Here is a 57,671-nt window from a genome sequence, read left to right as displayed (position 1 = left end):
TTTTACCGAAGAGCGCCCCGCCTTCTTGGTCTGCAACAGATGCGAGAACACCGCATGCAAATCATCCGACGCACTTTCCTCATCGAGGTTGAGCTTGCTGTCGATGTGATCCATGTGATGCATCATCAAATCCACCGCCAGTACCGCATCCCGGGCTTCGATCGCGTCGATCAGCTGGGTGTGCTCATCGTAGGAACAGTGCGAGCGGTTGCCGCTTTCGTACTGGGCGATGATCAATGAGGTCTGGGACACCAGGCTGCGCTGGAAGCTGATCAGCGGCGCATTCTTCGCCGCTTCGGCCAGCTTCAGGTGAAATTCGCCGGAGAGGCGAATACCGGCGCCACGGTCACCACGGGAGAAACTGTCGCGTTCGTCGTTGACCATCTGGCGCAACTCGGCCAGTTGTTCGGCGGTGGCGTGCTGCACCGCCAACTCGGTGATCGCCCGCTCCACCAGACGCCGCGCCATGAACACCTGGCGGGCTTCATCGACGCTCGGGCTGGCGACGACCGCGCCACGATTGGGCCGCAGCAACACCACACCCTCATGGGCCAGGCGCGACAACGCGCGGCGAATGATGGTACGGCTCACGCCGAAGATTTCGCCCAGTGCCTCTTCACTCAATTTGGTGCCAGGTGCCAGGCGTTGTTCGAGGATCGCCTCGAAGATATGCGCGTAGACGATATCGTCCTGGGTTCCGCTGCGACCGGTCTTGCCGGCGCGCGGTTGTTTCTTGAGAGGTTGCAACTGTTCGTTCATGGGCACTCGGGTAGGGAGAACGGCGGCGAATTAACGGTAATACGACAACTTTAAGGTAATACGGCAACAGGGAGTCGCTGGCAAGTATCGCCTGAAAACACGGCACATTGTACACAACCCAATGCGCCAACACACTGTACGGCTGTTTGCGGCGCCGGCTGTATTGCAATGGGTCGCTGCGTTTGAGTTTAGGCTTGATTCCACGATTTCCCATGAACGACATCCCACTGTAGGAGCGAGCTTGCTCGCGAAGAACCCAAGGGCGCCGCGTTTAATCTGATTGCCCGCGTTATCGTTGGCGATTTTCGCGAGCAAGCTCGCTCCTACCGCGTGCGGAGTCAGGTAAAAGGAACACCCTTTCATGACCGACGCCACCCAAGCGCCGCTGCGCCCGCTGGCCGACACTTCACCTTCGGCCATCGTCGCCGGTTTCATCGCGATGATGACCGGCTACACCAGCTCGCTGGTGCTGATGTTCCAGGCCGGCCAGGCCGCCGGTTTGACCACGGCGCAGATTTCCTCGTGGATCTGGGCGATTTCCATCGGCATGGCGGTGTGCAGCATCGGCCTGTCCCTGCGCTATCGCACGCCGATCACCATCGCCTGGTCGACACCCGGCGCGGCGCTGTTGATCACGAGCCTGGGCGGCGTCAGTTACGGCGAGGCCATCGGTGCCTACATCACCTGCGCAGTGCTGGTGACCCTCTGCGGGCTGACCGGCAGCTTTGAAAAACTCGTCAAGCGTATCCCCGCGTCGCTGGCGGCGGCGTTGCTGGCGGGGATTCTGTTCAAGATCGGCAGTGAAATCTTCGTCGCCGCGCAGCATCGCACCGGCCTGGTGCTGGGGATGTTTTTCACTTACCTGATCATCAAGCGCCTGTCGCCGCGTTATGCGGTGCTGGCCGCACTGGTGAGCGGCACCCTGCTGTCGGGCTTGATGGGGTTGCTGGATTTCAGCGGTTTTCATCTGGAAGTCGCAACACCGGTATGGACCACACCGCACTTTTCGCTGGCGGCGACCATCAGCATCGGTATCCCGCTGTTCGTGGTGGCGATGACCTCACAGAACATGCCGGGGGTCGCCGTGCTGCGCGCCGACGGCTACACCGTGCCGGCCTCGCCACTGATAACCAGCACCGGCCTTGCCTCGCTGGTGCTGGCGCCCTTTGGCTCCCACGGCATCAACCTGGCGGCCATCAGCGCGGCGATCTGCACCGGGCCGCACGCTCACGAAGACCGCAACAAGCGCTACACCGCAGCCGTCTGGTGCGGGGTGTTCTACGGGATTGCCGGGGTGTTCGGCGCCACATTGGCGGCGCTCTTCGCCGCGTTGCCCAAGGAACTGGTGCTGTCGATTGCGGCACTGGCGTTGTTCGGCTCGATCATCAATGGCCTGAGCATCGCCATGAGTGAGCCCCGGGAGCGGGAAGCGGCGTTGATCACCTTCATGGTCACCGCGTCAGGCCTGACGTTGTTTTCCATTGGTTCGGCGTTCTGGGGGATTGTGGCGGGAGTGTTGACGCTGCTGATTCTGAACGGGCGCAAGGCATAAAAAAACGGCGACCCTCAGGTCGCCGTTTTGTTTAGTATCACTTGGCCGCGTTGATCGGCTTTTCCGGATACCACACGTCCAGCAACGGGCTGACTTCAGCCTTGGTCAGCTCGGAACGGGTTTTCAGCCAGGCTTCAACGGCAGCACGCTGCTCTTCGTTGACCGAGCCACGCTTCTGCAGGCAAACCAGACCGTAGTCATCGCCGCCGACATAACCCAGACCGTTGGCTTCCATGGCTTCTTTGATGAATGCTTCGAGGAAAGCGTCGATAGCTTCTTCACTCAGGCCTTCTTTGAAGTCCAGGTTCAGTTCGAAACCCAGCTCTTGAAATTCATCAACGCACAGTTTTTTGCGCAGACGCTGGGAACGGTTAGTCGCCATTGGAACAATCCTCTTAAGTAATAACGGCCGGCACTTTAGCAGTTTAAGGCGGCAATTGCCCGACTCTCTGGGACGGGCGGCGTTTGGCCGATAAAAAAACCCGGATTACCCGCTATCGTTCAGCTACAAGTAAGCTCGGCTTGGGGCATAATGCCGACACTTTCATGACCAATGAGGGATTTTTCTTGTATACCCCTCGCCTTTTTCACCCTCCTCAGCAGTAGGGTCTTATTTTTTATGATCAAATCGTTGCGTTCTGTTTTCCTCGCCGGTGTTCTTCTGCCATTGGCCCTGCATGCCACCGCCGCCCCCGTCAATAACACCCTGCCCCCCAGTGTTGCCCAGGCCCTTCAGAAGGCCAAACTGCAAAATACCGCCCTGTCCCTGGTGATGTTGCCCTTGAACGGCCCCGGTACGCCGACCGTGTTCAATGCCGACGTTTCGGTGAACCCGGCCTCCACCATGAAACTGGTGACGACCTACGCGGCCCTGGAAATGCTCGGCCCCAACCATCAGTGGAAAACCGAGTTCTACACCGACGGCGTACTCAGTGGCGGCGTGTTGCGCGGCAACCTGTATCTCAAGGGCGGCGGCGATCCCAAGCTGAACATGGAGAAACTCTGGCTGTTGATGCGCGACCTGCGCGCCAACGGCGTACAACAGGTCACCGGCGACCTGGTCCTGGATCGCAACTTCTTCCAGCAGCCCCAATTGCCGGAGTTCAATGACGACGGCAACGACGAGAACAAGCCGTTCCTGGTCAAGCCCGATGCCCTGCTGGTCAACCTCAAGGCCCTGCGCTTCGTGACGCGAAATGATGCCGGGCGGGTGATCGTGTCGGTCGAGCCGCCGATTGCGAGCATTCGCATCGACAACCAGGTGAAAGTCTCCAACGCCAAACAATGCACCGGCGACGTACGCTACAGCCCGGTGACCGCCGCCGATGGCAGTGTGACCGTGACCGTCAGTGGCCAGTTGGCGGACGGTTGCAGTTCGCAGACCTACCTGTCGCTGCTCGACCATGCCACCTACACCGCCGGCGCCGTGCGTGCGATCTGGAAGGAGTTGGGCGGCACCATCCAGGGCCGCGATATCCAGGCGCCGGTGCCCAAGGATGCCAAAGTGTTGGCCCGTGCCTTCTCGCCGGACCTGGCGGAAATCATCCGCGACATCAACAAATACAGTAACAACACCATGGCCCAGCAACTGTTCCTGAGCCTGGGCGCGCAGTTTCGCAACGATGCCGATGGCGACGATGCCAAGGCCGCGCAACGCGTGGTGCGTCAGTGGCTGGCGAAGAAAGGCATTACCGCGCCACACCTGGTGATGGAGAATGGTTCCGGCCTGTCCCGCGCCGAACGGGTCAGCGCCCGTGAGATGGCAGCCATGCTGCAAGCGGCCTGGAAAAGCCCCTACGCCGCCGAATACATCAGCTCGCTGCCGATCGCCGGCACCGACGGAACCATGCGTAAACGCCTGAAGACCACCGCCATGCGCGGCGAAGCTCATGTGAAGACCGGCACCTTGAACACCGTGCGCGCCATCGCCGGGTTCAGCCGCGACAACAATGGCAACACCTGGGCGGTGGTGGCGATTCTCAACGATTCCAAGCCGTGGGGCGCGTCGTCAGTGCTGGACCAGGTGCTGCTTGACCTGTATCGCCAGCCGAAAGCAGTGGCAGCCGCGCCGGTGCTCTAGAGCACCGGTTCAGTCTGTGGGAGCGGGTTCCACCCGGTCCCTGCCCGCCTGTTTGGCGACATAGACAGCCGAATCCGCGCGCAGCAGCAACCCATCGATACCTTCATCGATCCGCCAGCTGGCGACCCCAAAGCTGGCGGTGACGACGCCCACCGGTGCCATCGGCACACTGCGCAACGACTGCCACAACTCCATCGCCAGGCAATAGGCCTGGGCGCTATCGGTATGCGGGCAGAGCACCACGAACTCTTCCCCGCCCAGCCGGCAGAACACGTCGGTGCGGCGCAGGCGCTGGCTGATTCGCTTGCACAGCTCGCGCAATACGTCGTCGCCGATACCATGCCCGTGCTGGTCGTTGATCCGTTTGAAGTGGTCGATATCCAGCATGATCACCGACAGCGCTCCCGATGTGCGGTTCAGGCGCAGCAGTTCGACTTTCATGCGGTCCTGGAAATAGCGGCGATTGTGGATGCCGGTCAGGGAGTCGGTGATGGACAGCGTGCGCAATTCGTCTTCCACGCGCTTTAAATCGGAAATATCCGACACATAGCCATGCCACAACGTACCGCCGCCGGGTAATTCTTCCGGGGTCGCTTCGCCACGAATCCAGCGCAGGCCCCGCTGGGGCAACTGAACGCGATATTCTTCGCGCCAATGGCTCAATTGCAGCGCCGACAAGCGTATTGACGCGCGTACCCGCTCAAGGTCCTGGGGGTGAATGCGCTCCAGGATTTTGCCCGCATCCTGCTGCAACACGCCAAGCTCGATTTCATAGATATCGCGCATGCCTTCGCTGGTGTAAATGAAGCGCCAGCGATCGTGGGGCTCCAGCGTGAACTGGAAGATACCGCCAGGTACATGGACACTGAGTTTTTTCAGCAAGCGATCCCGCGCCGCCAAGGCCTCGTAGGCGCGCTTCTGCTCAGTGACATCCAGGTAAATGGCCAGGTGCCCGACCCACAGGCCATGGTCATCCAGCAACACTGTGGCCAGCATATTCACGGTCAAAGGGCTGCCGTCCTCACGCACCAGCGTCCACTCGCGGGCGTCGTGCTGCCTGTCCGGGCTTTCCACCAGCATCGCCTGGCTCGGCGTAATACGCTTGCCCAGCGCCGCGCTCAAACGCGTGGCGCGGGCCTCAAGCTCCGAGGCCAGGTGCAGGCTTTCCAGCGTCAGGTGACCCACCACGTGTTCGCTCTTGAATCCCAGCATCCGTTCGGCGCCGGCATTGAACATGTTGATGACTCCGCGCAAGTCAGTGGCAATGATTGCGACGTGCGTTGCCGCGTCCAGCACACTGCGCAATTGGCCGTGTGCGCCGCGCAGTTCCTGTTCACGCAGGCGCAACTGCGCGGTACGCTGCTCCACCAGTGCCAGCGCCCGCTGGCGTTGGCTGACCAGCACATAGAGCAGAGCCGCGAGCAGCGCACTCAGCAGCACGCCCATGACCAATATGGTGTGGGTCGAAGAATGGTTGGCCTTGTCGAATACCTCGCTGGCGCGCAGGCTCAGCGCGTAGACGTGGTCACCGAGGGTAAGTCGTCGGGCAGCGACAAGGTCGCTGTCGCCCGGCACATTGCTCGACGCATACAGCACCCGTTGCTCAGTGTCGGAGGTATCGACGATCTGCATCACCAGGTTATCCCGGCTGGACTTGGGCAAACCCTCGGCCACCAACTGGCGCATGCTGATCACCGCCATTACATAGCCGTACGGCTGGGGATCGACCGTTTTGCGCACCGGCGCTACCAGCAGCACCCCGGCGGCATACGCCGGCTCCAGGCCCACCAGTTGCATGGGCTGGGACACCGCCGCCTGGCCGCTGGCTTGCGCGCGCTCGACAACCGCGCGCCGCAGGGGTTGGGCAAGCAGGTCAAAACCCATTGGCGAGCCCAACAGACTCTGGGTCTGGCTATATAAAACCGGCACGTATTCATCGCGATCGGACGCCGGCGCCAGCTCGCCTGCCGAATTCAATTCGCGGATGGTGAAAGGTGCGCCACGCTGGCGCGAGATGGTCTGCTCGAACTGGCTGCGCTGATCCCCGGACACTCGCGGCGCCCAGGCATAGGCACGCGCGTGCAACAACAGGGACTGGGCGAAACCGTCAAATTCGGCGCGGGACACCTCGTCGGAATTGACGAAAAAACGCCGCAGGCTATCCAGGCGCAGCTCCTGGTCTTCGAAGCGTTCCTGAATCCGGCTGTAGCGCTCGCTGACCAGCAACTGGAAGCGCTGGCGCACCTGTTGCTGATACAGGTCGGCAGCGGCCCACGCGATGACCAGGGTCAGCGCGCCACCCGTTGCCATTACCACCAATGCCACCAGCCAAGCCGATGCCTGTTCACTGATAAAACCAAGGATTTTCGGGCGTACGGCTTGCATCGGCATAGGCAACACTCACAGCGCCAGCGTGCGGGGTGTCACTTTGGCGGGACGTTAAGTTATAGCCATCCGTCGGGGGTTTGACCAGTGTAAAAAATGCGCACGCTTAATGTGGGAGGGGTTTGCCCTAATACCGTCTGTAGGAGCGAGCTTGCTCGCGAAAAACTCACAGGCACCGCGTTCATTCAGGAAGCACGCTTTATCGTTGACGTTTTTCGCGAGCAAGCTCGCTCCTACCTGACTGGCATTAGGGCTTGCCCCCCCCCACATCGGCTACTCAGCGTGCGCTGATTTTCCACGCCCGATGGATCTTCGCGTTACGCGCGAAATCCGGGTCGATGGTCTTGTCGCTGATTTCCTCGACCGCATAGCGTTCGCTGAGGTTGTCTTCCAGCTGGAACTTGCGGAAATTGTTCGAGAAGTACAACACGCCCCCCGGCGCCAGGCGCGCCATGGCCAGGTCGAGCAACTGCACGTGGTCACGCTGGACGTCGAAGATGCCTTCCATGCGCTTGGAGTTGGAAAAGGTTGGCGGGTCAATGAAAATCATATCGAACTCGTCACGACTGGCTTCCAGCCACGCCATCACGTCACCCTGTTCCAAGCGGTTCTTGTCGGAAAACCCGTTGAGGGAAAAATTGCGCCGCGCCCAGTCCAGGTAGGTCTTGGACAAATCGACACTGGTGGTGCTGCGCGCGCCGCCCTTGGCTGCGTGCACACTGGCGGTAGCGGTGTAGCAATACAGGTTGAGGAAACGCTTGCCCGCCGCTTCCTTCTGAATGCGCATGCGCATCGGCCGGTGATCAAGGAACAGGCCGGTGTCCAGGTAATCGGTGAGGTTGACCAACAGCTTCACGCCACCTTCGCTGACCTCGGTGAACTTGCCCTGGGCGCTTTGGCGCTCGTATTGCTTGGTGCCGCTCTGGCGCTCGCGACGCTTGACCACCACGCGGCTCTTGTCGACGTTGAGCGCCTGGGGAATCGCCGCGAGCGCGTCAAACATGCGCGCCGAGGCCTTCTCCGGGTCGATGGACTTGGGCGCGGCATATTCCTGCACATGCACCCAATCGTGATACAGGTCGATGGCCATGGAATATTCCGGCATGTCGGCGTCGTACACACGGTAGCAATCCACGCCCTCACGCTTGGCCCACTTGCCCAGCTGCTTGAGGTTTTTCTGCAGGCGGTTGGCGAACATCTGCCCGCCTTCGCTCAGGCGCGCCTGTTCGACCACCGGCGCCGGGGCCGGCTTGATCGGGTTGCCGTTCTTGTTGTACTGACGCTCTGCCGGTTCGGTCGGAGCCTGGTCGTAGGCCGCTTGCTCACGCTCGGCCTGGCGCTGCTCCGGGGTGCGACGCTCGCCGGTGACGAACTGATCGGGGTTGACCTTGATCAGCAACAATTTGCACGGCAAGGCGCCGTTCCAGAACGAATACTGTTTGTGGCTGCGAATGCCCATTCGCTTGCCCAGGTCCGGCGCGCCGGTGAACACGGCCGCCTCCCAACCCATGCAGGCCTGGCGCAGACGCTCGCCGAGGTTCTGGTAGAGATACAACAGGCTGGCCTCATCACCCAAACGCTCGCCGTACGGCGGATTGCAGATCACCAGGCCTTTCTGGTTCTGGTCCGGGCGCGGCTCGAACGTGCCGACTTCGCCCTGGTACACCTTGATCCAGTGGCTCAGGCCTGCGCGCTCGATGTTGTTGCGGGCCGGCTGGATCAGGCGCGGATCGGCTTCGTAGCCACGCACCCACAGCGGGGTTTTGTTCATGCCGACAGCGGCACGTTCAGTGGCCTCGGCGTGCAGTTTCTTCCACAGCGCCGGGACGTGCCCGAGCCAGGTGGTGAAGCCCCACAGTTCGCGATTGAGGTTGGGGGCCATGTCGGCGGCGATCATGGCGCCTTCAACCAGGAAGGTGCCGACGCCGCACATCGGGTCGGTCAATGCGCCGCCCTCGGCAGCAATGCGCGGCCAGCCGGCGCGAATCAGGATCGCCGCCGCGAGGTTTTCCTTCAGCGGCGCGGCGCCCTGCTGCAAGCGGTAGCCGCGCTGGTGCAGGCTGTGGCCGGACAGGTCGAGGGACAGGATGGCTTCACCACGGTCCAGGCGCAGGTGGATGCGCAGGTCCGGGTTGATCTTGTCGATGGAGGGACGTTCGCCGGTCGGGGTGCGCAGCTTGTCGACAATCGCATCCTTGACCTTGAGCGCGCCGAAGTGGGTGTTGTCGATGCCCGAGCCGTGACCGCTGAACTCCACCGCCAGGCTGCCGTCGCTGACCATGTGGTCGGCCCACTCGATATCCAGCACGCCGTGGTAGAGGTCCTCGGCGTCCTTCATCGGGAAGCGCTTGAGGACCAGCAGCACCCGGTTGGCCAGGCGCGACCAGAGGCACAGGCGGTAGGCGGTTTCCATGTCGGCCATGCCGCGCACGGCCGAGGTGTGCTCGCGGGCCTCCTCAAGGCCAAGCCCGACGGCTTCCTCGATCAGCAGGCCTTCGAGGCCCTTGGGGCAGGTGAGGAAGAGTTCAAAACGGTCCGACATGGGGCATTCCAGGCTTTTCAGCAATAAATGAACGGGCGACGCATCGCCGGCTCGGTTTTCAATCAAGCACTTTTCTTGAAGAGCGCTCGCGTGGCACGAATGTGCCGTTCCACCCCGTCTGCCGGGCCCTCGGGCCTTTATCGACGGTGCAGAAAAAGAATTTGAAGCAACAAAAAGAAATATTCCGACCCTTCGTCGAATAATAACCGACTGCAACAGGGGGTCATTCTCACCAAAGGATTAATCACATTTCCTTCGCAGGGCACATCATAGCTGGCTTTGCTTGAAAAAAGGGGCGAAAAGCCATCCCAGCTTATGGCTATAGCATCGTTATCGTTACGTGCTTATGACAAAACGATCATTGAATCCATGTGACCTATTGGTTAGAACTCAACACAGGTTGGCGCCGTAACGACGCCGACACATCGGCTCGCCACGCCGGCAGCGAGCCCACCAACGGCAGAAAAACTCTGCCCGGCCTCAGACGAGGCCGAAGGATATCTAGACAGTCAACAAGTGAGGGAAACACCCTATGAGAAGACTTAAGCGTGATCCGTTGGAAAGAGCATTTTTACGCGGATATCAATATGGCGTTCATGGAAAATCCCGTGAGCTTTGCCCATTTACTCTACCGTCGGTACGCCAAGCCTGGATCAATGGCTGGCGAGAAGGACGTGGCGACAACTGGGACGGTATGACTGGCACTGCGGGCATCCACAGACTCAACGAACTTCACGCCGTCGGCTAATCAGGGCATTTATAATCCGACACATCAACTTGAATAGATAACGACTTAACCACGCACGTCCTATCCGGGCGGCGGGCTTCGGCCCAGGGGCTCCTTCAGGGAGCCCTTTTTATTGCCTGTAACTGATCGTTCCCTCGCTCTGCGTGGGAACGATCTTCGGGGCGCGCGGGAACGAGCCTTCTGGAACCCTTAGCGCAACGCGGCGATCGCGTCCACCGATTCGCGAATCAGCGCGGGGCCCTTGTAGATAAAGCCCGAGTACAGTTGCACCAGGCTCGCGCCCGCTGCGATCTTTTCAGCCGCGTGCCTGCCTTCGGTGATTCCGCCCACCGCGATGATCGGCAAGCGCCCCGCCAGTTCGGCGGCCAGCACCTTGACGATATGGGTGCTTTTGTCCCGCACCGGCGCGCCGGACAAACCGCCCGCCTCGTCACCGTGGGCCAGGCCTTCGACGCCCGCACGACTGAGGGTGGTGTTGGTCGCGATCACCGCATCCATCCCCGCGTCCACCAGGGCCTGGGCCACCAGCACGGTCTCTTCATCGCTCATATCGGGCGCGATCTTGATCGCCAACGGCACACGCTTGCCGTGACGCACCGCCAAGTCTTCCTGGCGCTGGCGCAACGCTTCGAGCAGTTGCTTGAGCGAGTCGCCGAACTGCAGGCTGCGCAAACCCGGGGTATTGGGCGAACTGACGTTGACGGTGACGTAGCTGGCGTGGGCGTAGACTTTGTCCAGGCAGATCAGGTAATCGTCCACCGCGCGCTCCACCGGCGTATCGACATTCTTGCCGATGTTGATGCCGAGGATGCCCTTGTACTTCGCCGCCTGAACCCGCGACAACAAATGGTCCACGCCCAGATTGTTGAAACCCATGCGGTTGATGATCGCCTCGGCGTCCGGCAGGCGGAAGATCCGCGGCTTGGGGTTGCCCGGTTGCGCACGAGGCGTCACGGTGCCGATCTCGACAAAACCGAAACCCAACTGCGCAAACCCGTCGATGACCGCACCGTTCTTGTCCAGACCGGCAGCCAGCCCGACCGGATTGGGAAAGTCGAGTCCCATCACCGACACCGGTACTTTCGCCGCAGCCTTGCATACCAGGCCATTGAGCCCCAGGCGGCCACCGGCGCCGATCAGGTCCAGGGACAGATCGTGGGAGGTTTCCGGGGAGAGTTTGAACAACAGCTGGCGGGCCAGGGTATACATGGGCGGGCTAGACTCGGATGGCGGCGAAAGGTGGCGCGATTATAGCCGGGGAGACGGGCAGCATGCGAGGCGTGCCGCCGACTCGTCAATTACGGTGGGCCATCAAGGCCTCATAACGCGCCCAGACTTTTTCGGCGTATCGCAGGCGCAACGCGTCACGCTGCGCTCCGGCGCCCGGCCCCACATTGTAGGAACCCACCGCCGTCCAGTTGTAGCCGAAACGCTGGACGAACCCGGCAAGAATCGAGGCGCCAACCTCCACCGACAGACACGGCTCGTTCAGCAACCGTTCCTCGGTGATGCCCAGCTCGAGCAAGCGAGGCAAGTGACTGCTGTTGATTTGCATCAAGCCGATATCATGGGTGCCATTGGCGTTGACCGCGTTGATCGCCTGCGCCCGGAACCCCGACTCCACCGCCGCGATCGCCTGCAGCAACTCCGGCTCGAAGTCGTAGCGACGCGCCACCTCATCCCAGCAGTAGGCCAGGGCCTGGTTGCTGCCCAGCAGCAGGCCGAGGATCAGGCCCCTGCCCCACCGCTTAGACATGGCTGATCTGTCCGCATGCCGCGCACGTGTGCACCACCCGCATCGGCTCAGTGTCTCTGACCTGCACGGGGCAGGTAAAACGATACCCCTTGCCATACACGGTCTTGATAAACCCCTTGTCGGCGTTCAAGTGTTTGCGCAAGGCATAAATGCAACGGGTCAATGACTCATCGGCCACCTCGCCCCTGGGCCAGGCGAGCGCCAACAGGCGGTCCTTGGTCATCAACGTACCGCCGGAGGCCAGCAACAATCGAAGCACGCTGCCCTCTTTGGGCGGCAGTTGAATGTCGGTTTCCCGGCCTGTCAGCCGACCATCGTCATGCAAGGTCCAATCAGCGAAAACAAGGGACTTTGTCGATTCTTCAATCACCACCGCCATAAGGCACCTGCACGTTCGACTGCTGACATTCAATCCATTCTTCCTGTGACGGCCCACTTGCCCGATGCCATGACTATAAAAACCTCCCTCGCGTATCACGTTAGGAAAAGCCCGATTCAATCAGCGTCTTTCAGCGGTTTGCTGTAAGACAATTCGCCTCAACCGGAATACGGCAGCCACTCCTGATACACCTCATGCAGCTCCACCCCTAATCGATCCTCCAACTGCACCAACTCACCCACCGCCATCAGTTGCCCATTGACCCGAACCTCCACGCAATGGATGACTTCGGGTGCCAAAGGCAAGACTTTGCCCGGCGCAAACGCAGCCAGTCGCTTGCGGCTGATCAGTTGCTCCTGCAGCAGTATTTCCAGGTACATGGACTAACGCCTTTATTCAGGGAGAACGCTCGCCGCCCGACCTGACAAACGCACGTTGCACACGTTCATATTGCGCGGCCGTCAACGGCGGCGGCCCGGCCGGGGGCTTCGATTCGTCACGACCCGCTTCCACACGCCATGACGAGATTTCATTGACTTGCTTGGGCACATCCAATTCATCCACCAGTTTTTCGATCAGGCTGACCTGAGCTGGCTTGCCCTTGATCAGGAGGCTGTTGGTGTCCGGATAAGCGATCAGCGTCAGGTTCTTGTCCGCCAGCAGGCCCTTCTGCTCACTGGCCAGCAGGCCTTGGATGACGGAGGCCATGCCCGGCACCGTGACCTTGTTTGCGCCGGTCCCATGCTGCCGATCCTCGACGTGGGTATTGAACACCTGCACCACACCGAAGGCGTGCGCCCCCACACGCAGTTCACTGCGTTGCCGGTCGGTCAATTGCGCCAGCCGCAGCACCTGGCTGACGTAGCTCGGCGGCCCGGACACGTAGAACGTACGCACCCCGCTGTCGCGCAAGGGATAGCGCGATTCATCCATGCCTGTTCGGCGCATGATGCCGCGCAGCCGGTTGACCGAAATGTACCGCAGCGCCACCGCAGAGGTCCTGGCTTCGCTCGCGTTGTAGAGGTACACGGCCTGCCCGTCGCTGTGCCAGATCAGGCCTTCCTGCCCGGCCAGCGTTTCGAGGACCTGTTGCGGCGCGTCAAAATCGAATGTCCCGCTGACACGCTTGGGCGCCGCTTCCCGACTGACCACCACAGGCATCCCCAACGGCACCGACAGCGCCGTGAAAAAACTGTCCAGGCGCTCATCCCTGGCCTGATACGGATCGCCCCGGGCCACATGGCTGACCAGCAACAGCGCGACCCACAGCAGCATGCTGCCGAGGCGGTGGCGGGTCGTAATGGCGGAATCAGCATGCACCGTGGGTTTTTCCTGGGGAGGAGGACGCAAAAGAGCGGCCATACTGAAAGGCGGGCGAGGTTCAATCATGATGGAAAGCTGACGGCTGCCCCGTGGCATGTGCCTTGCTACGCACTCTCTATCAGGGCGCGCACCACCGACGGTGCGGGCCTACGGACAAAGGCGTCGTTTCCCTGTAATGGCCGGTATCGCCATCCGAGGGCGCGACGCTTTTTTTTGCGAGAAAAGGTAGGTGTTGATGAACGATTCGGTCGACGGCAGCCCGGTGAACCCCGCGCTCGCCTGGGTAAACGGCAGTGACGCCCCGGAAAAGAGCAGCCTGGACCTGGGTTTCATGGCCCTGACTGATTGCGCCTCGCTGGTGGTCGCCGCCACCCAGGGGTTTGCGCAACCCTACGGCCTCACACTGAACCTCAAGCGCCAATCGTCCTGGGCCAACTTGCGCGACAAACTGGTCAGCGGTGAGCTGGACGCCGCCCATAGCCTCTACGGCCTGATCTATGCCGTGCACCTGGGCATCGGCGGCGTTGCGCCGAGCCCGATGGCGGTGCTGATGGGGCTCAATCAAAACGGACAGAGCATCAACCTGTCCCGTGGGCTGCAACAGCAGGGCGTGGTCACTCCTGAGGCGCTGGATCGCCACGTGCACCAAAGCCGCACAAAACTCACCTTCGCCCAGACCTTTCCGACAGGCACCCACGCCATGTGGCTGTATTACTGGCTGGCGAGCCAGGGCATCCACCCGCTGCGGGACGTGGACAGTGTGGTAGTGCCCCCGCCGCAGATGGTCGCGCACCTGCAGGCGGGACGCATCGACGGCCTGTGTGTCGGCGAACCCTGGTGCGCCAGCGCCGTCCAGCAGAACCAGGGCTTCACCCTGGCGACCAGCCAGTCGATCTGGCCCAATCATCCGGAAAAAGTCCTGGGTTGTACCCAAGCCTTCGTCGACCAGTACCCCAATACGGCGCGCGTATTGGTGATGGCGATTCTTGAGGCCAGTCGCTTTATCGAAGCGAGCACGCAAAACCGTCGTTCCACCGCCCAACTGCTCAGCGCCCGCGAGTACCTCGACGCACCGCTGGACTGCATCGAGCCGCGGCTGCTGGGGCACTACGAAGATGGCCTGGGCAACCAGTGGCAGGACCCGCATGCGCTGCGGTTCTTCGCCGATGGCGCGGTCAACCTGCCTTACCTGTGCGACGGTATGTGGTTCATGACCCAGTTTCGCCGTTGGGGCCTGCTGCGCGAAGACCCCGATTACCTGGCCGTCGCCCGCCAGGTGCAACAATTGGATGTGTATCGTCAGGCCGCCAGCGCCGTGGGCGTGCCGACCCATGCCCAGGATATGCGCAGCAGCCAGTTGATCGACGGCAGGATCTGGGACGGCTCCGACCCCGCCGGCTATGCCCGCAGCTTCCGCCTGCACGCCATGGCGGATGACACCAGCCGCCAAGCGCTGCGCTAGGAGCACGAGCATGCTGCGAATCCTGTTGATCAACGACACCCCGCGCAAAGTCGGCCGGCTCAAGGCCGCGCTGACCGAGGCCGGCTTTGAGGTGATCGATGAATCCGGCCTGACCATCGACTTGCCCGCACGCGTCGAAACAGTGCGCCCCGACGTGATCCTGATCGATACCGAGTCACCCGGCCGCGATGTGATGGAACAAGTGGTGCTGGTCAGCCGGGACCAGCCCCGCCCTATCGTGATGTTCACCGATGAACATGACCCGACTGTCATGCGCCAGGCGATCAAGTCCGGGGTCAGTGCCTATATTGTCGAAGGCATCCAGGCCCAGCGCCTGCAACCGATCCTCGAGGTGGCCATGGCGCGCTTTGAAAGCGACCAGGCCCTGCGTGCCCAGCTGCACGCCCGCGATCAACAGTTGGCGGAACGCAAGCGCATCGAGCTGGCCAAGGGTCTGCTGATGAAAATGAAGGACTGCAATGAGGAAGAGGCCTACACCCTCATGCGCCGTCAGGCCATGAGCCGCCAGCAGAAACTGATTCAGGTGGCCGAACAGATTATTGCCATGAGCGAATTGCTCGGCTGATCTGGCGCGGCTCTTGCTAAAGAACCGTTACAGGTAGCCAACGGCGGTTGCCCCATCAACGACAAAGACGTCGCACACCCGGTTTGCCCTCGCGAACCCGGTGGCGGCGTTTTTTTTCGTTTCGGCCCCAGCGCATGGAGCCACCAGGTCTTCCGACAAGCCCCCCCAACCGTTGAGGTGCGTGATGAAATCAAGCTTCTGGAAATCCGGGCACACCCCGACCCTATTTGCCGCGTTCCTGTATTTCGACCTGAGTTTCATGGTCTGGTACCTGCTGGGGCCCCTGGCGGTACAGATTGCCGCCGACCTGCACCTGAGCACTCAACAGCGCGGGCTGGTCGTCGCCACGCCGATCCTGGCGGGCGCGGTGCTGCGCTTTCTCATGGGCATGCTGGCCGACAAGCTGTCGCCCAAGACCGCCGGGCTGATTGGCCAGGTGATTGTCATCGTGGCGTTGTTCTGCGCCTGGAAACTGGGCATTCACAGCTACGAGCAGGCCCTGTTGCTGGGCATGTTCCTGGGCATGGCCGGTGCCTCTTTTGCCGTCGCCCTGCCGCTGGCCTCGCAATGGTATCCGGCCGAGCACCAGGGCAAAGCCATGGGCATCGCCGGCGCCGGCAATTCCGGCACCGTGTTTGCCGCCTTGCTGGCACCGGTACTGGCGGCGGCCTTTGGCTGGAGCAATGTGTTCGGCTTCGCCTTGATTCCGCTGATTCTCACCCTGATCGTGTTCGCCTGGCTCGCGCGCAATGCCCCGCAACGCCCGAAAGCCAAGGCGATGGCCGATTATTTCAAGGCCCTGGGTGATCGCGACAGTTGGTGGTTCATGTTCTTCTACAGCGTGACCTTTGGCGGCTTTATCGGCCTGGCCAGCGCCCTGCCCGGCTACTTCAACGACCAGTACGGCCTGAGCCCGGTGACCGCCGGCTACTACACCGCGGCCTGTGTCTTCGGCGGCAGCCTGATGCGCCCGCTGGGCGGCGCCCTGGCGGACCGTTTCGGCGGGATCAAGACCCTGCTCGGCATGTACAGCGCGGCGGTGATCTGCATTGCGGCGGTGGGTTTCAACCTGCCCAGTTCCTACGCTGCGCTGGCGCTTTTCGTCTGCACCATGCTCGGCCTCGGCGCCGGCAATGGCGCGGTATTCCAGCTGGTGCCCCAGCGTTTTCGCAGTGAGATCGGCGTGATGACCGGCTTGATCGGCATGGCCGGCGGCATCGGCGGTTTTGCGCTGGCCGCCGGCATGGGCGCGATCAAACAGAGCACCGGCAGTTACCAGCTGGCCCTGTGGTTGTTCGCCAGCCTCGGCGTATTGGCCTGGTTTGGCCTGCACGGCGTCAAACGCCGCTGGAGAACCACCTGGGGTTCGGCTGCCGTGACCGCCGCACGCGTCTGATGAGCCTGCAACTGAGCATCGCCCAGGCCAGTGCGATTGGCCCCAGGGCAGAAAACCAGGACGCGTTGCGGGTGGTCACGCCCAGGGCGGAGCTGGCTGCGAGCAAAGGCTACCTGTGCGCATTGGCCGACGGCGTCAGCCAATGCGCCGATGGCGGCCTGGCCGCGCGCTCGACCTTGCAGGCGCTGGCCCTGGACTACTACGCCACGCCGCAGACCTGGGGCGTGGCCCAGGCGCTGGAACGCTTACTGGTCGCGCAGAACCGCTGGCTGCAAGCCAATGGCGGCGGTCAGCCGCTGCTGACCACCCTCAGCGCCCTGGTCTTTCGCGGCCGACGTTTCACCCTCGCCCACGTCGGCGATTGCCGCGCCTATCGCTGGCTGGACGGCGAGCTGCAGCGCATCAGCGAAGACCATGTGTGGGACCAACCGGGCATGCAGCATGTGCTCAAGCGCGCCCTTGGCCTGGACCAGCACCTGGTACTGGACTTTCTCGATGGCGAACTGCGCGCAGGCGAATGCTTCCTGCTGCTCAGCGACGGAGTCTGGGCGACGTTGGGCGACCACAGCATCCGTGCGATTCTGCGCGAGCAGACCGACCTGGACCTGGCGGTCAACACCCTGGTCAATGCCGCGCATTTGGCCGGAAGCCAGGACAATGCCAGCGCCTTGCTGGTGCGCATCGATGCCCTCGGCGCCGCCACGCTGGGCGACGCGCTGGTGCAGTTGCAGCAGTGGCCGCTGCCGCCACCGCTCAAGGCCGGGCAACATTTTGAGGGTTGGCAGGTGCACAGCCTGCTGGCGCAGAGCCGACAGTCGTTGCTGTATCGGGTACGGGATGATCAGCAGCGGCCCTGGCTGCTGAAAACCCTGGCATCAAGCCGCGACAACGACACTGACGCCGCCCAGGCCCTGCTCTCGGAAGAATGGTTTCTGCGCCGGGTCGCCGGCCGCGCGTTCCCTGAAGTGCATGCCGCCGGTGAGCGCCAGCATTTGTACTACGTGATGCGCGAATACCCGGGGCAAACCCTCGCCGAACTGTTCAAGCGCCACGGTCCGTTGTCCCTGGCGCAATGGCAGTCCATCGCCGAACGCTTGCTGCGCGCGGTCGGCCTGCTGCACCGGCGGCAGATCCTGCACCGCGATATCAAGCCGGAAAACCTGTTGCTGGGGGACGACGGCGAACTGCGCGTGCTGGATTTCGGCCTGGCCTACTGCCCGGGGCTGTCGCAAGACCCTGCCGGCGCACTGCCCGGCACCCCGAGTTTTATCGCCCCGGAGTCATTCAACGGTGAACGTCCTACCTCACAGCAGGATTTGTACAGCGTCGGCGTCACCCTCTATTACCTGCTGACCGGCCACTATCCCTACGGCGAGATCGAAGCCTTCCAACGCCCGCGCTTCACTCACGCGGTCAGCGCCAGCCGCTACCGTCCCGATGTGCCGGACTGGTTGCCCGCAAGCCTGGAACGCGCCGTGGCCGCGCATCCGCAGCAGCGCTATGAGACCGCCGAAGAATGGCTGCTGGTACTGGAACAGGCCGACCGGCGCGAGTTGAGCGTGCGTCCGCGCCCTTTGCTGGAGCGTGAACCGCTCAAGGTCTGGCAAGCGCTGGCGACCACTTCGCTGCTGATCAATCTGGTGCTGCTGTTCTGCCTATTGCACCACTAACGGGCAGATCCTCCGGCCCCTATGGGTTTAAAACTCAATAAAACCGGGGATATCGACACTTGGCACAGCGGCTGCATCAGCTTGCCCAACAACCCACATATAGCCGCGCCTTCAACGTCGAAGGATCGAGCTTCCCGAGAGAACGGGACCAGGACAAAGGCGTCCTCGCTAGGTAACTAGCGGGGACGCCTTTTTTTGTTTGCGCGTGATTGGTCGGAGAGCGACATGAAAAAACTCAAACTGGTGATGATCGGCAACGGCATGGCCGGGGTTCGCACCCTGGAAGAATTGCTCAAGCTCAGCAGCGACCTGTATGACATCACGGTGTTCGGCGCCGAGCCCCACACCAACTACAACCGCATCCTGCTTTCACCGGTGCTGGCCGGCGAGCAGACCTTCGAAGAGATCGTACTCAACGACCTGGACTGGTACCTCGACAACCACGTCAAGCTGCTGCTCAACCGCAAGGTGGTGCAGATCGATCGGATCAAGCGCCGCGTCATCGCCGAAGACGGCACCGCAGCCGAATACGATCGCCTGCTGATCGCCACCGGCTCCACGCCGTTTATCCTGCCGATCCCTGGCAACACCTTGCAGGGCGTGATCGGCTACCGCGATATCGCCGACACCCAGGCCATGATCGACACCGCCAAAACCCATAAACACGCGGTGGTTATCGGCGGCGGGCTGCTCGGCCTGGAAGCGGCCAACGGCCTGATGCTGCGCGGCATGCACGTGACCGTGGTGCACATCGGTGAATGGCTGCTGGAACGGCAACTGGACAAGACCAGTGGCCAGCTGCTGCAAACCGAGCTGGAAAGCCGTGGCCTGGTGTTTCGCCTGTGCGAACAGACCCAGGCCCTGCACGACGCCGGCAACGGCCGCGTCGGCTCGGTGCAGTTCAAGAACGGTGACATCATCCCTGCCGACCTGGTGGTCATGGCCGCCGGTATCCGCCCCAACACCGAACTGGCGGAAAAGTCCGGCATCCCCTGCAACCGAGGGATTCTGGTCAACGACACGATGCAAACCTACGACCCGCGCATCTACGCCATCGGTGAATGCGCCAGCCACCGTGGGATCGCCTACGGCCTGGTCGCGCCGCTGTTCGAACAGGCCAAGGTGTGCGCCAACCACCTCGCCCAGTTGGGCTTCGCCACCTATAAAGGTTCTGTCACCTCCACCAAGCTCAAAGTCACCGGCATTGACCTGTTCTCCGCAGGCGACTTCATGGGCGGCGAAGGTACTGAGACCATCACCCTCTCCGACCCCATCGGCGGGGTGTACAAGAAACTGGTGATCAAGGATGACATCCTGGTCGGCGCCTGCCTGTACGGCGATACCGCAGACGGCGGTTGGTATTTCCGCCAGATCCGTGAGAACCACGCGATTGGCGAGATTCGCGATCACTTGATGTTTGGCGAAAATGCGCTGGGCGACGTCGGCCATCAAGGGCAGGACAAGGCCATGAGCATGGCCGACAGCGCCGAAGTCTGCGGCTGCAACGGCGTGTGCAAGGGCACTATCGTAAAAGCGATCCAGGAACAGGGCCTATTCAGCGTCGATGACGTGAAGAAGCACACCAAGGCGGCCAGCTCTTGTGGGTCCTGCGTGGGGCTGGTGGAACAGATTCTGATCAACACCGTGGGCGGGGCCGCCGACGTCAAGCCCAAGAGCGAAAAAGCCATCTGCGGTTGCAGCGACCTCAACCACGGGCAGATCCGCCAGGCCATCCGCGAGCAGCACCTGCTGACCATCGCAGGCACCATGAGCTACCTGAACTGGCGCACGCCCAACGGTTGCGCCACCTGCCGTCCGGCGCTCAATTACTACCTGATCTCGACCTGGCCGGGCGAGGCCAGGGACGACCCGCAATCGCGCCTGATCAACGAGCGCGCCCACGCCAATATTCAGAAAGACGGCACCTATTCGGTGGTCCCGCGCATGTGGGGCGGCGTGACCAATCCGTCGGAACTGCGCCGCATCGCTGACGTGGCCGACAAGTACAACGTGCCGATGGTCAAGGTGACCGGCGGCCAGCGCATCGACTTGCTCGGCATCAAGAAGCAGGACCTGCCCGGCGTGTGGAAGGACCTCGACATGCCGTCCGGGCACGCCTACGGCAAATCCATCCGGACCGTGAAGACCTGCGTGGGCAGCGAGTTCTGCCGCTTCGGTACACAAAACTCCACGCAACTGGGCATTGAGCTGGAGCATGACCTGTTCAACATGTGGTCACCGCACAAGGTCAAGCTGGCGGTGTCCGGCTGCCCACGCAACTGCTCGGAAGCAGGCATCAAGGACGTCGGCATTATCGGTGTGGACTCAGGCTGGGAGATGTATATCGGCGGCAACGGCGGGATCAAGACCGAAGTCGCGGAGTTCTTCGTCAAGCTCAAGACCGCCGAAGAGGTGCGCGAATACAACGGCGCATTCCTGCAACTGTACCGCGAAGAAGCCTTCTACCTGGAGCGCACCGTGCACTACCTGCAGCGGGTCGGCATGGACCATATCAAGAAAGCCGTGCTGGAAGATCCGGCCCGGCGCCAGGCCCTCAACGAGCGCCTGCAGTTTTCCCTGTCGTTCGAGCAAGACCCCTGGAAAGAACGCCTGGAACAGCCGCTGCTGAAAAAAGAATTCGATGTGATCCCGGTCAAGCAATTGGAGGTGCCGGCATGAACTGGCTGGATATTTGCGCCCTGGAAGAAATCAACACCCTGGGCTCGCGCATCATCAACGGGCCCAAGGGCGACATTGCGATTTTTCGCACCAGCGACGATGAAGTGTTCGCACTCGATGACCGTTGCCCGCACAAAGGCGGGCCGCTGTCCCAGGGCTTGATCTATGGCAAACGCGTGGCCTGCCCGCTGCACAACTGGCAGATCGACCTGGCGTCCGGTGAAGCCCAGGCGCCGGATATCGGTTGCGCCCATCATCACCTCGCCCGCGTGGAAAACGGCCGAGTGATGCTGGCCCTGCGGGATGCAGGGTGATGAACCGCCAGGTCACGGCGTCCACCTGCTGTTATTGCGGGGTGGGCTGCGGCGTGCTGATCGAGCATGACGGCACCCGCATCCTCGGCGTGCAAGGCGACCCGCACCACCCGGCCAACTTCGGCAAACTGTGCAGCAAGGGCGCCAGCCTGCACCTGACCGGAAACCTCGACGCCCGTGCCTTGTACCCCGAGTTGCGTCTGGGCAAAGACCTGGCCCGCGCCCGCACCGACTGGGACACCGCCCTGGAACATGCGGCCAACGTATTCGCCCACACCATTGCCGAACACGGCCCCGACAGCGTGGCGTTCTACATCTCCGGGCAACTGCTGACCGAGGACTACTACAGTTTCAACAAACTGGCGCGGGCGCTGGTCGGCACCAACAATATCGACAGCAACTCACGGCTGTGCATGTCCTCGGCAGTGGTGGGCTACAAACGTAGCCTCGGCGCCGATGCGCCACCGTGCAGCTATGAAGACCTGGAGACCAGCGACTGTGTGATGATCGTCGGCAGCAACATGGCCTACGCGCACCCGGTTCTGTTCCGACGTCTGGAGGAGGCCAAGGCGCGACGGCCGCAGATGAAAGTGGTGGTGATCGACCCACGGCGTACCGACACCTGCGACCTGGCCGACCTGCACCTGGCGATCCTGCCGGGCACGGATGTCGCGCTGTTCCATGGAATTTTGCATCTGTTGTTGTGGGAAGACTGGATCGACCGCGAGTTCATTCACGCCCATACCGACGGCCTGGCAGCGCTCAAACGCCTGGTGCATGACTACACGCCGCAAATGGTCACGCAACTGTGCGGCATCAGCGTCGAGCAGTTGCGCCTGTGCGCACAGTGGGTGGGCACCTCCAGCAGCTTCTTGTCGCTGTGGTGCATGGGCCTTAACCAATCCACCGCAGGCAGTGCGAAAAACAGCGCGCTGATCAACCTGCACCTGGCCACCGGTACGATTGGCCGCCCAGGCTGCGGGCCGTTTTCCCTGACCGGTCAACCCAATGCCATGGGCGGGCGCGAGACCGGCAGCCTGTCGAACCTGCTGCCTGGGCACCGCGACGCCGCCAACCCCGAACACCGCGCAGCAGTAGCCGCGTACTGGGGTGTCGATCAACTGCCGGCAACCACCGGCCTCACGGCGATCGAATTGTTTGAACAGGTGCAGGCGGGCAAGATCAAGGCGCTGTGGATCGCCTGCACCAACCCCGCCCAATCATTGCCGGACCAGAATGCAGTGCGTGCCGCCCTGGCGGCGTGTCCGTTCGTGGTGTTGCAGGAGGCCTTTCGAACCACCGAAACCGCCGCCTACGCCGACCTGCTGCTGCCCGCCGCCAGTTGGGGTGAAAAAGAAGGCACGGTGACCAACTCCGAACGGCGTATCTCCCACGTGCGTCGCGCCATCCCCCCACCGGGCGAAGCGCGACCGGACTGGGCGATTACCGTGGATTTCGCGCAGCGCCTGGAGCGCCGTCTGCGGCCGGGGCTGGACAGCCTGTTTGCCTTTGAGCAACCGGCGCAGATCTTTGACGAGTTCAAGCTATTGACTCAAGCGCGCGACCTGGATTTTTCAGGCCTCAGCCACGCCCTGCTTGACCGGCTCGGCCCGCAACAGTGGCCGTTTCCCATGGGCGCACAGGCCGGGACGCCACGCCTCTACGTCGACGGGATTTTCCCCACCGATAATGGCCGCGCGCAGTTTGTTGCCGATCCCTATCGCGCCGCCAGGGAGCAGCGTGACGCACGCTTTCCCCTGACCCTGATTACCGGTCGTCTGCGCGACCAGTGGCACGGCATGAGTCGCACCGGCACGGCGGCGCAGTTGTTCGGGCATGTCAGCGAAGCGCTGCTGAGCCTGCACCCGGACGAGTTGCGCCGTCACCGCTTCAAGGAAGGCGACCTGGTCAACCTGAAAAGCCGTCGAGGCAATCTGGTGGTCGCGGTCACCGGCGATGACAGCGTGCGCCCCGGTCAAGCGTTCCTGCCGATGCATTGGGGCGACCGTTTTCTCAAAGGTGGCGTGAATGTGCTCACCCAACCGGCGTTCGATCCGTTGTCGAAACAGCCGGAACTCAAACACAGCGGTGTGCGCCTGGAAGCGGTGCAACTGCCGTGGCAGCTGTTTGCGCTGATCGAAGGAGACGTGCAACGACACTTCGACGCCCTGCGCCCGCTGTGCGAAGCATTTGCCTACGTCAGTTTGAGCCTGACAGGACGCGAACGGCCTGCGCTACTGGTGCGTGCAGCCCATACCGAGGCGCCCGACCTGCAGATACTGACCCGCATCGACCAGTTGCTGGGCCTGCATGACGGTCCGGTGATGGCCTACGACGACCCGCGCCGCTCTATCGGCAAGCGCGTGAAAATCGAACAGGGCCGCATTACGGCGGTTCGCCTGGCCGGTGAAACCCTGGCCCGGCATTGGCTGCAAAGCCTGTGGCTGGAGGGCCGCACCGACGATCAACTGCGTCGCTGGCTGTTGGCGCCACTGAGCGCCCCACCGGGGGGAGCGGCGGCCAGCAGCAAGGTCCTGTGCAATTGCAAGAATGTCAGCGAAAACGCGGTGTGCGCCGGGATTGCCCGTGGCCTGGACCTGGTCGGGCTCAAACAGCAACTGGGATGCGGCACGCAATGCGGCTCCTGCGTGCCGGAAATCAAACGTCTGCTGGCCGTCGGCCCGCAGCCAATCGCAATCAGTGTGTGAGGGGAACAACATGAGCGCAAAAGTGTGGCTCGTAGGCGCTGGGCCCGGTGATCCGGAGTTGCTCACCCTCAAGGCGGTAAGGGCCCTGCATGAAGCAAACGTGGTGTTGATCGACGATCTGGTCAACCCGGCCGTCTTGGAACACTGCACCGACGCGCGCGTGATAACCGTCGGCAAGCGCGGCGGCTGTCGCTCCACGCCGCAGGCGTTTATTCACCGCCTGATGCTGCGCTATGCGCGTCAGGGCAAGTGCGTGGTGCGGCTTAAAGGCGGCGATCCATGCATTTTCGGGCGTGGTGGCGAAGAGGCGACGTGGCTGCGCGAGCGTGGGATCGAGGTGGAGCTGGTCAACGGCATTACCTCGGGGCTGGCTGGAGCGACGAATTGCGATATCCCGTTGACCCTGCGCGGCGTGAGCCGTGGCGTGACCCTGGTCACTGCGCATACCCAGGATGACAGCAGCGTGAACTGGCGCGCACTGGCCGAAGGCGGAACGACGCTGGTGGTGTACATGGGCGTGGCCAAGCTCGAGGAAATCCGGCAACAGTTGCTGGAAGGCGGCATGGCTGCGGATATGCCGGTGGCGATGATCGAAAATGCATCGTTGCCCGAACAGCGCGAATGCCGTAGCCACCTCGTTGCCATGCATGAAGACGCGCAGGCTTTTGCGCTGAAAAGCCCGGCAATCCTGGTGATTGGCCGTGTTGCCGGCGCAGCACAGATGGCGTGCGATGCGGCAGCGGCCAGCGCTTGAGGTAAATCGCAGGCGAAAAAAAGCCCGGCCTAAGCCGGGCTTTTTGTGAAACTCGGCTAATTACTTAGCTTGAGCTTCAACCGCTGCTTCTACGCGACGGTTAACAGCGCGACCAGCTTCAGTTGCGTTGTCAGCAACTGGGCGGGATTCGCCGTAACCTACGGAGGTGATGCGGCTAGGAGCTACGCCATCTTTAACCAGGACTTGCTTAACAGCGTCAGCACGACGCTGGGACAGCTTCTGGTTGTAAGCGTCTGGACCTACGGAGTCAGTGTGACCAGCAACTTCTACGTTGGTGTCTGGGTACTGAGCCATGAAGTCGGCCAGGTTTTTGACGTCGCCGTAGCTGTTAGGCTTAACAACCGACTTGTCGAAGTCGAACTTAACGTCCAGCTCAACACGAACAACCTGAGCAACCGGAGCTTCTGGCTCTGGAACTGGCTCTGGAGCTGGTGCTGGGGTAGGAGCTGGAGCAGCTGCGCCAGCGTTACCGCCGAAGTTCACACCCAGGCCAACCAGTGCGGAGTAGTCCCACTTGCCGTTGTCCAGACCGTAGTCAGCTTCAACACCAGCACGAGCGTACAGGTTGTTGGTGAAGTAGTACTTCACGCCGGTACCGATGGTAGCGAAAGTGGTCTGGTCGCGACCGCTGTGGCCGTCAGCCTGAACGTTGGTACGGCTCTGGTGGCCGAAACCGCCTTCAACGTATGGACGCAGGCTGTCAACGCCAGCTTGACCGAAGTGGTATTGGGCAACCAGGCTGCCGGTATCACCTTTGATCTTCTGGCTACCAGTACCGTCGTTCGAACGGGTGTGGTTAGTCTTGTCGTAGGACAGGTTCAAGGACAGGTCGTCGGTCAAGAAGTAACCGATGCGAGCGCCAGGATTGAAGCCGTCTTCGATGTGCTTGACGCTATCGTTGTACTGCTTCTTGTAGAACAGCTCGCCTTCAACTGCGCCTTGGCCTTGTGCCAGAACGCCGAAAGAAGTAGCGGCAATAAGAGAACCAATGGCCAAGCCCAAGGTGTTTTTCAGTTTCATCCGTTAAATCCCCATCTGGTGATTGTAAAGCAGTCCCACAAACCGGGGGACAACTCGGCGACAAGTCTAACAGAACTTGCCTACACGTAAGAGATATTTGCTACGCACTAAGTTTCAGTCTCGCCCGCAAATTTCTCACGTAATTTATCAAGAGCACGTTTGTAACGCATCTTTGTAGCACTCAAACCCATGTGCATGATGTCAGCGATTTCTTGAAATTCCAATTCTGCGACGAAACGTAGCACCAGAATTTCACGATCGATCGGATTCACATGCACCAACCAGCGATCGAGTCCGCCCTTTTCCTCGGGTGTCGGCGCCTTTTCTTCAGACGCTTCCTCGAGGGGGTCCAGACTCAACGCGTCCATCAAGCGACGCTTTCGCCGTTCCTTACGATACTGCGTGATGCACTCGTTGTACGTGATGCTGTAGAGCCAGGTCTTGAACTTCGATTTGCCCTCGAAGTTCTTCAGGCCGTACAGCACCTTGAGCATCACTTCCTGACAGACATCGTCCGCATCTCTATCGTTCCCTAAATACCTTGAACAAACGTTGAACAGAGTGCGTTGATACCTGCGCATCAATTCTTCGTACGCGCGTGTTACGTGAAACAGCTCCGTGTGCGAACGCGCGACCAACTCCTCATCAGAGAGCTCACGGGGGTCATAGCGCGTGGACAGCGTTTGGGCTTTATTCAAAACAAGTCGTGCCGGCAGTCAGGTCAATGTCCGCTGCAACCCGGTCAGCCGGGTTCGCGGCGGCGTACATTAGCAGGGTTTGCCGGTTTAGCGGCTACTGACCTGCTGCTCCAGGAGAATCCGGTTGGACAGCGACACCAGTTCTCCGTCGTCGGTCAGCACGGTCGTCTTGACTGTACCGATCTCCTCGATCTGCCCTTCGACCTCGCCCACACGCACCTGTTGCCCCACCTGATACAGCTCACGCACATAGATTCCCGCAAGAATCTGACCGGCAATTTCCCGGCTTCCCAAGCCCATGGCCAGTGCAACGGCCAGACCAACGGTAATCAAAACAATCACAATAACGTGGTTCAGCAGGTCGGTCTTGACCTCCAACTGGCTGATCGCAACCGAAATACTGATGATGATCACCAGCCCCTGGGCGATTCGCCCAAGGCCCGCCGCATAGTCCAGGCCGACCCCTTCGGCGGCTCCGCGTACCAGGCCATTGGCCAGTTGCGCGAGTAAAACGCCTACCAGCAGCACCAGCGCGCCGCCGAAAACTTTCGGCAAATACAATGCCAGCATGTCGAGCGTAGCTGAAACTCGCTCAAGTCCAAGGGACTGAGCCGCAGAAACCAGGAAAATAAGTAGAACGAACCAATAAACGATCTTGCCGATCAGCGTCGAAATCGGAACCTGCAACCCGGCACGGCCCAGCAGCTTGGTCAGCCCGGTGCCGGCCATCAGGCGGTCCAGCCCGAGCTTGGCGAGCAATTTGGACAACAGGGTGTCAAGCAGCTTGGCCACGACAAAGCCCAGCAGCACCAGGACCAGGGCACCAAAGAGGTTGGGAATGAAATTCGCCACCTTGGTCCACAATGCGGTCATTGCGGTGACCAGGCTCTGGGTCCAGAGATCAAGTTCCATATTCAATCAGCCTTATCAGCAGTGCGAGCAAGAGGTTTATGTCGGGAAACAGGCGATACATGGGCCGAACCATTGTTCAGGGCCATCATCAACGCCGGCACCCAACGCCCGAGCAGACCGAACAGGGACCCCGCCCCAACCTGACGGTTGGCGGTTTTCAGTACGCGGCCCAAGCAGGCATCGTCATCCCGGTTGGATGGCGAAGCATTGAGCATGTCACGCAAAGACTGTTCGAACGGATCGTGCATAGAGACCTCTCGCAAGTGATTTAAAAGACGAGGGTAAAATTCATCGGGTCACATCGACCCTTTCCTACGTTCAGCTCATATTCAGCTCAAACCCAGCGTAACCGTCGAAAAAGCCACCATTGACCCAGCGCCACCGAGACCATCAACAGGCACGCAATCATGAATCCGTAGGGGCTGCCGGAAAACGGGATGCCCCCCACATTGATGCCCAGCAAGCCGGTCAGGAAACTCATCGGCAAGAAGATGCCGGTGATGATGCCGAAGCGGTACATGGTGCGGTTCATGCGCAGGCTCAAACGTCGGTCTTCGGCCTCAAGCACAAGCCCCACGCGCTCTCGGGCCAATTCGAGTTCTTCCAGGTAGCGGGTCAGGCTGTTGTGTAACTCGTTCCAATAGTCAGCATCGTCATCACAGAACCACGCCAGTTTGATTCGCGTCAGCTGCGCAAAAATATCCCGTTGCGGCGCGAGGAAACGCTTGAGCCCGGCCGCTCGCCGACGGATCTGCAGGACGCTGCCGTGCTCGGGGGTGTACCGTTCGTCGGCATCGAGTTTTTCTTCCTCGGCATCGACAATTTCGGACAGTCCAGTGACCAGATCCTGCACTTTATTGGTCAGGTATTGCGCCATATAAAGGATCAGTTCCGACGCGGTCCTGGGCCCCTTGCCCTCGGCCAACTGCACCAGCAGCTCATCGGTGGCGCGTAACGGGCGCAGCCGCAGGGAAATCACACGATTGGCCGCTGCGAATATACGTACCGAAACCATGTCCTCCGGTTCCGCGCCGGGGTTGAGATTGATTCCGCGCAGAAAGAGCAGCAGTTCGGCATCCGGCAACGGCAGCAGCCGCGGACGGGTGTTTTCTTCCAGCAGCAGGTCACAGGCAAATTCACTCAGACCGCTGGATTGGCGCAGCCAGGTCTGGGTTTGCGGATGGCTGCGGTCCCAATGCAGCCACAGGCTTTCCTGGGGCTGCAGTTGCAACTCGTCAAGCTCGGTCCGGGCAATCGAACGCGCACCGCCTTTACCGTCCAGCACCAGGGCATGCACCAGCCCCCACTGCGCGTTGTCTTCCTCGAACATCCTCATCCCTTTCGGCTACTGCGGTTTATTCCGGCATTTTCAGTGGGCTGGGCGAGACGATCACCCCGTTGTTGTCGGCGTACACGTATTCACCCGGGCGGAACGTCACGCCTGCAAAGTTCACCACCACGTTCAGGTCACCCAGGCCGCGCTTGTCGGTTTTCATCGGATGGGCGGCCAGGGCCTGCACGCCCAGGTCAGTCTGGGCAAGGACATCGACATCGCGGATGCAACCGTAGATCACCATGCCTTCCCAGCCGTTTTTCGCGGCCTTTTCGGCGATCAGGTCACCGAGCAACGCACGCCTGAGCGAACCACCGCCATCGACCACCAACACCTTGCCGGCGCCCGGCTGCTCGGCCTGAGCCTTGACCAGGGAGTTATCCTCGAAGCATTTGAGGGTGACAATCTCGCCGCCGAAGGAGTCTCGGCCACCGAAATTGCTGAACATCGGCTCAAGCACCTGCACCAGCTCCGGGTAGGCGTCGCACAGGTCGGGGGTCACGTAATGGTCCATCGCGAAACTCCTGTCATCAAAGAAGGGGTCGAACAGCTCACGGCATACATCAGGAAAACGTGCTGCAGCAGGCATTCTTTAACTGCCCGGCCACCGGCGCCGGTCATGATCAAACCGCAATCAACGCAACGCAACAGCCGTTACGCGACTGAATATGACCAGAAGCGCCTGAGGCGTCATATCTTAGCCGCAACCACTCAAGAGTGAAACGGCCTCGATAGCGCGCTTCGTCACACCGCCACAGCCACCTCGGGACGGGTGCCGAGCACAGGTGTCAGCGGGTCTTTCAACCAGCGCTCCACCAAGGGCCACACTTGGGCCTGCGCGGCTTTGCTGACCAGCATTTGTACATGCCCGAAATCTTCGGTAAAACCCTGCCGACGCCCCAGGCACAGGTACTGGCGATGCTCGCTGCCGACTTGCTCGAACAGCTTGCGACAGGCCCAGTCCGGGTCCTGCCGATCGCCCGCCGCGCTGACCGCCAACAACGGCACGTCGACCGCTGCCAGGCCTTTCCACCAATCGCGCTCGGCGTCGCCAAAGCGGCCGAACAGGCCGTTCCAGCGCAGCGCTTCGATCATCACGCCGGCCGGTTCGTCCTCCGGCCCGCGCTTGAATCGCGGGCCGGACACCTGGGCCAGACGCTTCAGGATCAATCGAGCGCCCCACTCCACCGGTGGAATTTTCAACGGCCAATGCGTGCGGCTGACCTGGCAGCCAAATAACGCCACCGAGGCCACTGACTGCGCGTTCAAGGTTTGACCACCCAGCGCCGCAGCCAAGGTCGTGGCGCCGAGGGAATGCCCGATCCAATGCGGCACCTGCCCGCTTTGCTCGTGCACAAAGGCGCCAATGGCCGGCAAATCGTAACGTGCGTAGTCGGCAACGCGGTTGCGCACGTAGTCGCGGTTGCGCCGGGACAGGCCATGGCCGCGCATTTCCGGGATCCACACATCAAAACCCCGGCGCGCCAGGTGAGCGCCCAGGCCGATGCCCTTGGGCGAATACCAGAAGCGCCGATTGGAAAAACTGCCGTGCAGGAAAATAACCGGCGTGCCCCGGTTTTCCGGGACATCGGCCAGACCCAACCGGGTAACCGCCAACTCGACGGTCGCGTCGGGGCTGTTGCCGGGCTTGAGGCGGTACACATCTTCACTCAGGTCGCCACGACGTTCAGCGCTGATCAGGGCGACAGGAAACAGGTTGCTGCTGCTTTGCATAATGTTCTTGCACAAAAAAGGGCGGCGTCCGGCAGGAATTCCGCCCTGTACAGATAAGAATGCCGGTCACCCTCGACAGGTGACCGGCACTTTTGACGTAGCGGCTTTAAGCGGACGCTTGGCCTTCGGCGAGGAAGAACCAGGTTTCAAGCACGGAATCGGGGTTCAGCGAGACACTTTCGATACCCTGTTCCATCAGCCATCTGGCCAGGTCAGGGTGATCGGAAGGGCCCTGGCCACAGATACCGATGTACTTGCCGGCCTTGTTACAGGCCTGGATGGCGTTGGACAGCAGCTTCTTGACCGCAGGATTTCGCTCGTCGAACAGGTGAGCGATGATCCCGGAGTCACGGTCCAGGCCCAGGGTCAGCTGGGTCAGGTCGTTGGAGCCGATGGAGAAACCGTCGAAGAACTCCAGGAACTCTTCGGCCAGGATCGCGTTGGACGGCAGTTCGCACATCATGATGACGCGCAAGCCGTTTTCGCCACGGGACAGGCCGTTTTCAGCCAGCAGGTCCACGACTTGGCTCGCTTCGCCCAGGGTGCGCACGAACGGCACCATGATCTCGACGTTGGTCAGCCCCATCTCGTTGCGCACACGCTTGAGGGCGCGGCATTCGAGTTCGAAACAGTCACGGAAGGCTTCGCTGATGTAACGCGAGGCGCCACGGAAACCCAGCATGGGGTTTTCTTCTTCCGGCTCGTAAAGCTTGCCGCCGATCAGGTTGGCGTATTCGTTGGACTTGAAGTCCGACAGTCGCACGATGACCTTTTTCGGGTAGAACGCCGCTGCCAGGGTGCTGATACCTTCCACCAGCTTCTCGACGTAGAAGCCCACCGGGTCGTTGTAACCGGCGATGCGCTTGTCGACGCTTTCCTTGATGTCCAGCGGCAGGCCGTCGTAGTTCAACAGGGCCTTGGGGTGCACGCCGATCATGCGGTTGATGATGAATTCCAGGCGGGCCAGGCCCACACCGGCGTTCGGCAACTGCGCGAAGTCGAAGGCGCGGTCCGGGTTGCCGACGTTCATCATGATCTTGAACGGCAGGTCCGGCATGGCGTCGATGGAGTTCTGCTTGATGTCGAAGCCCAGTTCGCCTTCGAAGATGAAGCCGGTATCGCCTTCGGCGCAGGACACCGTCACACCCTGGCCATCTTTCAACAGCTGGGTGGCGTTGCCGCAACCGACCACCGCAGGAATTCCCAGCTCACGGGCGATGATCGCCGCGTGGCACGTGCGTCCGCCACGGTTGGTCACGATGGCGCTGGCACGCTTCATCACCGGCTCCCAGTCCGGATCGGTCATGTCGGAGACCAGCACGTCACCCGGCTGGACTTTGTCCATCTCGGACACGTCCTTGATGATGCGTACCTTGCCGGCGCCGATGCGCTGGCCGATGGCGCGGCCTTCCACCAGCACGGTGCCGGTTTCCTTGAGCAGGTAGCGTTCCATGACGTTGGCCGACGTACGGCTCTTAACGGTCTCGGGACGGGCCTGCACGATGTACAGCTTGCCGTCGTCACCGTCCTTGGCCCACTCGATGTCCATCGGGCACTTGTAGTGCTTTTCGATGATCATCGCTTGCTTGGCCAGCTCGCTGACTTCAGCGTCGCTCAGGCAGAAACGCGCACGCTCGGCCTTGTCGACGTCGACGGTCTTGACCGAACGACCGGCCTTGGCCTCGTCGCCGTAGATCATCTTGATCGCCTTGCTGCCCAGGTTACGGCGCAGGATGGCCGGGCGACCGGCCTCAAGGGTGTGCTTGTGCACGTAGAATTCGTCCGGGTTGACCGCGCCTTGTACGACGGTTTCACCCAGGCCGTAGGCGCCGGTGATAAACACCACGTCACGAAAGCCCGATTCGGTGTCCAGGGTGAACATCACGCCGGCGGTGCCGGTTTCCGAGCGCACCATGCGCTGCACGCCGGCAGACAAAGCCACCAGCTTGTGGTCGAAACCCTGGTGCACGCGGTAGGAAATGGCGCGGTCGTTGAACAGCGAGGCAAACACTTCCTTGGCCGCGCGGATCACGTTTTCCACGCCGCGGATGTTCAGGAACGTTTCCTGCTGACCGGCGAAGGAGGCGTCGGGCAGGTCTTCGGCGGTGGCCGAGGAACGCACGGCGACCGCCATGTCCGGGTTACCGGCCGACAGGGTGGCGAAGGCGGTGCGGATCTCTTCGTTGAGCTTCTCGGGGAACTCCGCTTCCATGATCCATTGGCGGATCTGGGCGCCGGTCCTGGCCAGGGCGTTGACGTCATCGACATCCAGGGCGTCCAGGGCAGCGTGGATCTGGTCGTTGAGACCGCTCAGCTCAAGGAAGTCACGGTAAGCCTGGGCCGTGGTGGCAAAACCACCCGGCACCGACACGCCAGCGCCTGCAAGATTACTGATCATCTCGCCGAGGGATGCGTTCTTGCCCCCCACGTGCTCTACATCATGGACGCCGAGCTTATCGAGGGAAACTACGTACTCTACCAAGGTGATCTCTCCACTTTCTGTGTTGGAAAAGCTCAGGACGCGGCTTGCTCAGTAGGAGCGAACGCCAGCGCTTGTGGCCTGGACCTGGAAAATAAGTGAGAATGCGGCCCACTGCGGGACGGCAAAATCGCGCCTATCATATCCAAGATTCGCCATCAGCTTAAGGCCCAGGGCTCAAATGAAACGATCTGCTTTCTTTATTTCCGATGGCACCGGCATCACGGCCGAAACACTGGGCCAGAGCCTGCTCGCGCAGTTCGAAAACATTACCTTCGCCAAATTCACGCGGCCTTATATAGACAGCGTGGACAAAGCGCGGGCCATGGTACAACAAATCAATCTGGCGGCTGAAAAAGACGGTTGTCGCCCGATCATTTTCGACACCATCGTCAATCAAGACATTCGTGAGATTCTGGCGACCTCGAATGGTTTCATGATCGACATCTTCTCCACGTTCCTGGCGCCATTGGAACAGGAGCTGAGCGAACATTCCTCTTACTCCGTCGGAAAGTCCCATTCCATTGGTCATAATTCCAATTATATGGAGCGTATCGAAGCGGTGAACTTCGCCCTCGACAACGACGACGGCGCCCGCACGCACTATTACGACAAGGCCGACCTGATCCTGGTAGGCGTGTCGCGCTGCGGCAAGACCCCGACCTGCCTGTACATGGCCATGCAATTCGGTATTCGCGCAGCCAACTACCCGCTGACCGAAGACGACATGGAACACCTGACGCTGCCCGCCGCCCTGCGCGCGCATTCGCACAAGCTGTTCGGCCTGACCATCGACCCGGACCGCCTCACCGCGATCCGCAATGAACGCAAGCCCAACAGCCGTTATTCAAGTTACGCCCAGTGTGAGTTCGAAGTGCGCGAAGTGGAAAATCTGTTCCGTCGCGAGAATATTGCGCACATCAATTCCACGCATTTTTCAGTGGAAGAGATATCGGCGAAGATTCTGGTGGAGAAGGGTGTGGAGCGCAGGTTCAAGTGACCTGTATTGCCTGAGCTGACGCTATCGGTATGAACCAAACTTCTGCTACGCCGCTGAACCTGTGGGAGGGGGCTTGCCCCCGATGGCGGTGGATCAGTCACCTGATGCACTGACTGACACTCAGCTATCGGGGGCAAGCCCCCTCCCACATTTGATCTTCGCTGCTCTGAGCATTTCGTTCGCTTAACTGACTGGCATTAGGGCAACCCCCCTCCCACACGACCCAATTGTGTCAGTCTGGCTACAGGTGAAACCTTCCCCCTCCCTGCCCCAGCGCCGTCGCCAGCGCATCGAACCCCGCCCGCAGCAACTGATCATCCCCCGAGGTATTGCAAATACTCGCCCGGATAAACTGCGGCACCGCCGTCTGCCCCACTGCAAAGGCTTCGGCGGTCGCGATCAGGTAGTTGTTCTGCTTGAGTTCCGCCTCGATTTCCGACGCGCGCCAGGGTTCCGGTACTTCGATCCAGAAGTGCGGGCTGTTGAGGTGAGTGCGGTACTGCAGGCCGCTCAATAAGCCCTCCACCAATGCCTTGCGCCGGGTTATCTCGTTGATCTGCTGGCGCAGCAGGTATTGCGCCGTGCCGTTTTCGATCCATTGGGTCGCCAATTCCAGGGTCACCGGGGTGGCCATCCAGCAGGTCGAACGCAACGCCGCTGAAATACGGCTGACCAACGCCGGCGGCGCATGCACATAGCCCACGCGCAGCCCGGCCGATACCGCCTTGCTCAAGCTGCTGATCAGGATCGTACGCTCAGGGGCGAAATAACTGAGGGGCGCAGGACGATCCTCTACCAGCACCCCGTGGGCCTCATCCTCAAGAATCAGCAGATTATGTTCACGACAGACCTTGGCCAACGCTTCACGGCGCGGGACTGACAGCACGGCGGTTGTGGGATTCTGGATCGTTGGCGTGCAATACAATGCCGAAACCCGGTGATTTCGACAGACTTCATCCAGCGCGCCCGGCAGCACGCCTTCGTCATCCATCTCCAGCCCGATCAAGCGCACACCCAGCATACGCGCGGCGGTGATAAGCCCTGGGTAAGTCAATTGCTCGGTGACCACCGTGTCGCCGGCACGCAGCAACGCCATCATTGCGCAGAGCAGGCCGTGCTGGCCGCCATTGACGCAGATGACCTGCTCGGGAATCGGATGGAAATCGCGCTGCACCAGCCATTGCGCACCGGCCTCGCGGTAGCGCGGCAGGCCCGCATCCGGGGTATAGGCGCTGATGTCCTGGAGAAATTTGCCGTTGGTCGACAGGGTTTGGAAGCTCTGGGCAAGGAACACCGTCTCCTGACCCGGAATATGCATGTTGCGGCTCATGTCGAAGTACTGGCGCGGCTCCTCGCTGACGTTGCGAAAGCCTTCATCACGCTGGCGCTCCATCCCACGCTTGCGCACGAATGTGCCGTCACCCACGCGCGCGACTACCAACCCCAAGCGCTCCAGCTCACCGTAGGCCCGGCTGATGGTGCCGATAGTGACGCCCAGATTGTCGGAAAGGACCCGATGGGGCGGCAGTTTTCTTCCCGGTTCAATCGTGCCTTCAAGGATGCCCCTTTCCATGACATCGGACAGGCGCTTGTACTTCACGCCCTGACCATTGGACAACCCCTCACGCATAATTGACACCATGTCAATATTTGTTTTGACAGTCATCATTCGCCCTAATAGTGTGCTTTTGCGGGTTCAATCAGCGGATTGAATCACTTATAACAAGTCCAATATAGAGTTCAATTCCGGCTCAGGGAAGCAATAAACGATGCCAATGTCCGCCATTCTTGAAAACACCGCAAAAACCAAAACCCGCAAACAATGGCTGGCCGGGTTGATCACCAGCGTGATGTTCCTGATCGTGTGCCTGAGCTGGGGCACCACCTGGCTGGGCATCAAGATTGCGGTGGAAAGCGTGCCACCGCTGACGTCAGCAGGCCTGCGCTTCCTGATCGCCTTCCCGTTGTTCCTGTGTTTCGCCATGGTGCGCCGCGAGCCGATTCTGTTCCCACGGGAAAGTCGCTGGTTCTTCGTGTTCGTGACCCTGTCCTACTTCAGCATTCCTTATTACCTGCTCAATTACGGCGAGATGCACGTCTCGTCCGGCCTGACTGCCCTGCTGTTCAGCTGCATGCCGGTGTTCATCCTGATCTTCTCCGCGCTGTTCCTGCGCGAGCGCATCTACCTGTCCCAGGTGGTCGGCATCGGCATCGGTTTCGGCAGCCTCTACATGATTATCAAGAGCCAGGGCCTGCACCTGGACCATGCCGAATTCTTCGGCGTACTGGCGATTCTGGCCGCCGCGATCATGCACGCGTTGTGCTACGTGATTACCAAGCAAAAAGGCAGCGCCATCAGTGTCATCACCTACAACACCCTGCCTATCGGCATTGCCGGGCTGATGCTGTTCGTGGCCGGCCTGTGGTTTGAAAACCCGACCTTCGACGCCATCACCCTGCGCTCCTGGAGCGCGCTGTTCTACCTTGGGCTGGTCGCTTCGGTGGGTGGTTTCATTGTGTATTTCATGCTGCTCAAGCGCCTGAGCCCGATCATCCTGTCCTTCGTGTTCATCATCTTCCCCGTGTTCGCGGTGATCATCGGCGCCTGGTACGAAGGCGTGGAAATTTCCCGTGACCTGATGCTGTACTCGGCGATCCTGCTGGCCGGCTTTGCGATCACCAAGCTGCCCATCGAAAAACTGCTGGCGAAGAAAAATTGACCCTCACCCCAAGCGAGAGAAACATGGAAGTCCTCCGCCCCCACGCCCTGGAACAGATCTACGCCCACGCAAGCCGCAGCTATCCCGAGGAGTGCTGCGGTTTCATCTTCGCCGACGGCAGTGTGTACCTGGGCAGCAATATCCAGAACGAATTGCATCGCAGGAACCCGCAGATGTACCCGCGCAGTGCGGCCAACGGCTACACCTTTTCGGTCGCCGATACACTGCTGCTGAACAAGGCCTTTCGCAGCGACAACCCGGTGGTGGTGATCTACCACTCGCACCCGGATGTCGGCGCCTATTTCAGTGATGAAGACCAGGACAAGGCGCTGTTCCTGGGCGAGCCGATCTACCCTGTCAGCTACCTGGTGGTGGATGTTCGCCAGGGCCAGGCCCTGGGGTCAAAGCTGTTTGCCTGGGATGGCAAGCATTTCGCCCTTCAACCTTTCAACGACCTGCACACGGAGTTGTCCATGAACGCTGTCTCTTTCCCCGACATTCTGGTTCGCGTGGCCAAGCTGCCGCAATCGACCCTTGAGGGCGCCGGATCGACATTGCGCGAAGTCATTGAAAACCTCTGCGACAGTCACCCACAGTTGCGCCCGCACCTGTTTCACGAGCAGAACAACCAGCTCAAGGAGCACTTCCTGTTTACCGCCGAGGACGCGTTGATCGACGCCGACGACAGCTTGCCGGAAAACGCTCGGATTGAAGTGCTGCTGGCCACCTCCGGCGGCATCGACGTCGACACCCTGAGCAACGAAGAAGTGCAACGCTACGTACGCCATATCACCCTGCCCGGTGTCGGCCGTGAAGGTCAGTTGAACCTGAAAAAAGCCAGGGTACTGATCATCGGCACCGGTGGCCTGGGCTCACCCATCAGCCTGTACCTGGCGGCGGCCGGCATCGGCACCCTGGGTCTGGTGGACTTCGACGTGGTGGAAAGCAGCAACCTGCAACGCCAGGTCGTGCACGGCAACAGCACCCTGGGCATGCCCAAGGTGGAGTCCGCCAAACAACGCTTGCAGGACCTGAACCCCCACATCCGGATCAACGCGCACAACACCGCACTCAATACCGACAACGCCCTGGAACTGGTGGGTGCCTATGACCTGGTGATCGACGGCACGGACAATTTCGACACCCGCTACCTGGTCAATGACGCCTGCGTGCAATTGGGCAAGCCGCTGGTATACGGCGCGATCTACCGCTTCGACGGGCAAATCAGCGTGTTCAATCATAAAGGTGGGCCGTGCTACCGCTGCCTGTTCCCCAAGGCCCCGCCCGCAGAGCTGGCGCCCAATTGCAGCGCCGGCGGGGTCATCGGCGTGTTGCCGGGGGTGGTCGGCATGATCCAGGCGACCGAGGCGATCAAACTGCTGATCGGCATTGGCGAACCGTTATCCGGCCGCTTGATGCGCTTCGATGCGCTGGCCATGAAATTCAGCGAAATCCGCTTCAAGCGCCGTGCCGACTGCCCGTGCTGCTCGGAGCTGCGTCACAGCGAGACCGCCACGCCGGTGGTGTGCGCGGATGCCGTGCCGAGTCAGCCGTCCCTGGCCGAAGAACGCTACATCGAGCCTCGGCTGCTCAAGCAAGTGATCGACAACCCCCGCAGCGCCGACGTGTTGCTCGACGTACGCGACGCCAGCGAACTGGAAGTGTGCAAACTGCCGGGCGTGGTGCACATCCCCCTGGCCGAGCTGGATGAGCAGCTCGGCAGCCTGAGCCGCGACAACACCCATTACCTGATCTGCTACGCCGGCACGCGTGCCGAGCAGGCCGCCAGTACCTTGCTGGCGGCGGGCTTCGCCAACACCAAAGTCCTGCAGGGCGGCATGAAACATTGGGTGCGCGACGTCGAACCCGACATGCCGCTGTACTGACCGGGGGCCGACCGATGCTGCATAACTCCATTCTCGACGTGATCGGCCAAACCCCGATCGTGCGTCTGGCGCAGTTTTCCGAAGACCTCGGCATCGAGGTCTACGCCAAGCTGGAATCCCTCAACCCGGGCGGCAGCCACAAGGCGCGCATCGCCCTGGGCATGATCCTCGACGCCGAGCGCCGGGGCGTGCTGATGCGCGACTGCGGACAAACCATCATCGAACCCAGCGGCGGCAATACCGGTATCGGCCTGGTGATGGTGGGCAATGTGCTCGGCTACAAAGTGGTGCTGGTCATCCCGGACAACTACAGCCCCGAAAAACAGAAGCTGCTGCGCCTGTATGGCGCCCGGGTGGTGCTCTCGGACAGCCGCCTGGGTAACAACTCCCACGGCGAAAAGTGCATGGAACTGCTGTTGGAAAACCCCAATTACGTGATGCTCAACCAGCAGCGCAACGGCGCCAACCCGCAAACCCACCGCGACACCACCGCGCCGGAAATCCTCCGCGCCTTTGGCGAACGGCGGGTGGACTACTTCGTCAGCGGCATCGGCACCGGCGGGCATATCACCGGTATCGGCGAAACCCTCAAGGCCGCCTGGCCGGCACTGCGCATCATGGGCGTGGAGCCGGAGGAATGCGACTTGCTCAAGGACCTGCACGCCCCGCACGCCATCCAGGGCCTGTCGATTGGCCTGATCCCGAGCATTCTCAACCTGGACGTACTGGACGGCATGCTCAAGGTGTCGCATGGGGCGTGCCTGGAGATGATCAAACGCATCATGCGCACCGACGCCATCAGCCTGGGGCTGTCCTCGGCCGCCAACATGGTCGCCATCGCCCAACTCGCCCCGGAACTGCCGCCCGAAACGGTGGTGCTGACCATGGTCTACGACAATGCCGACAGCTACCTGCCCAGTTTCGAATAGCCGGTTACCCAACCAACCAGAATGCGGGGGTGCCTCCATGGGAGGCTTTATCGACATGCAACAGCTGCACGATGAGTTGCTCACCCACCTCATCCAGACCCTGACGCCCGGGCAGATGAAGCAGCTGGAACCGCACCTGGCGCCGCTGGTCCAGAACGCCGCCCAGGCGGTGGCCGAGGACCTGATCGCCTACGCCTATCGCGACCCGGCTTCGCGCGGACGCGGTGAGCTGATCCTGGAATCCTATGCCTCGTTCAAGGCGGTGTTGTTCTACCGGCTCGCGCACCTGGTGTGGCATTTTCCGGAGCCCGCCCACGGCGTATTCACCCGCATTGCGCTCAAGCTCAGCAACCAGGGCAAGATCCTGTCCGGGGCCGAGATTCACCCGGCTGCGCGCATCGGCCGACGCTTTGTGCTGGACCATGGCTACGGCACGGTCATCGGTGAAACCTGCGAGATCGGTCACGACTGCTACATCCTCTGCGGTGTGACCCTGGGCGCGCGCGGTATTGCCAACAACCCGGACGGCAAGCGTCATCCGCGCCTGGGCAACCATGTCGAGGTCGGCGCCGGGGCGAGGGTGCTGGGCTACGTGCAGATCGGTGACAACGTGTTTATCAGCCCGGCCTGCGTCATTACCCAGGACGTGCCGGCGGGCACCAAGGTCAAGGTGGTCAACCAGATCCAGTTGCAGAAAAACGATGAATCGGAGCACAGCAACTACCTCGGCGCGTTCGCGTTGGATGAGCGCCTGCACGTGGTCGGCGAGGTCGATGCGGGGCATAAGGTCACGGTGCTGGACGCCGACTTTCATCCCCTGCCGGGGCTGATGCTCGAACCCACGGTGAAGGAGCGTCATCACCTGCAATTTCGCCTGCATCGCCAGGGCGTCAGCGAACAACTGCCACGCCTGCCGCTGAACCTGAAAGTCTGCGGCCCGGCGTTCGAAATCACCCTGCTCTCTCCCCCTGGCTTGAGTGCGATGGTGCGTCACCTGTTGCAAGCCAGCCCACTGATCGTTGGAGGTTGAATATGTCCGTGCACACCATGGAAACCCTGGCGCTGTTCGACAGCGCGCCCTATCAAAACGCCTTCAGCGCCCGGGTGATTGCCGTCAGCGAGCACGGCGTCGCGCTGGAACACACGTTGTTCTACCCCACCGGCGGTGGGCAACCGGGTGACACCGGCCACTTCACCCTGGCCGACGGCACCCGCGTGCAGGTCACCGGCACGGTGCGTGATCCGGTACTGCGCTCGATCATCTGGCATCAGGTGGACCATTGCCCGGCGCAACTGATTGCCGGCGCCCAGGTAGACGCCGGCCTGGACTGGGAGCGCCGCTACCAGCACATGAAGATGCACACCTGCCTGCACTTGCTGTGTTCGATCATCGACGCGCCCGTCACCGGTTGCAGCATCAGCGCGGACAAGGGTCGCCTGGATTTCGACCTGCCGGAAATGACCCTGGACAAAGACAGCATCACCCGCGACCTCAACGCACTGATCGAGCAGGCGCACCCGGTGCAAACCCTGTCGATGGCCGCCACCGAGTACGCCACCCTGCTGCAGATCACCCGCACCCAGGCCGTTGCGCCGCCGGTCATCCAGGGCTCGGTTCGGGTGATTGAAATTGCAGGCATCGACATCCAGCCGTGTGGCGGCACCCACGTGCTCAATACCGAGGAAATCGGCCGGGTGTTCTGCGAGAAGATCGAAAAGAAGAGCAAGCACAACCGCAGGGTGATTTTGCGGTTTGAAGGCTGAAATGTGGGAGGGGGCTTGCCCCCGATGGCGGTGGGTCAGTCACCTGATGCACTGACTGACACTCAGCTATCGGGGGCAAGCCCCCTCCCACATTGACCGCGTTGTTTTCTAGATCATGAACAGGTCCATGAAACGGTTGACTGGGGTAGCCTCAAGCCGTGCCTGGTCCGTGCACAAGGCAAAAATCTCGGCGCTGCGCTGCGCAGGGAAGCGCGTCGCCAGATTGGCTTTGAACTTGGCTTCCAGCAGAGGAATCCCATCCTCCCGACGACGGCGATGGCCAATCGGATACTCCACCGCCACCTGCTCGGTGCAGGTGCCGTCGGTGAAGAACACCTGCACCGCGTTGGCGATGGAGCGCTTGTCAGCCTCCAGGTATTCGCGGCTGTAACGCGGGTCTTCAACGATGACCATTTTCCCGCGCAGCTCATCGATGATCGGATGGGCGGCATGGAAATGGTCTTCATACTGTTCGGCCACCAGGTCGCCGAAGGCCAGGGGCACGGCCGTCATGTATTGCAGGCAATGGTCACGGTCGGCGGCGTTGGCCAATGGGCCGACCTTGGAAATGATACGAATGGCCGACTCGTGGGTGGTGATCACGATACGTTCGACTTCATGCAGGCGCTGCTTGACCTGCGGATGCAGGATGACCGCCGCTTCGCAGGCAGTCTGCGCATGAAATTCAGCGGGAAAGCTGATCTTGAACAGCACGTTTTCCATCACATAGGTGCCGTAGGGCTGGGACAGGCTGAACCTGCGCTGTTCTTCCGGCTTGAGGGCCAGGTCCTTGTTGGTGTGGCTGAACAAAACGTCGTAGAAGCCCCACTGCGGCGCGCTCAGTACACCGGGTATGCCCATCTCGCCACGCATCGCGATATCCGCCAGACGCACCCCGCGACTCGATGCATCGCCCGCCGCCCAGGACTTGCGCGAACCGGCATTGGGCGCATGACGGTAAGTGCGCAACGCCTGCCCGTCGACAAACGCATGGGACAAGGCGGCGAGCAGTTGCTCGCGGTTGGCGCCCATCAGCTTGGCAGTGACTGCCGTCGAGGCGACTTTGACCAGCAGCACATGGTCGAGGCCGACGCGATTGAAGGCGTTTTCCAGGGCGATCACGCCCTGGATCTCGTGGGCCATGATCATCGCTTCCAGCACCGTGCGTACGCTCAGCGGCGCGTCGCCGTTGGCCACGCGTTGCTGCGACAGATGATCAGCCACCGCGAGGATGCCGCCCAGATTGTCCGAAGGGTGGCCCCACTCCGCCGCGAGCCAGGTGTCGTTGTAATCGAGCCAGCGCACGATGCAGCCGATGTCCCAGGCGGCCTTGACCGGGTCCAGCCGCAACGAAGTGCCCGGCACCCGTGCGCCGAACGGCACCACGGTGCCTTCGACGAGCGGCCCCAGGTGCTTGGTGCACTCGGGAAAGCGCAACGCCAGCAGGCCGCAGCCGAGGGTGTCCATCAGGCAGTTGCGTGCGGTGTCCAGGGCGGCTTGGGACTCGACTTGGTAGGTGAGGACATAGTCGGCAATGTCCTGCAGGACCTGGTCGTAGTCGGGACGGTTGTTCTGGTCGACGTTGGCGCTCATGGCAGTTCTCCAAATGGGTGGTTTATTCCTCAGGGTCATGGTTGATCATCAGGGCAGGTCTGGTTGCCTGCCTTGGAATAGATATCCACTGTGGGAGGGGGCTTGCCCCCGATGGGGTGGATCAATTGATGAATGTGTCGACTGACACACCGCAATCGGGGGCAAGCCCCCTCCCACATAAAGCTCAGTGCCGGGTTTTAGAAAGCGTCGCCGGGGACGCGCACGAAACCTTCCATCAACACCCGCGCACTGCGGCTCATGATGGCTTTCTTCACCACCCATTCACCGTTGACTTGCGTCGCCTCGGCACCGACGCGCAAGGTGCCCGAAGGATGGCCGAAGCGCACGGCGTTGCGCTCCACGCCACCTGCAGCCTGGTTGACCAGGGTGCCGGAAATCGCCGCCGCCGTGCCGATCGCCACCGCCGCCGTGCCCATCATGGCGTGGTGCAACTTGCCCATGGATAGGGCCCGCACCAGCAGGTCCACATCGCCGGCCTTGACGGCCTTGCCGCTGGAGGCCACGTAATCGGCAGGCTTGGCCACGAACGCAACCTTCGGCGTGTGCTGGCGCTGGGCCGCTTCGTCCAGGTGTTTGATCAGGCCCATGCGCAACGCGCCATAGGCACGCACGGTCTCGAACATCGCCAGGGCCTGCGGGTCGCCGTTGATTGCGCCTTGCAGCTCGGTGCCGGTGTAGCCCAGGTCTTGAGCATTGATGAAAATCGTCGGGATGCCGGCATTGATCAGGGTGGCCTTGAAGGTGCCGACACCCGGCACTTCCAGTTCGTCGATCAGGTTGCCGGTGGGGAACATCGAGCCGCCACCGCCCTCTTCTTCCGCCGCCGGGTCGATGAATTCCAGCTGCACTTCGGCGGCGGGAAAGGTCACGCCGTCGAGTTCGAAATCACCGGTTTCCTGCACCGCACCGTCGGTAATCGGCACGTGGGCAATGATGGTCTTGCCGATATTGGCCTGCCATATGCGCACCACGGCCACGCCGTTGTGGGGCACGCGGCCCGGGTCGACCAGGCCGGCGCTGATGGCGAACGAACCGACCGCCGCCGACAGGTTGCCGCAGTTGCCACTCCAGTCGACAAATGGCTTGTCGATGGAGACCTGGCCAAACAGGTAATCCACGTCGTGCCCGGCACGGGTGCTCCTGGACAGGATCACGCTTTTGCTGGTGCTGGAGGTGGCGCCGCCCATGCCGTCGATCTGCTTGTCATAGGGATCGGGGCTGCCGATCACCCGCAACAACAAGGCGTCACGGGCAGCCCCCGGCACCTGGGCCGATGGCGGCAGGTCTTCGAGGCTGAAGAAAACCCCCTTGCTGGTGCCGCCACGCATATAGGTGGCGGGGATCTTGATTTGCGCTGCGTATGCCATGGTTATCCTCTTCAGGCGGTGGCCGCCGATTCCAGGAAGTCCTGGGCAAAACGTTGCAACACGCCGCCCGCCTCGTAGATCGACACTTCTTCAGCGGTGTCCAGGCGGCAGGTCACCGGCACTTCGACACGCTCGCCATTTTTGCGGTTTATCACCAGGGTCAGTTGCGCACGCGGCGTGCGTTCGCCGAGCACGTCATAGGTTTCGCTGCCGTCGATCTTGAGTGTGTGGCGGTCGGTACCCGGCAGGAACTCCAGGGGCAATATGCCCATGCCGACCAGGTTGGTGCGGTGAATACGCTCGAAACCCTCGGCGGCGATCGCTTCCACCCCGGCCAGGCGTACGCCCTTGGCCGCCCAGTCGCGCGACGAGCCCTGGCCGTAGTCGGCACCGGCGATGATGATCAGCGGCTGCTTGCGTTCCATGTAGGTTTCGATGGCTTCCCACATCCGCGTGACCTTGCCTTCCGGCTCGATACGCGCCAGGGAGCCCTGCTTGACCTTGCCGTTTTCCTGCACCATTTCGTTGAACAGTTTCGGGTTCGCAAAGGTGGCACGTTGCGCGGTCAGGTGATCGCCCCGGTGCGTCGCGTAGGAGTTGAAGTCAACTTCCGGCAGGCCCATTTTCGCCAGGTACTCGCCGGCGGCGCTATCGAGCATGATCGCGTTGGACGGCGACAGGTGATCGGTGGTGATGTTGTCCGGCAACACCGCCAGCGGGCGCATGCCCTTGAGCGGACGCGCACCGGCCAATGCACCTTCCCAATACGGCGGGCGGCGAATATAGGTGCTTTGCGGGCGCCAGTCGTACAGCGGGGTGACTTTGGGACCGGTGTCTTCGTGAATGGCGAACATCGGGATGTACACCGCGCGAAACTGCTCCGGCTTGACCGACGCCTTGACCACTGCGTCGATCTCTTCGTCGCTTGGCCAGATGTCCTGCAGGCGGATTTCCTTGCCGTCGGCGTCGAGCCCGAGCACGTCTTTCTCGATATCGAACCGAATGGTGCCGGCAATCGCATAGGCCACGACCAACGGCGGCGAGGCCAGGAACGCCTGCTTGGCATACGGGTGAATGCGCCCGTCGAAGTTGCGGTTGCCCGACAGCACGGCAGTGGCGTACAGGTCGCGGTCGATGATCTCCTGCTGGATCAGCGGGTCGAGCGCGCCGGACATGCCGTTGCAGGTGGTGCAGGCAAAGGCCACCACGCCAAACCCGAGTTTTTCCAGCTCATGCCCCAGGCCTGCTTCCTCCAGGTACATGGCCACGGTTTTCGAGCCCGGCGCCAGGGACGACTTGACCCACGGCTTGCGCGTCAGCCCGAGCCTGTTGGCGTTGCGCGCCAGCAGGCCGGCGGCGATCACGTTGCGCGGGTTACTGGTGTTGGTGCAACTGGTGATGGCGGCGATGATCACGGCGCCGTCGGGCATTTGCCCTGGCACTTCGTCCCACTGCCCGCTGATGCCTTTTGACGCCAGGTCGCGGGTGGCGACACGGGCGTGCGGATTGCTCGGGCCGGCCATGTTGCGCACAACGCTGGACAGGTCGAATGTCAGGCCACGCTCGTAGTGCGCGCCCTTGAGATCGTCGGCCCACAGGCCGGTGTGGCGCGCATATTGTTCGACCAGGGCGACTTGTTCGTCTTCCCGGCCAGTGAGTTTCAGGTAGGCGATGGTCTGCTGGTCGATGTAGAACATGGCCGCAGTGGCGCCGTATTCGGGGGCCATGTTGGAAATCGTCGCACGGTCGCCCAGGGTCAATGCCGACGCCCCTTCCCCGAAGAACTCCAGCCAGGCGCCGACCACCTTCTGTTGGCGCAGGAACTCGGTCAGCGCCAGCACCATATCGGTGGCGGTGATACCCGGCTGCAGCTTGCCGGTCAGCTCCACGCCGACGCTTTCGGGCAGGCGCATCCACGACGCACGCCCAAGCATCACGCTTTCGGCCTCAAGGCCGCCGACGCCGATGGCGATCACGCCCAGGGCATCCACATGCGGGGTGTGGCTGTCGGTGCCGACGCACGTGTCGGGGAACGCCACACCGTCACGTACCTGAATCACCGGGGACATTTTCTCCAGGTTGATCTGGTGCATGATGCCGTTGCCGGGCGGGATCACGTCGACGTTCTTGAAGGCCTTCTTGGTCCACTCGATAAAGTGAAAGCGATCTTCGTTGCGGCGGTCTTCGATGGCGCGGTTTTTTTCGAACGCCTGGGGGTCGGCACCACCGGCTTCGACGGCCAGGGAGTGGTCGACGATCAACTGGGTAGGCACCACCGGGTTGACCTGCGCCGGATCGCCGCCTTGCAGGGCAATGGCGTCGCGCAGGCCGGCCAGGTCCACCAGCGCGGTCTGGCCGAGGATGTCATGGCAGACCACGCGGGCCGGGAACCAGGGGAAATCGAGGTCACGTCGGCGTTCGATCAGTTGGCTCAGGGACGCGTTGAGGGTGGCCGGGTCGCAGCGGCGCACCAGGTTTTCCGCGAGTACCCGTGAGGTATACGGCAAGGTGGCGTAGGCGCCGGGGCTGATTGCCTCGACAGCCGCACGGGCGTCGAAGAAATCCAGGCGGCTGCCGGGGAGCGGTTTGCGAAATTCAGTGTTCATCGTCAGGACTCGGTCACGGTGATAACAAAAAGGACCCACTGATCCAGCGTTGAAATGCCATTTAAATGTGGGAGGGGGCTTGCCCCCGATGGCGGTGTATCAGTCGACACATGTGCTGCATGACACACGGCTATCGGGGGCAAGCCCCCTCCCACACGTTGATCGCATTCCAGTCCCGGGTCCGCGGGCCCTCTCATTCAGCGACGTTCGATTGGCACGAACTTGCGCTGCTCAACGCCGATGTACTCGGCGCTTGGACGGATGATGCGGTTATTGGCGCGCTGCTCGAACACATGCGCCGCCCAGCCGGTGAGCCGCGAGCAGACGAAAATCGGCGTGAACAGCTTGGTGGGGATGCCCATGAAGTGGTACGCCGAGGCATGGTAGAAATCGGCATTGGGGAACAGTTTCTTCTGCTCCCACATGGTCTTGTCGATGGCTTCGGACACCGGGAACAACACCGTGTCGCCCACCTCGTCAGCGAGTTTTTTCGACCAGCCCTTGATCACTTCGTTACGCGGGTCGCTGTCCTTGTAGATCGCGTGGCCAAAACCCATGATCTTGTCCTTGCGCGCCAGCATGCCGAGGGTGCCTTCGACGGCTTCTTCGGCCGAACCGAAACGCTCGATCATCTCCATCGCCGCTTCGTTGGCACCGCCGTGCAGCGGGCCGCGCAGGGAACCGATGGCCGCGGTGACGCAGGAATACAGGTCGGACAGGGTCGACGCACAGACCCGGGCGGTGAAGGTCGAGGCGTTGAATTCGTGTTCGGCGTAGAGGATCAGCGACACGTTCATCACTTTGACATGCAGGTCGCTCGGCTTCTTGCCGTGCAGCAGGTGCAGGAAGTGCCCGCCAATGCTCGGCTCGTCGGTGACGCAGTCGATGCGTTTGCCGTCGTGGCTGAAGCGGTACCAGTAGCACATGATCGCCGGGAACGCGGCGAGCAGGCGGTCGGTGACGTCATGCTGCACGCTGAAGTCTTTTTCCGGCTCGATATTGCCCAGGAACGAACAACCGGTGCGCATCACGTCCATCGGGTGGGCGTCGGCGGGGATGCGCTCGAGCACTTCCTTCAACGCTTGCGGCAAGTCGCGCAGCTTGCCCAGCCTGGCGCTGTAGGCCGCCAGTTCGGCCTGGGTCGGCAGTTCGCCGTACAGCAGCAGGTAGGCGACTTCTTCAAATTGCGCATCGGCGGCCAGTTCACGCACGTCATAGCCGCGATAGGTCAAGCCGGCACCGGCCTGGCCCACGGTCGACAATGCGGTCTGCCCGGCCACCTGGCCACGCAGGCCGGCGCCACTCAATACTTTTGCTTCAGCCATGGTTCTTCTCCCATTTTATAGTTGTTCAGAGAGCCGTTACTTTTTCGCGGCAAACAGCGCGTCGAGCTTCTGCTCGAAGGTGTGGTAGTCGATACGATCGTAAAGCTCCATGCGGGTTTGCATGGTGTCGATCACATTCTGCTGCGTACCGTCGCGGCGGATCGCGGTGTAGACATTCTCGGCCGCCTTGTTCATGGCGCGGAACGCCGAGAGCGGGTACAGCACGATGGAAACATCGGCAGATTTCAACTGTTCGGTGGTGAACAGCGGGGTCGCGCCGAATTCGGTGATGTTGGCCAGGATCGGTGCCTTGACCCGCGAGGCGAACAGCTTGTACATCTCAAGTTCGGTGATGGCTTCCGGGAACACCATGTCGGCGCCGGCCTCGATGCAGGCGGCGGCGCGCTCCAGGGCGGACTCCAGACCTTCAACGGCCAGGGCGTCGGTGCGGGCCATGATCACGAAGCTGTCATCGGTGCGCGCGTCCACGGCGGCCTTGATGCGGTCGACCATTTCCTGCTGGGAGACGATTTCTTTATTAGGGCGATGGCCGCAGCGCTTGGCGCCGACCTGGTCTTCGATGTGGATGGCGGCGGCGCCGAACTTGATCATCGACTTGACGGTGCGCGCCACATTGAACGCCGAGGAACCGAAACCGGTGTCCACGTCCACCAGCAGCGGCAGGTCGCACACATCGGTGATACGGCGTACATCGGTCAGCACGTCATCCAGGCCGGTGATGCCCAGGTCCGGAACGCCCAGGGAGCCGGCGGCCACGCCGCCGCCTGACAGATAGATCGCCTTGAAGCCGGCGCGCTTGGCCAGCAAGGCGTGGTTGGCATTGATTGCGCCAACCACCTGCAGCGGCTGTTCACTAGAGACCGCGTCACGGAAACGCTGGCCTGGGGTGCTCTTGTTCGTGGAACTCATGACTCACCTCTATTTATTGGGGAGCGCCGTCCGGAAAGTGACGGGCGATGTTGCGTTTGGAAGCACCGATATGCCGGCGCATCAACAGTTCGGCCAGTTCACCGTCGCGATCGGCAATCGCGTCAAGAATGCGGTGATGCTCGGCAAAGGCCTGGCGGGGACGGTTGGGGGTGGCGGAAAACTGGATGCGGTACATGCGCACCAATTGGTACAGCTCACCGCAGAGCATCTGGGTCAGGGTGCGGTTACCGGCACCTTGAATGATCCGGTAATGAAAATCGAAGTCACCTTCCTGCTGGTAGTAGCCGACACCGGCCTGGAACGCGGCGTCCCGTTCATGGGTGTGCAATACCTGGCGCAGTTCTTCGATTTCCGCGTCGGTCATGCGCTCGGCCGCCAGCCGGCAAGCCATGCCTTCCAATGACTCGCGGATTTCATACAGCTCGATCAGCTCGGCGTGACTCAATGACACCACCCGCGCGCCGACATGGGGCACCCGTACCAGCAGGCGCTGGCCTTCCAGACGGTGAATCGCCTCGCGCAACGGGCCACGGCTGATGCCGTAGGTACGCGCCAGCTCCGGTTCGGAAATCTTCGTGCCGGGGGCGATCTCGCCCTTGACGATGGCGGCCTGGATGCGCCGGAAGACGTTTTCCGACATAGTTTGGGATTCATCCGACAGCGCCGACGGAAATTCCGAGTGATCCAGCATATTGTCGACACCTTTAAAAGCAATGCGGCAAAAACTAGCTAATACTCACTGCTTAGTCAAAGAATAAATCAACATTGTCGACAATCGTCTAATAACCTTATTGGCCGTTGATGAGCATGGCCGCCTGCCAGCGCTGGCGCCAAAAAAGCATCATGTTAGAATGCCCGCCGCTTTTGCCTGACATCTCAAGATGAAATGGCGCACGAGGGAGCTTGCGCAGTAATGCCAGTCGCCTTGAATTTCGCACTGCATCGCCTCAGGAACTATGAGACTCAAGCCCTTCCCCCTATTGTTGTTATGCCTATTGTCCATACCGAGCCTTGGCGTTGCCGCCGAGAAGACGGTGTATGGCCTGAACGAATACGCCAAGCTGGCGGGCATCGACCTGGAAGTCGCGGCCAAACTCGACACCGGCGCCAAGACCGCCTCGCTGAGTGCGCGCGATATCAAACGCTTCAAGCGCAACGGCGAATCCTGGGTACGCTTCTACCTGGCCATCGATACCGCCCACTCCCACCCCATCGAACGCCCCCTGGCCCGCGTCAGCAAAATCAAGCGCCGCGCCGATGACTACGACCCCGATGAGGACAAGCAGTACACCGCTCGTCCGGTGATTGCCCTGGATATCTGCATGGGCAGCGCTTTACGCAGTATCGAAGTGAACTTGACCGACCGCAGCACCTTCCAATATCCGCTGCTGATCGGCTCCGAAGCGCTCAAGCGCTTTGATGCGCTGATCGACCCCAGCCTTAAATATGCAGCAGGCAAACCTGCCTGCGCCGCCGACGCTCATACCGCCGAGTAAACCGAATGCGCTCTCTGACCCTGCACCTGAAAATCCTGATCACCATTCTGGTGGTGCTGGGTATTTCGGTCACCGCCTACCAGATCTTCGTGCTGGGCATCCCTGTCACCGAGGACGCCACCGACGACTTGTGGAACATCGACGCCAAGGTCGAGTTCGTCGCCAACCCCAAGGACCCGGTGAAGATTTCGATGTTCGTGCCGCCGTTGAGCCGCGACTTCGTCAGCCTCAATGAGAGTTTCATCTCGAACAACTACGGGGTGAGCGTCAACCGCGCCGACGGCAACCGCAAGGTCACCTGGTCGGCGCGCCGCGCCAAGGGTAACCAGACGCTGTATTACCGCCTGGTGCTGACCAAGCGCTACAGCGGTGAAAAGGTCAAGATCAAGGGCCCGACCTTTCGCGACAGCATCGCCGTGGAAGGCCCGGAAAAAATCGCCGCCGAAGCCTTGCTCGCGCCGATTCGCCAGCACTCGGCAGACGTCGAAACCTTTATCACCGAAGCCATCAAGCGCACCAACAACCTCAACGACGACAATGTAAAACTGCTGCTGGCGGGCGACCCGTCGACGCCGCACAAGGCCAAGATCGTCGAATTGCTGTTGTCCATCGCCCACGTCCCGGTGGAAAAAGTCCACACCATCCGCCTCGTCGCCGACCAGCCGCAATCGCCTGAACTGTGGCTGCGCAGCTTCAACGGCAACGACTGGCTGTACTTCAACCCGGAAACCGGTGAGCAAGGCCTGCCCGCCGACCGCCTGCTGTGGTGGACCGGCGATGAAAACCTGATCACGGTCGATGGCGGCAAGAAAGCCATGGTCACCTTCAGCCTGAACAACAGCGAGATGAATGCCATTCGCCTGGCCAAGCTGACCGACGAAAACACCGACGCCAACTTTCTCGAATACTCGCTGTACGGCCTGCCGCTGCAAACCCAGCAGACGTTCATGATCATGGTGATGATCCCGATTGGCGTGCTGGTGATCCTGATCCTGCGCAACCTGATCGGCCTGCAGACCCTGGGCACCTTCACCCCGGTGCTGATTGCCCTGGCGTTTCGCGAGACGCAACTGGGCTTCGGCATTGTGCTGTTCACCATGATTACCGCACTGGGGCTGTCGCTCAGGTCCTACCTGGAACACCTCAAGCTGCAAATGCTGCCGCGCCTGTCGGTGGTGCTGACCTTCGTGGTGGTACTGATTGCCGCCATCAGCCTGTTCAGCCACAAGCTGGGCCTGGAGCGAGGCCTGTCGGTGGCGCTGTTCCCGATGGTGATCCTGACCATGACCATCGAACGCCTGTCGATCACCTGGGAAGAGCGCGGCGCCAACCATGCGCTGAAAGTCGCGATCGGCACGCTGTTCGCAGCCTCCCTGGCGCACATCATCATGAGCGTGCCGGAGCTGGTCTACTTCGTGTTCACCTTCCCGGCGATCCTGCTGATCCTGGTAGGTTTCATGCTGGCCATGGGGCGTTATCGCGGTTATCGCCTGACCGAACTGGTACGTTTCAAGGCGTTCTTGAAGGCTGACTCGTAATGTTCGGCTTCTGGAAGACCTGGAAAGCCCTGGAGGCGCGCGGGATCATGGGCATCAACCGGCGTAACGCCGACTACGTGCTCAAGTACAACAAGCGCAGCCTGTACCCGATCGTGGATGACAAGATCATCACCAAGGAGCGGGCCATGGCGGCCGGCATCCATGTGCCGCAAATGTACGGGGTGATCTCCACCGAGAAGGAAATCGACAAGCTCGACGACATTATCGGCGGGCGCAGCGACTTCGTGATCAAGCCCGCCCAGGGTGCCGGCGGCGACGGCATCCTGGTGGTGGCGGACCGTTTTGAAGGGCGCTATCGCACGGTGTCCGGCAAGATCATCAGCCATGAAGAAATCGAGCATCAGATTTCCAGCATCCTGACCGGCCTGTACTCCCTGGGCGGCCACCGCGACCGCGCCTTGATCGAATACCGCGTGGTGCCCGACCAGATCTTCAAGAGCATCAGCTACGAAGGCGTGCCGGATATCCGCATCATTGTGCTGATGGGGTATCCGGTGATGGCGATGCTGCGCTTGCCGACCCGTCAGTCCGGTGGCAAGGCCAACCTGCACCAGGGCGCGATTGGCGTGGGCGTTGACCTGGCCACCGGCCTGACCCTGCGTGGCACTTGGCTGAACACCATCATCACCAAGCACCCCGATACCACCAATGCGGTGGATGGCGTGCAACTGCCCAACTGGGACGGCTTCATGAAGTTGGCGGCCGGCTGTTACGAGCTGTGCGGCCTGGGCTATATCGGCGTGGACATGGTGCTCGACCAGGAAAAGGGCCCGCTGATCCTGGAGCTGAACGCGCGGCCGGGGCTGAATATCCAGATTGCCAACGACTGCGGCCTGACCCTGCGCACCCATGCGGTGGAGGCGCGGCTGGAAGAACTGAAAGCCGCCGGCGTGACCGAAACCGTGGAAGAGCGGGTGAAGTTCGTACAGGAAATGTTCGGGCATATTCCGCCGGTGGAAGGCTGATCCGGTCTTCAAACTGTCTATCCCCGACATCCCCTCTAGGAGCAAATCCTACAGGGGACTACAATCCCCTCCCCCGCGCCACTGGCTGATCCACCCCCGCATGTCGACCTGTTCCGTACATCCGCTGCCCTATCGGGCCAACCCCGCCGAGTACTTTACGGCGATTCGTCATGCCCCTGGCGCGGTGCTGCTCGACAGCGGCCGGCCGGCTGCCGAGCGTGGCCGTTACGACCTGCTCAGCGCCTGGCCGGAGGCGACCTTCGCGGTTGAGCCTGAGGAGCGCGGCGACAATTTCCTGCAACGCCTGCGCGATAGCCTGACGAACTTGGGCGAAGCGACGCTGCCCGCCGGTACAGAGCTGCCCTTTGCCGGTGGTTTGATCGGCTACCTGAGTTATGACTTCGGCCGCCACCTGGAACACATGCCGCACTTGGCGGTAGACGATTTGCACCTGCCGGACGCGCGCCTGGGCCTGTATGCCTGGGCGCTGATCAGTGATCACCAGGCGCAGACCAGCCAACTGGTGTTTCACCCCACACTGGCCGACCGTGAGCGGCAGCGCCTGATTGCCTTGTTCAGTCGGCCATTCACTGCGCCAACGGCCAGCTTCACGCTGCAAGGCCCCATGGCGCCGGACCTCACGGCCGAGGCGTACCGCCAGGCCATCGTGCGCATCCAGGACTACATCCAGGCCGGTGACTGCTATCAGGTCAACTTTGCCCAGCGTTTTCGCGCGCCGTGCGCCGGTGATCCCTGGGTGGCTTACTGCGCATTGCGCCAAGCGTGCCCGACGCCGTTCTCCGGATTTCAGAGCCTGCCGGATCACGGTGCGGTATTGAGCCTGTCGCCCGAGCGTTTCGTGCGGGTCAGCGAGCGCCATGTCGAAACCCGCCCGATCAAGGGCACCCGCCCCCGTGGCCTGACACCCCAGGAAGACGCCGCGCACGCCGACGAACTGTTGGCCAGCCCCAAGGACCGCGCGGAAAACCTGATGATCGTCGACCTGCTGCGCAACGACCTCGGCCGCAGTTGCCGAATCGGCTCGGTAAACGTACCGGAACTGTTCAGCCTGGAAAGCTACCCCAACGTGCACCACCTGGTGAGCAGCGTCACCGGCACGCTGGCCGACGACAAGGATGCCCTCGACCTCATCGAAGGCAGCTTCCCCGGCGGCTCCATCACCGGCGCGCCGAAGATCCGCGCCATGCAGATCATCGACGAACTGGAGCCGACCCGACGTGGCTTGTACTGCGGTTCACTGATGTACCTGGACGTGCGCGGCGAAATGGACAGCTCCATTGCCATCCGCAGCCTGCTGGTCAAGGACGGGCAGGTGTGCTGCTGGGGCGGCGGCGGGATCGTGGCGGACTCCCAGTGGGAGGCGGAATATCAGGAGTCGCTGACGAAGGTACGGGTGTTGTTACACACCCTGGAAGCGCTCTAGAACCAGGCCATTCCTGCCGCGCAAGGCAGCGACTTCGCCACGAAAAACCCCGAATCAGAACGGTTGTGGACCGACGGTGAGCTGCGCGATAGCTTCCGTCTTCCACCGCCCACCGGCCGTCTGTGAAGGATCACATATGCGACTGCTCAATCGTCAGGATTTGTTTCAGGAATTGCATCCTCTCCCGCTCCACTCTACTATCTCCCAAAACGGGAGGTCAGAACGATGCGCATAATCGCTCTCTCCACCCTACGAATATTCTGGGAGAGTCGCCCGGCTTTTGCCGACGCGAAAACGCCCTTGGTCGAGCTGTATCGCCATATGGAAAAAGCCACTTATCCGACACCACAGGCCCTCAAGGCAGAGCTCAGGACTGCGAGCATTCTCAAAGGCGCCAGGGTTGTGTTCAACGTGGGTGGCAACAAGTATCGGGTGATCATGTCGATCGATTATGAGCGACAACTTGGGTTTATCCGCTTCGTCGGCACCCACGCGCAGTACGACTCAATCAACGCGGAGACCGTGTGATGAACATCAAACCTATTCACTCTCAGGAAGACCTGGCCGCTGCGCTCGCGCGCGTCGAGCAGATTTGGGGAGCGGCCATCGGCAGCCCCGAAGGTGACGAACTCGAAATTCTCGCTGTTCTCATCGAGAAATACGAGGCGGAACATTTTCCAATGCCGCCTTCGGACCCAGTGGAAGCGATCAAATTCCGCATGGAACAAATGGGCTTGACCGCCCGCGATCTTGAACCCTTTATCGGCCCCAGCGGGCGAGTTTCAGAAGTTCTGAACGGCAAGCGCAAACTGAGCCTGGCGATGATCAAACGCCTGCATGAAGGATTGTGTATTCCTTACGAACGATTGCTGGCAGGCATTTAGGCGCAGGCTGGGAGGCCCATGTGGGAGGGGGCTTGCTCCCGATGAGGCCATCAGCCGCGCCGGATAACTTACAGGCTCAACGGCCGATTCGACGCCTTGATAAACTCCCGCTTCAAATCCTCAAATGTGTGCACGGCCGGAAACTGCGGGAATTCACGAATCACATTGTCTGGCGCATGGAACAGAATTCCGCGATCAGCCTCACTCAGCATTGTGGTGTCGTTGTAGGAATCGCCGGCAGCAATCACGCGGTAATACAGCGTCTTGAACGCCAGCACCGACTGGCGCTTGGGGTCTTTCTGGCGCAGTTGGTAACCGACCACCCGGTCGCTTTCATCGGTAATCAGGCGGTGGCAAAGCAAGGTCGGAAAGCCCAGCTGGCGCATCAGCGGCTGGGAGAACTCGTAGAAGGTGTCGGAGAGAATCACCACTTGAAAGCGTTCGCGCAGCCAGTTGACGAACTCGATGGCGCCGTCCAGTGGCTTGAGTGTCGCGATCACTTGCTGGATATCGGCAAGCTTGAGCCCATGCTCGTCGAGGATACGCAGGCGCTGCTGCATCAACACGTCGTAGTCGGGAATGTCACGGGTGGTGGCGCGCAGAGATTCAATACCGGTTTTTTCGGCGAAGGCGATCCAGATTTCCGGAACCAGCACCCCTTCCAGGTCGAGACAGGCAATTTCCACAAGACACTCCGTTCGTATTATTCAAGTTGAGCGAGCAAAAGGACTGCCGAACTCTAGCGATTCAAGCACGGCGCCGCAACGCAGGGCGGATTTTGATACCATCGCCGCCTATAGAGCGCTCAGCGCCACTGACCTGTAGGAACCGTCCTGATGAACCAAGCCTTCGACGTCGTTGAACTCGCCACGACCTATGCCAACAAGTCCGCCCAGGACATTCTCAAGCTGGCGTTCAGCCAGTTCGGTGACGACCTGTGGATTTCCTTCAGCGGCGCCGAAGATGTGGTGCTGGTGGACATGGCCTGGAAACTGAACAAGAACGTCAAGGTGTTCAGCCTCGACACCGGCCGGCTGCACCCGGAAACCTATCGGTTTATCGAACAGGTGCGTGACTTCTACAAGATCGACATCGAACTGATCTCGCCGGACCAGAGCAAGCTGGAACCCTTCGTCAAGGAGAAAGGCCTGTTCAGCTTCTATAGGGACGGTCATGGCGAGTGCTGCGGCATCCGCAAGATCGAACCGTTGCGCCGCAAACTCGCAGGTGTACGCGCCTGGGCCACAGGGCAGCGCCGCGATCAGAGCCCGGGCACCCGCAGTCAGGTGGCCGCGCTGGAAATCGATACGGCGTTCTCTACCCCGGAACGTACCCTGTACAAGTTCAACCCGCTGGCGCAGATGACCAGTGAGGAAATCTGGGGTTACATCCGCATGCTTGAGCTGCCCTATAACAGCCTGCATGAACGCGGCTTTATCAGCATTGGTTGCGAGCCCTGCACCCGCCCGGTATTGCCCAATCAGCACGAGCGTGAAGGCCGCTGGTGGTGGGAAGAAGCTACGCAGAAGGAATGCGGGCTGCATGCGGGGAATATCGTCAGCAAGGCTTGAAGTTGATGCGGTAAAACCTGTGGGAGGGGGCTTGTGTGGGAGGGGGCTTGCCCCCGATGAGCATAGGTATCTACACAATTTTGGTGCGACACCGCACCTGTAGCGAGGGAGCTAACGCGTATCTACCTGACGCTCCGAGGTCCAAATGTGGGAGGGGGCTTGCCCCCGATGGCGGCCTCTGGGCCTACCGGGATGTTGGATCAGATCGAGTACATATCCGTTTCTGCGGTAACGGCTACTTAGGGTTCCGCCCTGACGGCGGGTCACTTTGGAAAAGCCCCAAAGTAACCAAAGGGCTCT

At 61.3% G+C, this 57,671-nt stretch carries 48 protein-coding genes and 1 pseudogene (1 of these 49 running past the window's edge); 24 read left to right on the top strand and 25 right to left on the bottom strand.

Annotated features, from left to right (window positions below; translation table 11 throughout):
- A protein-coding gene (locus BFP93_RS05425) for a GntR family transcriptional regulator (protein ID WP_065887865.1) crosses the window boundary here: on the bottom strand, positions 1–759 show its 5' portion. It extends 6 nt beyond the left edge of the window; only the first 759 of its 765 coding nucleotides appear in the window; its start codon is at positions 757–759; its stop codon lies off the left edge, out of view.
- Positions 760–1,120: 361 nt separating this feature from the next.
- Here BFP93_RS05425 and BFP93_RS05420 point away from each other — a divergent pair, with 361 nt between their 5' ends.
- On the top strand, positions 1,121–2,311 hold the full coding sequence (locus BFP93_RS05420; protein WP_065892352.1) for a benzoate/H(+) symporter BenE family transporter: 1,191 nt from the start codon (positions 1,121–1,123) through the stop codon (positions 2,309–2,311).
- Between the two features lie 37 nt (positions 2,312–2,348).
- Here the strand turns inward: BFP93_RS05420 and BFP93_RS05415 are convergent, their stop codons facing one another.
- Positions 2,349–2,693: a YggL family protein gene (locus BFP93_RS05415; RefSeq protein ID WP_057721210.1), complete on the bottom strand. Its 345-nt coding sequence runs from the start codon at positions 2,691–2,693 to the stop codon at positions 2,349–2,351.
- A gap of 237 nt (positions 2,694–2,930) precedes the next feature.
- Between BFP93_RS05415 and dacB the strand changes: the two genes are divergently transcribed.
- A complete protein-coding gene (gene dacB, locus BFP93_RS05410; RefSeq protein WP_065887863.1) occupies positions 2,931–4,391 on the top strand; it encodes a D-alanyl-D-alanine carboxypeptidase/D-alanyl-D-alanine endopeptidase in 1,461 nt (486 codons plus the stop codon).
- Positions 4,392–4,400: 9 nt separating this feature from the next.
- On the opposite strand, the gene BFP93_RS05405 is transcribed toward dacB, so the two are convergent.
- Together BFP93_RS05405 and rlmKL are read right to left on the bottom strand one after the other, a co-directional pair.
- Complete coding sequence (locus tag BFP93_RS05405; RefSeq protein ID WP_065892351.1) at positions 4,401–6,782, bottom strand: sensor domain-containing diguanylate cyclase; 2,382 nt, start codon at positions 6,780–6,782, stop codon at positions 4,401–4,403.
- A 271-nt stretch (positions 6,783–7,053) separates the two neighbouring features.
- Positions 7,054–9,318 (bottom strand): bifunctional 23S rRNA (guanine(2069)-N(7))-methyltransferase RlmK/23S rRNA (guanine(2445)-N(2))-methyltransferase RlmL, encoded by a 2,265-nt coding sequence (gene rlmKL / locus BFP93_RS05400; protein ID WP_065892350.1) that lies wholly within the window; start codon positions 9,316–9,318, stop codon positions 7,054–7,056.
- Positions 9,319–9,850: 532 nt separating this feature from the next.
- Between rlmKL and rmf the strand changes: the two genes are divergently transcribed.
- Complete coding sequence (gene rmf, locus BFP93_RS27095) at positions 9,851–10,066, top strand: ribosome modulation factor (RefSeq protein WP_002553055.1); 216 nt, start codon at positions 9,851–9,853, stop codon at positions 10,064–10,066.
- Between the two features lie 189 nt (positions 10,067–10,255).
- Here the strand turns inward: rmf and BFP93_RS05395 are convergent, their stop codons facing one another.
- From BFP93_RS05395 to BFP93_RS05375, 5 genes and pseudogenes are all read right to left on the bottom strand, one after another.
- A complete protein-coding gene (locus BFP93_RS05395; protein ID WP_065892349.1) occupies positions 10,256–11,275 on the bottom strand; it encodes a quinone-dependent dihydroorotate dehydrogenase in 1,020 nt (339 codons plus the stop codon).
- An 85-nt stretch (positions 11,276–11,360) separates the two neighbouring features.
- Positions 11,361–11,822 carry a transglycosylase SLT domain-containing protein gene (locus BFP93_RS05390; protein WP_065892348.1) on the bottom strand — a complete coding sequence of 154 codons (462 nt, stop codon included), beginning with the start codon at positions 11,820–11,822 and terminating at the stop codon, positions 11,361–11,363.
- Entirely contained in the window at positions 11,815–12,201 is a 387-nt protein-coding gene (locus BFP93_RS05385) for a winged helix-turn-helix domain-containing protein (protein ID WP_065892347.1), read from the bottom strand. Before BFP93_RS05385 ends, BFP93_RS05390 begins: the two co-directional genes overlap by 8 nt.
- A gap of 158 nt (positions 12,202–12,359) precedes the next feature.
- The gene (locus BFP93_RS05380; RefSeq protein ID WP_065887857.1) at positions 12,360–12,581 is read right to left on the bottom strand and encodes a FliM/FliN family flagellar motor switch protein; all 222 of its coding nucleotides are present in this window, start codon (positions 12,579–12,581) and stop codon (positions 12,360–12,362) included.
- A gap of 106 nt (positions 12,582–12,687) precedes the next feature.
- Positions 12,688–13,476 (bottom strand): annotated as a pseudogene (locus BFP93_RS05375) (secretin N-terminal domain-containing protein); the annotation flags it as partial.
- A gap of 283 nt (positions 13,477–13,759) precedes the next feature.
- On the opposite strand from BFP93_RS05375, the gene BFP93_RS05370 reads away from it, so the two are divergent.
- From BFP93_RS05370 to cobA, 8 genes are all read left to right on the top strand, one after another.
- Positions 13,760–14,986, top strand: coding sequence for a CmpA/NrtA family ABC transporter substrate-binding protein (locus tag BFP93_RS05370; RefSeq protein WP_065892346.1), 1,227 nt, complete (start codon positions 13,760–13,762; stop codon positions 14,984–14,986).
- Positions 14,987–14,996: 10 nt separating this feature from the next.
- Positions 14,997–15,572 (top strand): ANTAR domain-containing response regulator, encoded by a 576-nt coding sequence (locus BFP93_RS05365; protein WP_065887855.1) that lies wholly within the window; start codon positions 14,997–14,999, stop codon positions 15,570–15,572.
- Positions 15,573–15,756: 184 nt separating this feature from the next.
- On the top strand, positions 15,757–16,968 hold the full coding sequence (locus BFP93_RS05360) for a nitrate/nitrite transporter (protein ID WP_065892345.1): 1,212 nt from the start codon (positions 15,757–15,759) through the stop codon (positions 16,966–16,968).
- On the top strand, positions 16,968–18,638 hold the full coding sequence (locus tag BFP93_RS05355) for a bifunctional protein-serine/threonine kinase/phosphatase (protein WP_065892344.1): 1,671 nt from the start codon (positions 16,968–16,970) through the stop codon (positions 18,636–18,638). The genes BFP93_RS05360 and BFP93_RS05355 overlap by 1 nt, the downstream gene beginning before the upstream one ends.
- A gap of 225 nt (positions 18,639–18,863) precedes the next feature.
- Positions 18,864–21,317 carry a nitrite reductase large subunit NirB gene (gene nirB / locus BFP93_RS05350; protein WP_065892343.1) on the top strand — a complete coding sequence of 818 codons (2,454 nt, stop codon included), beginning with the start codon at positions 18,864–18,866 and terminating at the stop codon, positions 21,315–21,317.
- The gene (nirD, locus tag BFP93_RS05345; protein WP_065887851.1) at positions 21,314–21,631 is read left to right on the top strand and encodes a nitrite reductase small subunit NirD; all 318 of its coding nucleotides are present in this window, start codon (positions 21,314–21,316) and stop codon (positions 21,629–21,631) included. Before nirB ends, nirD begins: the two co-directional genes overlap by 4 nt.
- On the top strand, positions 21,631–24,339 hold the full coding sequence (locus BFP93_RS05340; RefSeq protein ID WP_065892342.1) for a nitrate reductase: 2,709 nt from the start codon (positions 21,631–21,633) through the stop codon (positions 24,337–24,339). The genes nirD and BFP93_RS05340 overlap by 1 nt, the downstream gene beginning before the upstream one ends.
- 10 nt (positions 24,340–24,349) lie before the next feature.
- A complete protein-coding gene (cobA, locus tag BFP93_RS05335) occupies positions 24,350–25,093 on the top strand; it encodes a uroporphyrinogen-III C-methyltransferase (RefSeq protein WP_065892341.1) in 744 nt (247 codons plus the stop codon).
- Between the two features lie 60 nt (positions 25,094–25,153).
- Here the strand turns inward: cobA and BFP93_RS05330 are convergent, their stop codons facing one another.
- The 8 genes from BFP93_RS05330 to ppsA all read right to left on the bottom strand — a co-directional run bounded on the left by BFP93_RS05330 (position 25,154) and on the right by ppsA (position 33,293).
- Positions 25,154–26,134, bottom strand: a complete 981-nt coding sequence (locus tag BFP93_RS05330) for an OmpA family protein (protein ID WP_065892340.1) — start codon at positions 26,132–26,134, stop codon at positions 25,154–25,156.
- 107 nt (positions 26,135–26,241) lie between these two features.
- Positions 26,242–26,832 (bottom strand): RNA polymerase sigma factor SigX, encoded by a 591-nt coding sequence (sigX, locus tag BFP93_RS05325; protein WP_057721193.1) that lies wholly within the window; start codon positions 26,830–26,832, stop codon positions 26,242–26,244.
- A gap of 87 nt (positions 26,833–26,919) precedes the next feature.
- Positions 26,920–27,744, bottom strand: a complete 825-nt coding sequence (locus BFP93_RS05320) for a mechanosensitive ion channel family protein (protein WP_003193288.1) — start codon at positions 27,742–27,744, stop codon at positions 26,920–26,922.
- Positions 27,745–27,746: 2 nt separating this feature from the next.
- Entirely contained in the window at positions 27,747–27,992 is a 246-nt protein-coding gene (locus BFP93_RS05315) for a CrfX protein (RefSeq protein ID WP_065887847.1), read from the bottom strand.
- An 86-nt stretch (positions 27,993–28,078) separates the two neighbouring features.
- On the bottom strand, positions 28,079–29,074 hold the full coding sequence (locus tag BFP93_RS05310) for a zinc transporter ZntB (protein ID WP_065892339.1): 996 nt from the start codon (positions 29,072–29,074) through the stop codon (positions 28,079–28,081).
- A 25-nt stretch (positions 29,075–29,099) separates the two neighbouring features.
- Positions 29,100–29,591 (bottom strand): ribonuclease E activity regulator RraA, encoded by a 492-nt coding sequence (rraA, locus tag BFP93_RS05305; protein WP_065892338.1) that lies wholly within the window; start codon positions 29,589–29,591, stop codon positions 29,100–29,102.
- A 230-nt stretch (positions 29,592–29,821) separates the two neighbouring features.
- The gene (locus tag BFP93_RS05300) at positions 29,822–30,811 is read right to left on the bottom strand and encodes an alpha/beta fold hydrolase (RefSeq protein WP_065892337.1); all 990 of its coding nucleotides are present in this window, start codon (positions 30,809–30,811) and stop codon (positions 29,822–29,824) included.
- A gap of 106 nt (positions 30,812–30,917) precedes the next feature.
- Positions 30,918–33,293 carry a phosphoenolpyruvate synthase gene (gene ppsA, locus BFP93_RS05295; protein WP_065887843.1) on the bottom strand — a complete coding sequence of 792 codons (2,376 nt, stop codon included), beginning with the start codon at positions 33,291–33,293 and terminating at the stop codon, positions 30,918–30,920.
- 178 nt (positions 33,294–33,471) lie between these two features.
- Here ppsA and BFP93_RS05290 point away from each other — a divergent pair, with 178 nt between their 5' ends.
- Positions 33,472–34,290 (top strand): posphoenolpyruvate synthetase regulatory kinase/phosphorylase PpsR, encoded by an 819-nt coding sequence (locus BFP93_RS05290; protein WP_003230310.1) that lies wholly within the window; start codon positions 33,472–33,474, stop codon positions 34,288–34,290.
- Positions 34,291–34,531: 241 nt separating this feature from the next.
- On the opposite strand, the gene BFP93_RS05285 is transcribed toward BFP93_RS05290, so the two are convergent.
- Positions 34,532–35,956 carry an aminotransferase-like domain-containing protein gene (locus BFP93_RS05285; protein WP_065887930.1) on the bottom strand — a complete coding sequence of 475 codons (1,425 nt, stop codon included), beginning with the start codon at positions 35,954–35,956 and terminating at the stop codon, positions 34,532–34,534.
- Positions 35,957–36,116: 160 nt separating this feature from the next.
- Between BFP93_RS05285 and BFP93_RS05280 the strand changes: the two genes are divergently transcribed.
- The 5 genes from BFP93_RS05280 to BFP93_RS05260 are packed head-to-tail and all read left to right on the top strand — an operon-like array spanning position 36,117 to position 41,589.
- Positions 36,117–37,010: a DMT family transporter gene (locus tag BFP93_RS05280; protein WP_163001595.1), complete on the top strand. Its 894-nt coding sequence runs from the start codon at positions 36,117–36,119 to the stop codon at positions 37,008–37,010.
- 23 nt (positions 37,011–37,033) lie between these two features.
- The gene (gene moeB, locus BFP93_RS05275; RefSeq protein ID WP_065892335.1) at positions 37,034–38,896 is read left to right on the top strand and encodes a molybdopterin-synthase adenylyltransferase MoeB; all 1,863 of its coding nucleotides are present in this window, start codon (positions 37,034–37,036) and stop codon (positions 38,894–38,896) included.
- A gap of 14 nt (positions 38,897–38,910) precedes the next feature.
- Positions 38,911–39,825 carry a PLP-dependent cysteine synthase family protein gene (locus BFP93_RS05270; RefSeq protein WP_065892334.1) on the top strand — a complete coding sequence of 305 codons (915 nt, stop codon included), beginning with the start codon at positions 38,911–38,913 and terminating at the stop codon, positions 39,823–39,825.
- A gap of 37 nt (positions 39,826–39,862) precedes the next feature.
- Entirely contained in the window at positions 39,863–40,855 is a 993-nt protein-coding gene (locus BFP93_RS05265; protein ID WP_065892333.1) for a serine O-acetyltransferase, read from the top strand.
- 2 nt (positions 40,856–40,857) lie between these two features.
- Positions 40,858–41,589 carry an alanyl-tRNA editing protein gene (locus BFP93_RS05260; protein WP_065892332.1) on the top strand — a complete coding sequence of 244 codons (732 nt, stop codon included), beginning with the start codon at positions 40,858–40,860 and terminating at the stop codon, positions 41,587–41,589.
- Between the two features lie 108 nt (positions 41,590–41,697).
- On the opposite strand, the gene prpD is transcribed toward BFP93_RS05260, so the two are convergent.
- The 6 genes from prpD to BFP93_RS05230 form a co-directional block, all read right to left on the bottom strand.
- Positions 41,698–43,182 (bottom strand): 2-methylcitrate dehydratase, encoded by a 1,485-nt coding sequence (gene prpD / locus BFP93_RS05255; RefSeq protein WP_065892331.1) that lies wholly within the window; start codon positions 43,180–43,182, stop codon positions 41,698–41,700.
- Between the two features lie 197 nt (positions 43,183–43,379).
- A complete protein-coding gene (gene prpF, locus BFP93_RS05250; RefSeq protein ID WP_065892330.1) occupies positions 43,380–44,570 on the bottom strand; it encodes a 2-methylaconitate cis-trans isomerase PrpF in 1,191 nt (396 codons plus the stop codon).
- Positions 44,571–44,581: 11 nt separating this feature from the next.
- A complete protein-coding gene (gene acnD / locus BFP93_RS05245; RefSeq protein ID WP_065892329.1) occupies positions 44,582–47,176 on the bottom strand; it encodes a Fe/S-dependent 2-methylisocitrate dehydratase AcnD in 2,595 nt (864 codons plus the stop codon).
- Between the two features lie 197 nt (positions 47,177–47,373).
- Positions 47,374–48,501: a bifunctional 2-methylcitrate synthase/citrate synthase gene (prpC, locus tag BFP93_RS05240; RefSeq protein WP_065892328.1), complete on the bottom strand. Its 1,128-nt coding sequence runs from the start codon at positions 48,499–48,501 to the stop codon at positions 47,374–47,376.
- A gap of 36 nt (positions 48,502–48,537) precedes the next feature.
- A complete protein-coding gene (gene prpB, locus BFP93_RS05235) occupies positions 48,538–49,431 on the bottom strand; it encodes a methylisocitrate lyase (protein ID WP_065892327.1) in 894 nt (297 codons plus the stop codon).
- Between the two features lie 13 nt (positions 49,432–49,444).
- Entirely contained in the window at positions 49,445–50,143 is a 699-nt protein-coding gene (locus tag BFP93_RS05230) for a GntR family transcriptional regulator (protein ID WP_065892326.1), read from the bottom strand.
- Between the two features lie 265 nt (positions 50,144–50,408).
- Between BFP93_RS05230 and BFP93_RS05225 the strand changes: the two genes are divergently transcribed.
- The 6 genes from BFP93_RS05225 (at position 50,409) to BFP93_RS05200 (ending at position 55,800) form a co-directional block, all read left to right on the top strand.
- Positions 50,409–50,948, top strand: a complete 540-nt coding sequence (locus tag BFP93_RS05225; RefSeq protein ID WP_065892325.1) for a retropepsin-like aspartic peptidase RloA — start codon at positions 50,409–50,411, stop codon at positions 50,946–50,948.
- A 5-nt stretch (positions 50,949–50,953) separates the two neighbouring features.
- Positions 50,954–52,486, top strand: a complete 1,533-nt coding sequence (locus BFP93_RS05220; protein WP_065892324.1) for an osmotic stress tolerance membrane protein RloB — start codon at positions 50,954–50,956, stop codon at positions 52,484–52,486.
- Positions 52,486–53,472, top strand: a complete 987-nt coding sequence (locus BFP93_RS05215; RefSeq protein ID WP_065887830.1) for an alpha-L-glutamate ligase-like protein — start codon at positions 52,486–52,488, stop codon at positions 53,470–53,472. The genes BFP93_RS05220 and BFP93_RS05215 overlap by 1 nt, the downstream gene beginning before the upstream one ends.
- Before the next feature lie 100 nt (positions 53,473–53,572).
- Positions 53,573–54,916: an aminodeoxychorismate synthase component I gene (pabB, locus tag BFP93_RS05210; protein WP_065892323.1), complete on the top strand. Its 1,344-nt coding sequence runs from the start codon at positions 53,573–53,575 to the stop codon at positions 54,914–54,916.
- A 225-nt stretch (positions 54,917–55,141) separates the two neighbouring features.
- Positions 55,142–55,444, top strand: coding sequence for a type II toxin-antitoxin system HigB family toxin (locus BFP93_RS05205; RefSeq protein WP_065887828.1), 303 nt, complete (start codon positions 55,142–55,144; stop codon positions 55,442–55,444).
- The gene (locus BFP93_RS05200; RefSeq protein ID WP_065892322.1) at positions 55,444–55,800 is read left to right on the top strand and encodes a helix-turn-helix domain-containing protein; all 357 of its coding nucleotides are present in this window, start codon (positions 55,444–55,446) and stop codon (positions 55,798–55,800) included. The genes BFP93_RS05205 and BFP93_RS05200 overlap by 1 nt, the downstream gene beginning before the upstream one ends.
- A gap of 68 nt (positions 55,801–55,868) precedes the next feature.
- Here the strand turns inward: BFP93_RS05200 and thrH are convergent, their stop codons facing one another.
- Positions 55,869–56,486: a bifunctional phosphoserine phosphatase/homoserine phosphotransferase ThrH gene (gene thrH / locus BFP93_RS05195; RefSeq protein WP_065892321.1), complete on the bottom strand. Its 618-nt coding sequence runs from the start codon at positions 56,484–56,486 to the stop codon at positions 55,869–55,871.
- A 150-nt stretch (positions 56,487–56,636) separates the two neighbouring features.
- Between thrH and BFP93_RS05190 the strand changes: the two genes are divergently transcribed.
- Positions 56,637–57,371: a phosphoadenylyl-sulfate reductase gene (locus BFP93_RS05190; protein WP_065892320.1), complete on the top strand. Its 735-nt coding sequence runs from the start codon at positions 56,637–56,639 to the stop codon at positions 57,369–57,371.
- Positions 57,372–57,671 lie beyond the last annotated feature (300 nt).

The organism is Pseudomonas sp. 44 R 15, assembly GCF_900004965.1.
Taxonomy (GTDB): domain Bacteria; phylum Pseudomonadota; class Gammaproteobacteria; order Pseudomonadales; family Pseudomonadaceae; genus Aquipseudomonas; species Aquipseudomonas orientalis_A.
Note: the sequence above shows the minus strand (reverse complement) of the source record. Positions and strands in the feature narration are given on the sequence as shown.

What these genes read in the sequence shown, in the direction of transcription:
- BFP93_RS05420 (WP_065892352.1), top strand. Translation starts at nt 1,121, where the DNA reads ATGACCGACGCCACCCAAGCGCCGCTGCGCCCGCTGGCCGACACTTCA.
- BFP93_RS05415 (WP_057721210.1), bottom strand. Translation starts at nt 2,693, where the DNA reads ATGGCGACTAACCGTTCCCAGCGTCTGCGCAAAAAACTGTGCGTTGAT.
- dacB (WP_065887863.1), top strand. Translation starts at nt 2,931, where the DNA reads ATGATCAAATCGTTGCGTTCTGTTTTCCTCGCCGGTGTTCTTCTGCCA.
- BFP93_RS05405 (WP_065892351.1), bottom strand. Translation starts at nt 6,782, where the DNA reads ATGCCGATGCAAGCCGTACGCCCGAAAATCCTTGGTTTTATCAGTGAA.
- rlmKL (WP_065892350.1), bottom strand. Translation starts at nt 9,318, where the DNA reads ATGTCGGACCGTTTTGAACTCTTCCTCACCTGCCCCAAGGGCCTCGAA.
- rmf (WP_002553055.1), top strand. Translation starts at nt 9,851, where the DNA reads ATGAGAAGACTTAAGCGTGATCCGTTGGAAAGAGCATTTTTACGCGGA.
- BFP93_RS05395 (WP_065892349.1), bottom strand. Translation starts at nt 11,275, where the DNA reads ATGTATACCCTGGCCCGCCAGCTGTTGTTCAAACTCTCCCCGGAAACC.
- BFP93_RS05390 (WP_065892348.1), bottom strand. Translation starts at nt 11,822, where the DNA reads ATGTCTAAGCGGTGGGGCAGGGGCCTGATCCTCGGCCTGCTGCTGGGC.
- BFP93_RS05385 (WP_065892347.1), bottom strand. Translation starts at nt 12,201, where the DNA reads ATGGCGGTGGTGATTGAAGAATCGACAAAGTCCCTTGTTTTCGCTGAT.
- BFP93_RS05380 (WP_065887857.1), bottom strand. Translation starts at nt 12,581, where the DNA reads ATGTACCTGGAAATACTGCTGCAGGAGCAACTGATCAGCCGCAAGCGA.
- BFP93_RS05370 (WP_065892346.1), top strand. Translation starts at nt 13,760, where the DNA reads ATGAACGATTCGGTCGACGGCAGCCCGGTGAACCCCGCGCTCGCCTGG.
- BFP93_RS05365 (WP_065887855.1), top strand. Translation starts at nt 14,997, where the DNA reads ATGCTGCGAATCCTGTTGATCAACGACACCCCGCGCAAAGTCGGCCGG.
- BFP93_RS05360 (WP_065892345.1), top strand. Translation starts at nt 15,757, where the DNA reads ATGAAATCAAGCTTCTGGAAATCCGGGCACACCCCGACCCTATTTGCC.
- BFP93_RS05355 (WP_065892344.1), top strand. Translation starts at nt 16,968, where the DNA reads ATGAGCCTGCAACTGAGCATCGCCCAGGCCAGTGCGATTGGCCCCAGG.
- nirB (WP_065892343.1), top strand. Translation starts at nt 18,864, where the DNA reads ATGAAAAAACTCAAACTGGTGATGATCGGCAACGGCATGGCCGGGGTT.
- nirD (WP_065887851.1), top strand. Translation starts at nt 21,314, where the DNA reads ATGAACTGGCTGGATATTTGCGCCCTGGAAGAAATCAACACCCTGGGC.
- BFP93_RS05340 (WP_065892342.1), top strand. Translation starts at nt 21,631, where the DNA reads ATGAACCGCCAGGTCACGGCGTCCACCTGCTGTTATTGCGGGGTGGGC.
- cobA (WP_065892341.1), top strand. Translation starts at nt 24,350, where the DNA reads ATGAGCGCAAAAGTGTGGCTCGTAGGCGCTGGGCCCGGTGATCCGGAG.
- BFP93_RS05330 (WP_065892340.1), bottom strand. Translation starts at nt 26,134, where the DNA reads ATGAAACTGAAAAACACCTTGGGCTTGGCCATTGGTTCTCTTATTGCC.
- BFP93_RS05320 (WP_003193288.1), bottom strand. Translation starts at nt 27,744, where the DNA reads ATGGAACTTGATCTCTGGACCCAGAGCCTGGTCACCGCAATGACCGCA.
- BFP93_RS05315 (WP_065887847.1), bottom strand. Translation starts at nt 27,992, where the DNA reads ATGCACGATCCGTTCGAACAGTCTTTGCGTGACATGCTCAATGCTTCG.
- BFP93_RS05310 (WP_065892339.1), bottom strand. Translation starts at nt 29,074, where the DNA reads ATGTTCGAGGAAGACAACGCGCAGTGGGGGCTGGTGCATGCCCTGGTG.
- rraA (WP_065892338.1), bottom strand. Translation starts at nt 29,591, where the DNA reads ATGGACCATTACGTGACCCCCGACCTGTGCGACGCCTACCCGGAGCTG.
- BFP93_RS05300 (WP_065892337.1), bottom strand. Translation starts at nt 30,811, where the DNA reads ATGCAAAGCAGCAGCAACCTGTTTCCTGTCGCCCTGATCAGCGCTGAA.
- BFP93_RS05290 (WP_003230310.1), top strand. Translation starts at nt 33,472, where the DNA reads ATGAAACGATCTGCTTTCTTTATTTCCGATGGCACCGGCATCACGGCC.
- BFP93_RS05285 (WP_065887930.1), bottom strand. Translation starts at nt 35,956, where the DNA reads ATGACTGTCAAAACAAATATTGACATGGTGTCAATTATGCGTGAGGGG.
- moeB (WP_065892335.1), top strand. Translation starts at nt 37,034, where the DNA reads ATGGAAGTCCTCCGCCCCCACGCCCTGGAACAGATCTACGCCCACGCA.
- BFP93_RS05270 (WP_065892334.1), top strand. Translation starts at nt 38,911, where the DNA reads ATGCTGCATAACTCCATTCTCGACGTGATCGGCCAAACCCCGATCGTG.
- BFP93_RS05265 (WP_065892333.1), top strand. Translation starts at nt 39,863, where the DNA reads ATGGGAGGCTTTATCGACATGCAACAGCTGCACGATGAGTTGCTCACC.
- BFP93_RS05260 (WP_065892332.1), top strand. Translation starts at nt 40,858, where the DNA reads ATGTCCGTGCACACCATGGAAACCCTGGCGCTGTTCGACAGCGCGCCC.
- prpD (WP_065892331.1), bottom strand. Translation starts at nt 43,182, where the DNA reads ATGAGCGCCAACGTCGACCAGAACAACCGTCCCGACTACGACCAGGTC.
- prpF (WP_065892330.1), bottom strand. Translation starts at nt 44,570, where the DNA reads ATGGCATACGCAGCGCAAATCAAGATCCCCGCCACCTATATGCGTGGC.
- acnD (WP_065892329.1), bottom strand. Translation starts at nt 47,176, where the DNA reads ATGAACACTGAATTTCGCAAACCGCTCCCCGGCAGCCGCCTGGATTTC.
- prpC (WP_065892328.1), bottom strand. Translation starts at nt 48,501, where the DNA reads ATGGCTGAAGCAAAAGTATTGAGTGGCGCCGGCCTGCGTGGCCAGGTG.
- prpB (WP_065892327.1), bottom strand. Translation starts at nt 49,431, where the DNA reads ATGAGTTCCACGAACAAGAGCACCCCAGGCCAGCGTTTCCGTGACGCG.
- BFP93_RS05230 (WP_065892326.1), bottom strand. Translation starts at nt 50,143, where the DNA reads ATGCTGGATCACTCGGAATTTCCGTCGGCGCTGTCGGATGAATCCCAA.
- BFP93_RS05225 (WP_065892325.1), top strand. Translation starts at nt 50,409, where the DNA reads ATGAGACTCAAGCCCTTCCCCCTATTGTTGTTATGCCTATTGTCCATA.
- BFP93_RS05220 (WP_065892324.1), top strand. Translation starts at nt 50,954, where the DNA reads ATGCGCTCTCTGACCCTGCACCTGAAAATCCTGATCACCATTCTGGTG.
- BFP93_RS05215 (WP_065887830.1), top strand. Translation starts at nt 52,486, where the DNA reads ATGTTCGGCTTCTGGAAGACCTGGAAAGCCCTGGAGGCGCGCGGGATC.
- pabB (WP_065892323.1), top strand. Translation starts at nt 53,573, where the DNA reads ATGTCGACCTGTTCCGTACATCCGCTGCCCTATCGGGCCAACCCCGCC.
- BFP93_RS05205 (WP_065887828.1), top strand. Translation starts at nt 55,142, where the DNA reads ATGCGCATAATCGCTCTCTCCACCCTACGAATATTCTGGGAGAGTCGC.
- BFP93_RS05200 (WP_065892322.1), top strand. Translation starts at nt 55,444, where the DNA reads ATGAACATCAAACCTATTCACTCTCAGGAAGACCTGGCCGCTGCGCTC.
- BFP93_RS05190 (WP_065892320.1), top strand. Translation starts at nt 56,637, where the DNA reads ATGAACCAAGCCTTCGACGTCGTTGAACTCGCCACGACCTATGCCAAC.